The 41,615-nt window shown below is 43.8% G+C and carries 40 protein-coding genes and 3 pseudogenes (1 of these 43 only partly in view); 15 read left to right on the forward strand and 28 right to left on the reverse strand.

Features of this window, described 5'->3' with window-relative positions:
• The 8 genes from fliP to ABR397_RS02285 form a co-directional block, all read left to right on the forward strand.
• Positions 1-414: the 3' portion of a flagellar type III secretion system pore protein FliP gene (gene fliP, locus ABR397_RS02250; RefSeq protein ID WP_350304322.1), read on the forward strand. The gene continues 303 nt to the left of window position 1, outside the view; 414 of the gene's 717 nt are visible here — the last part of the coding sequence; its start codon lies off the left edge, out of view; the stop codon is at positions 412-414.
• A gap of 20 nt (positions 415-434) precedes the next feature.
• A complete protein-coding gene (gene fliQ, locus ABR397_RS02255) occupies positions 435-704 on the forward strand; it encodes a flagellar biosynthesis protein FliQ (protein WP_021324077.1) in 270 nt (89 codons plus the stop codon).
• A gap of 2 nt (positions 705-706) precedes the next feature.
• Complete coding sequence (gene fliR / locus ABR397_RS02260) at positions 707-1,489, forward strand: flagellar biosynthetic protein FliR (protein ID WP_350304284.1); 783 nt, start codon at positions 707-709, stop codon at positions 1,487-1,489.
• Between the two features lie 212 nt (positions 1,490-1,701).
• Positions 1,702-2,109: a cytidine deaminase gene (locus ABR397_RS02265; protein ID WP_350304285.1), complete on the forward strand. Its 408-nt coding sequence runs from the start codon at positions 1,702-1,704 to the stop codon at positions 2,107-2,109.
• Positions 2,110-2,358: 249 nt separating this feature from the next.
• Positions 2,359-2,916: a LemA family protein gene (locus ABR397_RS02270; RefSeq protein WP_350304286.1), complete on the forward strand. Its 558-nt coding sequence runs from the start codon at positions 2,359-2,361 to the stop codon at positions 2,914-2,916.
• Positions 2,917-2,936: 20 nt separating this feature from the next.
• Positions 2,937-3,995: a hypothetical protein gene (locus tag ABR397_RS02275; RefSeq protein ID WP_350304287.1), complete on the forward strand. Its 1,059-nt coding sequence runs from the start codon at positions 2,937-2,939 to the stop codon at positions 3,993-3,995.
• 11 nt (positions 3,996-4,006) lie between these two features.
• Positions 4,007-4,543: a LemA family protein gene (locus ABR397_RS02280; protein ID WP_350304288.1), complete on the forward strand. Its 537-nt coding sequence runs from the start codon at positions 4,007-4,009 to the stop codon at positions 4,541-4,543.
• Between the two features lie 5 nt (positions 4,544-4,548).
• The gene (locus ABR397_RS02285; RefSeq protein WP_350304289.1) at positions 4,549-4,956 is read left to right on the forward strand and encodes a hypothetical protein; all 408 of its coding nucleotides are present in this window, start codon (positions 4,549-4,551) and stop codon (positions 4,954-4,956) included.
• A 240-nt stretch (positions 4,957-5,196) separates the two neighbouring features.
• Here ABR397_RS02285 and ABR397_RS02290 read toward each other — a convergent pair whose 3' ends face one another.
• The 7 genes from ABR397_RS02290 to ABR397_RS02320 all read right to left on the reverse strand — a co-directional run bounded on the left by ABR397_RS02290 (position 5,197) and on the right by ABR397_RS02320 (position 14,267).
• Positions 5,197-5,466, reverse strand: a complete 270-nt coding sequence (locus ABR397_RS02290) for a type VI secretion system PAAR protein (protein ID WP_350304290.1) — start codon at positions 5,464-5,466, stop codon at positions 5,197-5,199.
• A gap of 126 nt (positions 5,467-5,592) precedes the next feature.
• Positions 5,593-6,594, reverse strand: a complete 1,002-nt coding sequence (locus ABR397_RS02295; protein WP_350304291.1) for a hypothetical protein — start codon at positions 6,592-6,594, stop codon at positions 5,593-5,595.
• Between the two features lie 49 nt (positions 6,595-6,643).
• Positions 6,644-8,245: a hypothetical protein gene (locus ABR397_RS02300; RefSeq protein ID WP_350304292.1), complete on the reverse strand. Its 1,602-nt coding sequence runs from the start codon at positions 8,243-8,245 to the stop codon at positions 6,644-6,646.
• A 20-nt stretch (positions 8,246-8,265) separates the two neighbouring features.
• Positions 8,266-9,192, reverse strand: a complete 927-nt coding sequence (locus tag ABR397_RS02305) for a DUF4123 domain-containing protein (RefSeq protein WP_350304293.1) — start codon at positions 9,190-9,192, stop codon at positions 8,266-8,268.
• Positions 9,192-11,159: a type VI secretion system Vgr family protein gene (gene tssI, locus ABR397_RS02310; RefSeq protein WP_350304294.1), complete on the reverse strand. Its 1,968-nt coding sequence runs from the start codon at positions 11,157-11,159 to the stop codon at positions 9,192-9,194. Before tssI ends, ABR397_RS02305 begins: the two co-directional genes overlap by 1 nt.
• A 467-nt stretch (positions 11,160-11,626) precedes the next feature.
• Complete coding sequence (locus ABR397_RS02315; protein ID WP_350304295.1) at positions 11,627-12,622, reverse strand: hypothetical protein; 996 nt, start codon at positions 12,620-12,622, stop codon at positions 11,627-11,629.
• A 49-nt stretch (positions 12,623-12,671) separates the two neighbouring features.
• Positions 12,672-14,267 (reverse strand): hypothetical protein, encoded by a 1,596-nt coding sequence (locus tag ABR397_RS02320; protein ID WP_350304296.1) that lies wholly within the window; start codon positions 14,265-14,267, stop codon positions 12,672-12,674.
• A gap of 866 nt (positions 14,268-15,133) precedes the next feature.
• Between ABR397_RS02320 and ABR397_RS02325 the strand changes: the two genes are divergently transcribed.
• Positions 15,134-15,448, forward strand: a complete 315-nt coding sequence (locus ABR397_RS02325; protein ID WP_350304297.1) for a hypothetical protein — start codon at positions 15,134-15,136, stop codon at positions 15,446-15,448.
• Between the two features lie 78 nt (positions 15,449-15,526).
• Here ABR397_RS02325 and flgL read toward each other — a convergent pair whose 3' ends face one another.
• From flgL to flgB, 11 genes are all read right to left on the reverse strand, one after another.
• The gene (flgL, locus tag ABR397_RS02330) at positions 15,527-16,492 is read right to left on the reverse strand and encodes a flagellar hook-associated protein FlgL (RefSeq protein ID WP_350304298.1); all 966 of its coding nucleotides are present in this window, start codon (positions 16,490-16,492) and stop codon (positions 15,527-15,529) included.
• Between the two features lie 82 nt (positions 16,493-16,574).
• Positions 16,575-18,218 (reverse strand): flagellar hook-associated protein FlgK, encoded by a 1,644-nt coding sequence (gene flgK, locus ABR397_RS02335; protein WP_350304299.1) that lies wholly within the window; start codon positions 18,216-18,218, stop codon positions 16,575-16,577.
• A gap of 130 nt (positions 18,219-18,348) precedes the next feature.
• Positions 18,349-19,290 (reverse strand): flagellar assembly peptidoglycan hydrolase FlgJ, encoded by a 942-nt coding sequence (gene flgJ / locus ABR397_RS02340; protein WP_350304300.1) that lies wholly within the window; start codon positions 19,288-19,290, stop codon positions 18,349-18,351.
• Entirely contained in the window at positions 19,290-20,399 is a 1,110-nt protein-coding gene (locus ABR397_RS02345) for a flagellar basal body P-ring protein FlgI (protein WP_350304301.1), read from the reverse strand. Before ABR397_RS02345 ends, flgJ begins: the two co-directional genes overlap by 1 nt.
• A gap of 12 nt (positions 20,400-20,411) precedes the next feature.
• A complete protein-coding gene (locus ABR397_RS02350) occupies positions 20,412-21,164 on the reverse strand; it encodes a flagellar basal body L-ring protein FlgH (RefSeq protein ID WP_350304302.1) in 753 nt (250 codons plus the stop codon).
• 72 nt (positions 21,165-21,236) lie between these two features.
• The gene (flgG, locus tag ABR397_RS02355) at positions 21,237-22,019 is read right to left on the reverse strand and encodes a flagellar basal-body rod protein FlgG (RefSeq protein WP_350304303.1); all 783 of its coding nucleotides are present in this window, start codon (positions 22,017-22,019) and stop codon (positions 21,237-21,239) included.
• A gap of 23 nt (positions 22,020-22,042) precedes the next feature.
• On the reverse strand, positions 22,043-22,798 hold the full coding sequence (locus tag ABR397_RS02360) for a flagellar basal body rod protein FlgF (RefSeq protein ID WP_350304304.1): 756 nt from the start codon (positions 22,796-22,798) through the stop codon (positions 22,043-22,045).
• An 18-nt stretch (positions 22,799-22,816) separates the two neighbouring features.
• Positions 22,817-24,031 (reverse strand): flagellar hook protein FlgE, encoded by a 1,215-nt coding sequence (flgE, locus tag ABR397_RS02365; RefSeq protein ID WP_350304305.1) that lies wholly within the window; start codon positions 24,029-24,031, stop codon positions 22,817-22,819.
• A 27-nt stretch (positions 24,032-24,058) separates the two neighbouring features.
• Positions 24,059-24,754 carry a flagellar hook assembly protein FlgD gene (flgD, locus tag ABR397_RS02370; protein ID WP_350304306.1) on the reverse strand — a complete coding sequence of 232 codons (696 nt, stop codon included), beginning with the start codon at positions 24,752-24,754 and terminating at the stop codon, positions 24,059-24,061.
• A 12-nt stretch (positions 24,755-24,766) separates the two neighbouring features.
• Positions 24,767-25,171, reverse strand: coding sequence for a flagellar basal body rod protein FlgC (flgC, locus tag ABR397_RS02375; protein WP_023045735.1), 405 nt, complete (start codon positions 25,169-25,171; stop codon positions 24,767-24,769).
• Positions 25,172-25,176: 5 nt separating this feature from the next.
• Positions 25,177-25,590 carry a flagellar basal body rod protein FlgB gene (gene flgB / locus ABR397_RS02380; RefSeq protein WP_350304307.1) on the reverse strand — a complete coding sequence of 138 codons (414 nt, stop codon included), beginning with the start codon at positions 25,588-25,590 and terminating at the stop codon, positions 25,177-25,179.
• Between the two features lie 230 nt (positions 25,591-25,820).
• On the opposite strand from flgB, the gene flgA reads away from it, so the two are divergent.
• The 4 genes from flgA (at position 25,821) to ABR397_RS02400 (ending at position 28,828) form a co-directional block, all read left to right on the forward strand.
• Positions 25,821-26,480 (forward strand): flagellar basal body P-ring formation chaperone FlgA, encoded by a 660-nt coding sequence (gene flgA / locus ABR397_RS02385; RefSeq protein ID WP_350304308.1) that lies wholly within the window; start codon positions 25,821-25,823, stop codon positions 26,478-26,480.
• A gap of 125 nt (positions 26,481-26,605) precedes the next feature.
• Positions 26,606-26,908: a flagellar biosynthesis anti-sigma factor FlgM gene (gene flgM / locus ABR397_RS02390; protein ID WP_046976502.1), complete on the forward strand. Its 303-nt coding sequence runs from the start codon at positions 26,606-26,608 to the stop codon at positions 26,906-26,908.
• 11 nt (positions 26,909-26,919) lie between these two features.
• Complete coding sequence (locus ABR397_RS02395; protein ID WP_350304309.1) at positions 26,920-27,360, forward strand: flagella synthesis protein FlgN; 441 nt, start codon at positions 26,920-26,922, stop codon at positions 27,358-27,360.
• Between the two features lie 337 nt (positions 27,361-27,697).
• Positions 27,698-28,828: a hypothetical protein gene (locus ABR397_RS02400; RefSeq protein WP_350304310.1), complete on the forward strand. Its 1,131-nt coding sequence runs from the start codon at positions 27,698-27,700 to the stop codon at positions 28,826-28,828.
• Between the two features lie 126 nt (positions 28,829-28,954).
• On the opposite strand, the pseudogene ABR397_RS02405 reads toward ABR397_RS02400, so the two are convergent.
• The 6 genes and pseudogenes from ABR397_RS02405 to ABR397_RS02430 all read right to left on the reverse strand — a co-directional run.
• Positions 28,955-29,371 (reverse strand): annotated as a pseudogene (locus ABR397_RS02405) (hypothetical protein); the annotation flags it as partial.
• Between the two features lie 120 nt (positions 29,372-29,491).
• Complete coding sequence (locus tag ABR397_RS02410; RefSeq protein WP_350304323.1) at positions 29,492-31,024, reverse strand: hypothetical protein; 1,533 nt, start codon at positions 31,022-31,024, stop codon at positions 29,492-29,494.
• 50 nt (positions 31,025-31,074) lie between these two features.
• A complete protein-coding gene (locus ABR397_RS02415; RefSeq protein ID WP_407072850.1) occupies positions 31,075-32,571 on the reverse strand; it encodes a hypothetical protein in 1,497 nt (498 codons plus the stop codon).
• Between the two features lie 29 nt (positions 32,572-32,600).
• Positions 32,601-33,023 (reverse strand): hypothetical protein, encoded by a 423-nt coding sequence (locus tag ABR397_RS02420; protein ID WP_350304312.1) that lies wholly within the window; start codon positions 33,021-33,023, stop codon positions 32,601-32,603.
• A gap of 18 nt (positions 33,024-33,041) precedes the next feature.
• Positions 33,042-34,613: a hypothetical protein gene (locus ABR397_RS02425; RefSeq protein ID WP_350304313.1), complete on the reverse strand. Its 1,572-nt coding sequence runs from the start codon at positions 34,611-34,613 to the stop codon at positions 33,042-33,044.
• A gap of 180 nt (positions 34,614-34,793) precedes the next feature.
• The gene (locus ABR397_RS02430) at positions 34,794-35,237 is read right to left on the reverse strand and encodes a hypothetical protein (protein ID WP_350304314.1); all 444 of its coding nucleotides are present in this window, start codon (positions 35,235-35,237) and stop codon (positions 34,794-34,796) included.
• Positions 35,238-36,135: 898 nt separating this feature from the next.
• On the opposite strand from ABR397_RS02430, the pseudogene ABR397_RS02435 reads away from it, so the two are divergent.
• Positions 36,136-36,279, forward strand: a pseudogene (locus tag ABR397_RS02435) (DUF4172 domain-containing protein); the annotation flags it as partial.
• 67 nt (positions 36,280-36,346) lie between these two features.
• Here the strand turns inward: ABR397_RS02435 and ABR397_RS02440 are convergent.
• The 4 genes and pseudogenes from ABR397_RS02440 to flhB all read right to left on the reverse strand — a co-directional run.
• Positions 36,347-36,463 (reverse strand): annotated as a pseudogene (locus tag ABR397_RS02440) (IS481 family transposase); the annotation flags it as partial.
• Positions 36,464-36,585: 122 nt separating this feature from the next.
• Positions 36,586-37,005 (reverse strand): hypothetical protein, encoded by a 420-nt coding sequence (locus ABR397_RS02445; RefSeq protein WP_350304315.1) that lies wholly within the window; start codon positions 37,003-37,005, stop codon positions 36,586-36,588.
• 479 nt (positions 37,006-37,484) lie between these two features.
• Positions 37,485-39,566, reverse strand: a complete 2,082-nt coding sequence (gene flhA, locus ABR397_RS02450) for a flagellar biosynthesis protein FlhA (protein WP_350304316.1) — start codon at positions 39,564-39,566, stop codon at positions 37,485-37,487.
• A complete protein-coding gene (gene flhB, locus ABR397_RS02455) occupies positions 39,559-40,710 on the reverse strand; it encodes a flagellar biosynthesis protein FlhB (protein ID WP_350304317.1) in 1,152 nt (383 codons plus the stop codon). Before flhB ends, flhA begins: the two co-directional genes overlap by 8 nt.
• A gap of 649 nt (positions 40,711-41,359) precedes the next feature.
• Between flhB and ABR397_RS02460 the strand changes: the two genes are divergently transcribed.
• On the forward strand, positions 41,360-41,615 hold a 256-nt coding region (locus ABR397_RS02460; RefSeq protein ID WP_350304318.1), incomplete at its 3' end, for a type VI secretion system baseplate subunit TssF.

Genomic DNA, 41,615 nt, shown 5'->3' on the forward strand with positions numbered 1-41,615 from the left:
TATCAGGATGCTTATCTGCCTTTCAGTGAAGATAAAATCAGCCTGGAAACCGCTTTAGAAAATGGCGCCAAGCCATTACGGCAATTTATGTTACGTCAAACAAGGGAAAATGATTTAGCGTTGTTTGCCCGTCTTGCTGACCAGCCCCCTTTTGAAACCGCAGACTCAGTTCCTATGCGGGTACTGATGCCGGCATTTATTACCAGTGAGCTAAAAACCGCGTTCCAGATTGGTTTTACCCTATTCATCCCATTTCTGATTATTGACCTGGTTGTCGCCAGTGTTTTAATGGCGCTGGGGATGATGATGGTGCCACCCGCGACAATCTCGTTGCCCTTTAAACTTATGTTGTTTGTATTGGTTGATGGCTGGCAATTATTGCTGGGTTCTTTGGCGCAAAGTTTCTACGGTTGACCTGAAAAGAGACAAACATTATGACTCCTGAATCGGTAATGGCATTAGGCACAGAAGCAATGAAAGTCGCATTGGCGCTAGCTGCGCCGCTGCTATTGTCTGCTTTATTATGCGGTTTAATCGTCAGCTTATTACAAGCCGCGACACAGGTTAACGAAATGACGCTGTCATTTATCCCCAAAATTCTGGCGGTATTTGTCACTACCGTTATCGCCGGTCCTTGGATGCTGAATCTATTTCTGGACTACATGCGTGAACTCTACAGCAGCATACCCGTGATAATCGGCTGACTATGATCTCTTTTGACAGTGAAATGCTGATCCAATTTATCAGTGAATTTTTCTGGCCGTTGGTCCGGGTCCTTGCGCTGTTCAGTACCGCGCCATTATTCAGTGAAAAACAGGCCCCCAAAAAAGTTCGGATCGGGTTGGCAGTGATGGTAACGCTGCTCTTAATGCCAAACCTGCAACCCGCGCAAGTGCCTATTTTCTCTGTTGCCGGATTTTGGGTAATGGTCCAGCAAATCCTGATTGGCGCATCACTTGGCCTTACCATGCAAATTGCCTTTGCTGCTGTGCGCCATGCTGGTGAAATCATTGGCTTACAGATGGGGCTTTCATTCGCCACCTTTTTTGATCCCTCCGGCGGCCCCAATATGCCCATTCTAGCGCGTATCTTTAACCTACTAACTTTACTGCTATTTCTGGCTTTTGACGGTCATCTTTGGCTATTATCCGTTCTGGCGGATACATTCCAGGTTATACCGGTGCAACCATTGCAGCTTAGTGCGCAAGGGTTTTGGCTCTTGGCACAAAGCGCCAGCATGATATTTATCAACGGCATGATGCTGGCTTTGCCATTAATCACCCTGCTATTAACGCTGAATTTCTCATTGGGGATCTTAAACCGCATGACACCACAACTCTCCATTTTTGTGGTCGGTTTTCCATTAACGCTCACTACCGGTATCCTAGTGCTGACACTTTTAATCCCCATGCTGGCGCCATTTTCTGAGCGTATGTTCAGTGAATTGTTTAATCGGCTGGCGGTAATTATTAGTGGAATGGTTATTTAAAAATGATTTTCGAACCAAAATCAATCTAAAAAAACTATAAGTATTATATACTGTATAAACCGTGCTACTTAATACCATAAAATTTTACCGATAAATAAGAGAAAAGCGGACTTTAGCCATATAATATATTATTAACAGTTAAGGTTTTATTTTCAAAGATGCTATTAACACAGAGAAATAAAATAGGCTAATGATGCAGGAGCAGTAAATTAATGAATATAGAACAAGAATTATATAACGCCGCAGTTAACTTAATTGAAAAGCGATACCCCAAAGGATGGGGTGGTGCAGCCGCAGTACGAACAGAATCGGGTAACATTCTAACCAGCATTGCACCGGATACCAAAAATGACGCGTTATCCCTTTGTATGGAAGTCGGCGCCTATTTAGAAGCACATAAGCTTAATGAAGCGGTAACACACTCCTTATGTCTCTGCCGTGAAGATGCCGGTTGTAAATATATCATTTTGACACCCTGCGGAATATGCCAAGAACGTTTAGTTCACTGGGGTGGTGCAGTTAAAGCGGCCGTGACTAATGAAAAAAACGAACTGTTATTTAAAACAATACGTGAATTGCAACCTTATCATTGGTCAGCAGTTAATGGGGAAATCCTCTAAATTAGAGGATTTATTTTAATCTTATAATTTCTTGGATCCGCATAGTAAACGCAATTAACTCTCCTTTTAAAAAGTTGCATTTATTGAATTAAATCTGTCCTTGATATAGTATTCTTAATACTTCTGTATTCTCATTTTTAAATGATTATGACAGGTTAAACAAAGTGGGATCTTTCCTTGGTGCTATGCCAGTCAGTAGGAAGGGAATGATTTAATAATAAATATAACCGGATTTTCGTGGAGAAAAAGATGACAATAACCACTATTATTATCTCTCTCATCACTGTAGGACTTATCGGCTGGGGGATCACAATTTATAACCGCCTGGTTGCCCTGAAAGAGCAGACAAGCAATACATTTGCCAATATCGATGTTATCTTAAAGCAGCGTGCAGAACAGATCCCGCAGCTTGTGACCGTACTGGAAAAGTCTATGGAACATGAACGTGATATTTTTACTCGGTTAAGTGACGCAAGGCAGGTATATCTTAATGCCAATACCCTCACAGATAAAATCAAAGCCTCCAATGAAATGAACAATGCATTCCGATCTGTACTGGCCGTAGCTGAAAACTATCCGACACTGATTTCAGGTTCCCAATTTTCACAGTTGCAAACATCGGTGACGGATCTAGAAAATAAAATTGCTCATCGCCGCGAAATGTTTAATGATGCAGTAACCGAGTATAATACGGCGATTTATCTATTCCCTGATCTGATTTTTGCCCGCATGTTTCATTATCAGAGGCTACCTTTGTTAGAAATCTGTCAGGAAGAAAAAGCCTATGACGGTATCAAGTTTAAATAAATCAGATGGTAAACCTTATGATGACTATGATATTTTTTACTTTTATTTTTTCCTGTGTATTAATCTTTATCCTTGACCTCCTTTTAAAAGAAGTCGTGGGATTTAAACGCCTTCACTGGTTTTCCGTTCCTTTAATTGGATTGATCATAACCAGCACGGTTTTTTATTTCGATTATTCTTTCAAACATATTTTCTATATATTCTTTGGCGCCTCTCTTCTTATCTTTGCCATGCCGATTTTAATAAATGTCATTTCGTTTGGGAAAAACGCAGCAGGGTATTATAGACAAGCACGGCAGTCCGGTAAATCTGTCAGCAAGGCAACCTGGCAGGGGATTTTAGGTTCGGCGGCTATTGCCATTTTTCTGATTGCTTTTTTTGTTTCACCCAATGCCTTATTTGGCTTATTTTTCTTACTCTTTATCTATAACCATCTGAAAACAACACCGGAAAAAAAATTCCTTAAATTTCAGCAGATTTTGCCTACATCAAAAATCCGTTCAATCGCAATGGGCTTAGTAGAAGTAGAAGGAAAAATAACAGCGGGAACTCACTTTAAAAGCCCTCTGAGTGAAAAGCTATGCTATGGCTATCGTTATTATGAATATGATATCGACAAAGATTCAGAAGGCAATAAACGTTATTCTTTGCGTCATTCGGAAGAAAAAATCCGTCAGTTCACTTTAACCGATGATTCAGGATCAGTCCGTATTGATGCAACACCAGAAACGTTGACATTTGTGAAATTTTCTTCTTATCAGAACGATGAGACCGATTACGTTTCTTACCAAGAGTACTTGTTATTTCCAAATGAAGAGTATTTAATTATTGGTACAGCCATTGAAAAAGATGATCAAATTGTTATTACTCAGGCTGCTCCTCACCGATTACTGGGGATTACCTCTAAGGGATATTTGGGCGCCTGGAATGAAGTTGCACCAATGCGCCGTAATCTTGCAATTACTGTCATTAGTGCGGCAATCCTGATTGCCTTTATTCTGACCGTTCCTTATGAATATCAGTCTCATCATTTAACGGTTTTTTATCGTGAATCTCCATTACTGAAATGGTTATTTTAGAGATAACAGCAATGGGTGGATATCTTCTCGCTTTTCTTATTCTGGCCGTCATCCTGATTATTGCGGTTCGTTATCTCGTAGGCGTTTTTAATAAAATCGTTATGTTAAAAAGATACCGGGATAAAGCGTTTGCCAATATTGATATTTTACTGAAAAAACAGGTTGATTTAATTCCACAACTTATCACGATAACAGAACAAACAATGGCTCATGAAAAATCTCTCTTTCTGCAACTATCAGAAGTCAGGAAAAACTACCCCAGTGCAAAAATAACCGATGAAAAGGTGAAAATGGGTAATACATTAGCACATCAGTTGTTGTCATTTCTGATGCTTGCAAAAAACTATCCGGCCTTAATCAGTCAGCCATCTTTTCAACATTTGCAAGCGCAGATCACTCTGCTGGAAAATCAGATTGCAGACAGACGTGAATTCTTTAATGAAAGTGTTGCTCTTTACAATACCGGGATCCGGCAATTTCCCAATATCATTTTCGCCCGGATATTAAGATATAAACCCAGCCCAATGCTGAACCCCATGCAAGGATAAAACCCATGTTTACCATTCCATTTGATTTATTCGGATTTGTTGATGCCATCCGTAGTAATCCGGGTATTTTAATCGTCACTGCGATTTTCGGCCCTGTGGGTGCAATGTTATGCCTACTTCCCTTTGCTCGAATACCAGGAATTAGCCAGGTTATTCAGACACTGGTTATCAGTCTATTAACCTCTGCTTTTGTTAATTTACTCTGTGTCGTGGTCATTTATTTAATCTTTACAAACGATATTATCCGCCTGTTCTGGAGCTTGATTATTGTCCAAACGGCCTGTTTGTCTTTTTGGTTTATGAATAAAGAAGCCGTGTTTAAACTGGCTGAACAGGATGACTCCATGCGCCAGAGACATTCAAAAATAGGAGGAAAAAATAATACCAAGAAAAAGAAAAGAAAGAAGAAATAAATCTGCATGTAAAACAGTATTACCCTAATAGATGGAGACTAAGGTGCTTTCCCGCCAATGAAATAGCTACCGGTATACCACCCGCTTCATCAACCACTCAAATATCCCCTATCGGTTCAATCTGGTTATAATGAAAAACCCGTTTACTCACTTTTAACACTAACTTTTGTGAATACAAGGGTCCGGGGTTTTACAATCACAAACGGCGCTGCGCATATTAACTGAAAGCATGTTTTTTCCTTAACCAATATTAACACTACCGCCACCAATCACAATTCCACCACAACTCACCGCGTCACCGGTTCTCGCCGCAGGTTTACCATCAACAAAAACGGTACTGGAACCTCCGGCAATTATTCGTGAATGAGATGAATGTGACGCCAAACTATCGCCCTGACGAGCCAAAGGAATACCGTCAACTTTCACACTGGTCGATCCTGAAATAACCGGTGTAGCGCCACAATCATCATGAGCTGTGCCAATATCACCAATCTTTACCGCATTACCCATATTGCTTCCTCCATATCTGGCAGAATTAACATAATTAGTCTTTATCTTGCGTAACCGATAATAGCTTTCTTTTACTGTTCCCATCAAGAAAAAATATCGGGTCAAATAACCCGATATTTCTACCCATTAAATTACCTGGACAAAACGACCGTTAATTAATGAGAAAATCGGCGCAACAGTAGCCAAAATCGTATCTCCATCTTCCTCATCAACGTAATAGTAGGATATTGGGGAACTTTCTGGGTCTGATTTATTCACCAACCTGACCATTCTTCCCTGATTCATTATTTTCACTCTGTAGTCATCCCAATTAATTGGCTTCATTTTGAAACTTTTTATTTTGATATTATGGTAAACAGACTGATCAGCAAAAACACTCTCTTCACTTTCACCGGAAGCCCAAGCCCAAGCTTTGAGCGCAACTTTTTGTTGATCTCGGAGTGTATTCAAGTCCTTAGCGTTATAAGCCTGCCAGGCCGCTACATAAGCTTGTTGTAATTGCTGACGTTGCTCTGGAGTATCTGTATAAGGAGTTGCTTTCTCCCATTCCCAATCAGGTAAGCCACTGATTTTTACATTTCTGCTAAACCGATATAAAGTCATATCAAGTGGAAATTTTCGGATATCAAAATAGTCTTTATCTTTATGTCCAGCCTCTACGTTTTCTGCCTGAATCGTATGACGCACCACTGGTGTACTAATAGCAGCGTATTTCGCTTCATTTGCGGGTGTTATTGCCACAGGTTGACCGTTTTTATCTATCGCTACTTCAATTGCCGTCAGCACCTCGCTCTTTCTACCACGCATAGCCGTCAATTCCAGATTACATTTGGCTTCAGGATTAAAGTGGTTGCGGATTTCATCTGACAGCTTATCCGGGGAAAACCAACCCAATGCGCTAAATTCCAGACTAATTTCATTTTCACCGTTTGTCATAAATAACATGGAAGCCGTACTGGCAGTACCAAACCCCCGGCCACCCCGGGCTGAGTTTCGATTATCCATGCCCGTTACGCCATTGGTTTTAATGTCACAAAAGGCATATTGGATATCGAATAAACTACGAATATACAGCCGCGGTTCATTTGCATTAGCACCCTGCATTACCATCACACCTAAACCTGACATAATAATCACTCCTAATAATAGCAATAACAGTTTCAATCTCATTTTATCCTCACATTCCGGGCAATCCGGTGATAAACGGGATGTTATCCATCTTAGGCTTAAAGTTAGGATCATAACCCATTTCCCACGATGTTGTTTCAGCGCCCGGGACTATCTCCGGCCGAGTAATAGGCCGCTCTTTCCCTATCAGATTAATTCTCAACGGAGATTCACTGGCTTTTAACGGATCGGCAATAACCCATTTCCACTTCTCTGTAACTTTAATGATAGATCTTTCGCCATTTTCTTTCTTTGCATCCACTTCTACTTCAAATTCCGCAACAATCCCATTATGGTAGCCAGCCAGATCGATCCCTTTATCATGCTGATCAAGTTCAAAACCCGCCGCTGTTTTTACAGCCACACCCGCTCCTATTGCGACTTCCATTATCATAATATGAGTCTTAAAGGCGACATTCACTTTTCCTTCCAGACTCAATTTCAAATCATTCTTATTACCGGCGTCAAAAGTCCACTGCTTTTGTTTATAAGCGGCACCCAATTGAAAGGACAGGTTGCAGGTCAAAATAAGGCAACATTCCAGATCTAAATAGTTTTTATCATTTGAATTCCTGCGGGCCAGCGCCTCCCTGAATTTGGCTGCCACCTTCTCTATCTTGCAATACGCCGCCCCCATTTGGATGAGATCCAGTTTTGCCGTCATCCCCATAAAAGGCGCGGCACTGAAACCCAAAAAATGGGTACGGTCATCCATCGAAGTGGTTCGGTCATAAGCATAAGCCAGTCCAATATTGATGGGATCTACCTTGAGATCAAGCAGTTGGTAGCTGCGGGTGCCTTTTGAATCCGGATCGGGCGCCAGGTATTTTTTGGTATAACCCAGCAGCTTTTCCACCCGATTGATGGCTGCTAAATTGGGCAGGGTTTTCCTCACCTGATTAACTTCCGCAAACTTCGCCGAGTAATCGATATCCTGAACCGTTAAAGCGTATTCGACGTTAAGGGCCGTCTGTCGGGTCAGATAAAATGGGTCCGTATGGGTTGTCCAGCCACTGCGCAGTTTATTGCCATTTTTGGGCTTGACATTTTCCATCGCCTGACGCGCTTTTTTCTGTTCATCACGCCGCTCCTTTACAGAACGTTCTCCGTGGGAAAAATCAAAGCTCAATCCAACCGAAACCATAAAACTGACCGACGGGTAAACCGCTATCGTCGCGTACTGTTGACTATCCAGGCAACCCTGGGTTATTAACTTATAATAACGCGGCTCACTGTACATATCTGTCGGGTTGGCAAGATTAGATAAATAAAACCAGACACTTTCCAGGTCACTTTCAATCTCAGCGTCTTTCAGTTGATCTTTATAAAATAATGTCACCTCCTGTGGCGCATTAAATTCTAGCGTTTTCTCTTTCTGCCCCCCAGTTAGCACCGCATGATGTTTAGCCGTGTTATGACATTTACCTTCAATCTGTATCGTCCCTTTTTGACCTTTTCCATCATCAATCAGGCTCAGCTTAATTGCCGGTTTTTCAGGCCAGACCTGAGTATTCTGACCAAAAGTGACGCTGATTTTATAAATACAGGGGTCCGGGTTGTCGCATGTCATGCAAGCAACACCAGCGCGGGATGAAATAGTTTGCTCTACCATATCAATTACCTTTTAATTACCTAATCGGGGATAAAACCCAATTCGCTTTTTAATAATGTTTCCATCCGATAATAACCCGGCCACTGGGGGTCTCTGAGCGCGGTTAACCATGCCTGCGGGATTTGCTCAAACTGATTGATATGTCTCGCCATCAGTAAATAGAGAAACCCGCCAATGGCGCGTTCATCAGTGATTTCATTATCACGACAAAAATAAAAACAATCCTCCGCTAAGGTTTTATGTTGAATAAATGTGGCCTCATCCATATAGGCGGGAGAATAATGTGTATCAGGGAGCGGGTTTTTCAATACCCGGTCTGAATGTGCCGACAGGGAATCGTATGGCAGATCTATGGTACCGGCACCATTATGGTAATTGACTTCATTAATAAATCGCGTCAGTTTATTAATATATCTTTGCTCGAATAGCTCATTTAACTGAGCATATTGCTTTGTTGTGATCCGCAACATCTTTTGTCTGGAACAGGCCTCTGCGGGAAATTGTTTTCTGACCGCGTGAAAATTATCTTCATGCTTAACGCCCATTAGAGAAGTGCTAATTTTATTTATCGGCCCCAGAAAGCAATGAATTTCCCAGTCACTGAGTACGTTGAGAAAATCCCAGATATTACGCGGATCATAAAACCGAAAGAATACCGGTTTATCCTGATCGGATAATAATACTTGTAAATACTTACGCAAATGCCGACGTAATGTTCTCATGTCCGCCGGTGAATGAAGACAAATTCCCCAGGTGGTTTGCCATTCCGCCAAATAAAGTCCGACTTTTTCTGTTACTTCCACTAAATAAGGCGCGACTTTAAGCAGTTCAGGTTGCAAAGACTCATTATAAAGACAAGTCGCCGGGGGATTAAAATGTTCCAGAACAAAGAACAATCGGGGTTCGCTGGCGCCATCAATGACGGCATAGTGTTTTTCAGCGGCCATCAGTCGTTATCCTCCTTTGGACAGTGTGCAACAAACATCGAACCGGCACTGGCGGCCGCTTGCAGAATGGCGGGATTAGCCGGGCGCAATAAATCCCCTGGGCTGCCACCGGAGTTCAGGTTAATGGTTGGACCTTTGATATCGACACCACCGGCATGAATGACCACAAAATTATTCCCCACTTTCAGGCTGATTTTGCTGCCACTCTGCACCGTAATATCCCCCTCGGTATTAATACTGAACATACCCTGGATTTCCTGTGCCACATTACCATTGACCTGCAAGGATTTATCACCGTCAACCTGAGCAAGATAGTTCCCGGTGGTTTTATGATCCTGTTGTCCTTCAACGGTCACTTTACGGTTATTGGCAACCGCCAGTTCGTCATCATGTCCAATGTGGGTCGTGCGGTTGTAATTAATTTTCTCATCCCGGGAATTGCGCACCTGAATCGCCAGATTTTTCTGCGCATGAATAAACACCTCTTCCCGGTCTTTTTCATCCTCAAACCGCAGTTCATTAAACCCGTCCCCTTTATGGGTTTTTGAACGAATTGACATCTGGGTTTTTGCTATCGGCAACGGGTTCGGCACAATATTGCTGGCATGATAGGTGCGCCCAACAATAATCGGCTGGTCTGGATCGCCGTGCAGAAAATCCACCAGGACTTCCTGACCCACGCGCGGAATGGCAATCATGCCCCAGCGCTGGCCGGCCCAAGCCTGGCTGACTCTAATCCAGCAGGAGCTGTGATCATTAAATTTGCCATATTCGTCCCAGGCAAACTGCACCCGTACCCGCCCATATTCATCACAAAAGATTTCTTCCCCTTCCGGGCCAACAACGGTCGCAATTTGCAGGCCGTCAATGCGCGGTTTCGGGTAAGGTGAAGGACGCCATACCCGGTTACAGTCACCAAAGGTGAAGCTGTTGGTTAAAGTGGTCCCCCTCTCGCCAAAACGGGATTCATCCGCCTGCGGTTGTCTGCCGTGATGACTGATTTCAATCACTTGCCAGAGAGTATTAAATTTCTCTTTCGGATGATCGGTAAGCGTAAATCCCGAAGCCGCCGAAAGGACAAAACAGTCGCTTTGCCCGTGACCGAGCATCGCGTCACGGCGGAGGGCTTCCAGACGATATTGACTGATCCGCTGACCCGTCTCGTCTTTATAGCGCCCGGGAAAATCATAGTAATCGTAACTGTGCAGATCTGAGCGTTGATGGTTAAGCTGACGTTCATGATAGAAATACTCGGCGGCCCAAACGGGATTTTTAAAGGTACGATCGCGCAGAAAAACACGCGCAATGCCGACCTGTTCACGCCAGCGAAATTGATTGATACAGCATTGGCTTCCTGTCTCATCCCTTCCTGGATGGTAGGGCAGTGAATGGTTGCCATTGATTCGATAAGAATCAAAAAAAACCACTAATGGTTCACCCGGCTCCTGATTGAACATAAAGTAATAAAATATCCCTTCATCCGCCAATAAGCGCTGGAGAAACGTCAGGTCGCTCTCATCATACTGAACACAAAATTCCCGTTCAGGATGTTCATAGCGCAGGTTACAAACGAAGTTTATGACGCCATTTTCTTTCAGCAATTTTCCGACAATATCAGTCACGGATTGGCGCTGAAAAATGCGGGAATTCACCCGTAATCCCGCACGCCATAAACTTGGATGCAGTGTCAGGGAATAGTGACTGCGATGGCGACCTGTCGTGCTTTGTTCAAACAGTGTCACAATCCCGGTCACACTGCGCTCCGGTTGCCCGTCGCGATAAACCGTCAGTGTCGCAAATCTGTCCAGCACATCGGCAAAATCAATATCCGGGTCAGCGCTGGTTAACGCGACTTCCAGACAGAATAATGTTGACAACGCTTCATTCAAGGTAAATTCAACCACAGCAAAAGTTTGCTCCGGGAGGTGACCTACGGTGAGGGTAAAAACCAGTCCTGAATCCGCCATTATATTCCTCCTGACTGAGTGATATTGACGCTGAGGAAATGAAAGAAATCGTTTAATACAACCATAATTCAACTTTCACTAATTTAAATGACGACCGAATGTATTTTACCGGCAGAGCCACGGGCTAAATTTTTCTCCGCCCTTGTTGGGCCGGGTATTTACCTCATATTTCTGCCTGAAATTATCAGCACCCTGTCGGGTTGATTATTCAACATATGAACGGGAGCATAGAAAAGTGAAGAAATAATGCACTTATTTTCTTTTAAGAACGATATTTTATTCTGGTAAAAATGAGGTTTTTTGGCGGGATAAAACAGATAACGATAAGAAATTTAATGCGTTTTTTCACCCTTTCATTCTCTAATAAGTGTGATGCCACAATGATGATATTCTTTACCGGTATCACCGATTTTTATCGCATTACTCATCAAGAAAAAATATCGGGCTAAAGAACCCGATACTCTTAATTAAATCACCTGGACAAAACGACCATTAATTAATGAAAAGATTGGTGCGACGGTAGCCAAAACCGTATCGCCATCTTCATCAACGTAATAGTAAGATATTGGCGAACTTTCCGGATCCGATTTATTCACCAGTCTGACCATTCTTCCTTGGTTCATTATTTTAACAGTGTAGTCATTCCAGTTAATTGGTCTCATTTTGAAGTTTTTTGCATTGATATCACCAATAGACTGATCAGCGAAAATACTTTCTTCACTTTCATTAGTAGCCCAAGCCCAGGCTTTGAGCGCAATTTTTTGTTGATCACGGAGTGTATTCAAATCCTTAGCGTTATAGGCCCGCCAGGCCGCCATATAAGCCTGTTGCAATTGCTGACGTTGTTCCGCAGTATCAGTATAAGGGGTTGCTTTCACCCATTCCCAGTCAGGCAATCCACTGATTTTTACATTCCGACTAAACCGATATAAGGTCATATTGGGTGGAAATGTTCGAATAACAAAGTAGTTTTCGTCCTTATGTCCAGCTTCTATGTTATCTGCCTGTATCACATGACGCACCACAGGTGTACTAATAGCAGCATATTTCGCTTCATTCGCGGGTGTTGTTGCTACAGGCTGACCATTTTTATCAATTGCCACTTCAATTGCCGTCAATACTTCACTTTTTTTACCACGCATGGCTGTCAGTTCCAGCGTACATTTAGCCTCAGGGTTAAAGTGATTGCGGTTTTTATCTGATAACACATCTGAGGAAAACCAACCCAGCGCACCAAATTCCAGACTGACTTCATTTTCTCCATTTGCCATTAATAGCATAGCGGCCGTACTTGAAGTTCCAAACCCTCGCCCTTCAAAGGCTGAATCACGGTTACTGAACCCGGTTACATCATTAGTCTTAATATCACAAAAAGCATACTGAATATCGAATAAACTACGGATATACAGTCTTGGTTCGTGTGCATTAGCACCGAACATCACCATTACACCCAAACCGAACATAATAATCACTCCTGATAATAGCAATAACAGTTTCAATCTCATTTTATCCTCACATTCCTGGTAATCCGGTGATAAATGGGATGTTATCCATCTTGGGCTTAAAGTTAGGGTCATAACCCATTTCCCATGACGCTGTTTCAGCGCCTGGAACAATATCGGGACGAACCACAGGCCGTTCTTCCCCCATAAGGTTAATTCTTAATGGGGATTCACTGGCTTTCAATGGATCGGCAATAACCCATTTCCACTTCTTTTTCACTTGAATTAAAGATTTTTTACTTTTCCCCACATCCGCAGCTACCTCAATCTCAGCAACAATCCCATCATGGTAGCCAGCCAGATCGATCCCTTTATCATGCTGATCAAGTTCAAAACCCGCCGCTGTTTTTACAGCCACACCCGCTCCTATTGCGACTTCCATTATCATAATATGAGTCTTAAAGGCGACATTCACTTTTCCTTCCAGACTCAATTTCAAATCATTATTATTACCGGCGTCAAAAGTCCACTGCTTTTGTTTATAAGCGGCACCCAATTGAAAGGACAGGTTGCAGGTCAAAATAAGGCAACATTCCAGATCTAAATAGTTTTTATCATTTGAATTCCTGCGGGCCAGCGCCTTTCTGAATTTGGCTGCCACACGCTCTATCTTGCAATACGCCGCCCCCATTTGGATGAGATCCAGTTTTGCCGTCATCCCCATAAAAGGAGCAGCACTGAAACCCAAAAAATGGGTACGGTCATCCATCGAAGTGGTTCGGTCATAAGCATAAGCCAGTCCAATATTGATGGGATCTACCTTGAGATCAAGCAGTTGGTAGCTGCGGGTGCCTTTTGAATCCGGATCGGGCGCCAGGTATTTTTTGGTATAACCCAGCAGCTTTTCCACCCGATTGATGGCTGCTAAATTAGGCAGGGTTTTCCTCACCTGATTAACTTCCGCAAACTTCGCCGAGTAATCGATATCCTGAACCGTTAAAGCGTATTCGACGTTAAGGGCCGTCTGTCGGGTCAGATAAAATGGGTCCGTATGGGTTGTCCAGCCACTGCGCAGTTTATTGCCATTTTTGGGCTTGACATTTTCCATCGCCTGACGCGCTTTTTTCTGTTCATCACGCCGCTCTTTTACAGCGCGTTCTCCATGGGAAAAATCAAAGCTCAATCCAACCGAAACCATAAAACTGACCGACGGGTAAACCGCTATCGTCGCGTACTGTTGACTATCCAGACAACCCTGGGTTATTAACTTATAATAACGCGGCTCACTGTACATATCTGTCGGGTTGGCAAGATTAGATAAATAAAACCAGACACTTTCCAGACCACTTTCAATCTCAGCGTCTTCCAACTGATCTTTGTAAAATAATGTCACCTCCTGTGGCGCATTAAATTCTAGCGTTTTCTCTTTCTGCCCCCCCGTTAGCACCGCATGATGTTTAGCTGCGTTATGACATTTACCTTCAATCTGTATCGTCCCTTTTTGACCTTCTCCATGATCAATCAGGTTCAGCTTAATTGCCGGCTTTTCAGGCCAGACCTGAGTATTCTGACCAAAAGTGACGCTGATTTTATAAATACAGGGGTCCGGGTTGTCGCATGTCATGCAGGCAACGCCGGCACGGGATGAAATAGTTTGTGCCGTCATCTCAATTACCTTATTGACCGCTTAGTTGGGGATAAAACCTAAATTTGTTAGTTTGCCCCCGGAGATTACTTTTACTGTAAGAGTAAAAACCAGTCCTGAATCTGCCATTATATTCCTCCTAACAAAGCGAGGTTGACGCTCAGGAAATGAAAGAAATCGTTTAAAATAACCATAATCTCACCTTACATTGACTCAATGATTACCGAACGTGTTTTACCGGCAGGTTAATCAGCCCAACTTTTCTCTGCCCTATTTCGACCGGGCGTTTACTCATTCCTATCAGCCTAAAGTTATCAACCGACATCGATTTGATTAATTAACATACGAATGGGAGAATAGAAAAGGGAAGGAAAAATCGACTTATTTTTTCGAAAAAACAAGATTTTCTTCTGGTAAAAATAGGAATTCGTGCAGGATATTAATAAATAATTATAACATATTGAATGATTTACAATTAACGATACCGATTCAATTGAATTAATAAGAGTCACTGGCCTGAAACCCGCGATACAACGCAGTAGCAGACCTGTTTTCTCAGCCAATATTAACACTGCTCCCACAATTGTTTAGCTGGCTAACAATATTTTAAAAAATAAAATTCAAAAGCGATAATAAGTGCATTACGTACTATTTTTTAACGCTTCTACATGTATCGCCTTGTATTCCAGGCTTCCATGCTATTCCATTATTCCTTCTATCTACTGAATTAGAATTTAAACATGATGAATTCATTTATCTTATTTCTTTTAAATCACTGACAAATTTCAATATTTAACTATCCAGAGGAAGTGTTAAGTTAAATTTCTAAAATAAGATTACCTGTACCATATGCAGAAAAACAACCAAAACCATAAGGAAAAAATAATATGAAAACACAATTTATATATGTAAACCCTAATCAAACCTTTGAGATTTATATTAATGGAGATATATTAGTTCCTTCTGGGCAAGAGCCTAATTTCATTATAAAAAACAAAGGCCCAGCACCAATTAGAGCAGCAAATTATTGGGCGCCACCATTCGGAAGTTACAACCTGTATACTTTTATAGATATCCAGCCCGGTGAAATTAAAGAACTATTAAGACCACCTAATCCTATTTACTTCTATAAAGTTACAGCTCTCAATCTCAGTAATACCGAACACGCAGAAATTGAAGTTACTACAATTTTCACACTCTAAATATAAATCAATTTAATTGAAAATAATCGCTGGTCTAAGCCAGCGATTATTTGGCAAGAGATAAGTAAAAAAACAAAACTAACGATAAATCTCAAACAGCGACATGCCTTTCATATCGGTAAATGTTTTATATGATGCCTGAAGCGCAGCTTGTTGCTGATAATAATTAGAAATTGTCGAGTTCCATTCCACATCGACCAGCTCACTCAAACGGCTTTTATTTGCCAGGCTACGTTCTTCACCCAAACTATTTAATTCTTCAATTTCTCTCAGTTGTAAACCAAGGACTGATTCCACAGAAGAAATATTATTCAACGCATTACGGGCGCCACGGTTTGCTTTATTCAGCAACTCCATCGCATTATCACGGGTTTCTTGATCTGCCCCTTGAAGTGGCGTTTTCAATGACTGAATCGCCATGTCGATAGTTTTGAATATATCAGATTCACTGGGACTGCCATCCGGCTCTTTTACCGGGTTGCTGGTAGACGAGAGAAATACCTGCTTCCCAGTATGCCCGATAATCATAGAGCGGTTACTATCCACTTTCTGCGTCATTTCCTCATAGCCGCCGTTATAGCTGACTACACCGCTTTTACTCTCATCAAAAGGTTTTACATCCGTTTTATAGCCGGAAAAAATATAGCGGCCATTGCCATCGGTCGAATTACCCAGATTAACCAGTTGTTCTTTAAAACCTTGCAGTTGGATAGCCAGCGAGTTACGGTCTTCATCACTCAATATACCGTTTACTGTGGCGACAAGGCTTTCATGAACATTTTGTACGACACCAACGGATTTGGATACTACGCTTAATTGCATAGAAATCGCATTCTTGGCAAATGAACGGGCCGTCATATATTGCTGATTCTGAGATTCAGCCTGAGCAACCATCACGCCCTGAGACGCAGCCATAGGATCATCTGATGGGTTTATCACTCTCTGACCACTGGATAACTGCGCTCCCTGCTGCATCCATTTTGACTGAGCCAAAGTGATACCAATCATTTTCTGGTCGTACAATATATTGGTACTTACACGCACGATATCATTCCTTTTAAATATTTAGCTAAATACCCAGGATATCTGGCTATCCTCAGGCTATTTTAATAAGTGCCACGTTTTATCAGCGACGGATATCTAAAATGGCATTAAACAGTGTTGAGGCGGTCTGGATCACTTGCGCGTTCGCCAGATAATATTGCTGCAAACCCTGCAACGCACCGTACTCTTCATCCATATTGACACCAGAAACAGATTGCTGATCAGCATAAAGCTGCTTAGTAATATTGCTCTGAGTTTTTAAATCAACATTGGCGGTGTTGGTCTGGTTACCAATCGTACTAACCATCGAAGCATAAGCGCTGGAAAATGAAGCTTTACCATCGACCAGTTTTTTGCTCTGCAATTCAGCGAGTTTTTTTACATTGACGTTATCACTTGCCCCGGAGTCTTTAGTGCCGGCAGCAGCAAATTGTGACGCGTCTTTAACATTAACTTCCATGCCGCCAATAACACCGCTAACCGCTTTCAGTGTGTATTGGTCATTCATTTGTGCATTGGTTGAATTAATTTCAACTTTCAATCCATCAAATTCCAGTGTATTACCTGTCACTTTGGCAGAAATATCTGCTTTATCAGAGGTACGTTGTATTTTCCAATTAGCACCATCGTAGCTGATATGATAATCACTGGCTTTTACCGCCGAGGTATCTGTATATTCCACTTTAAAATCGGCAGAACCTTTATTTTTGCTATTGGAAATAACATCCGGATTATTAAATGTGAAGAAATCTTTACCCGGGTTACCTTTCAAATCAAAACCAGAACGGTGAACCTGATTAAATTGATCGCCCAATACTAAGGCTAATTGGTTTAACTGATTACGGGAATTATCCAGTACTTCGCTACGCGCCCGTAATGTGCCGCTTAATTCACCTTGATTAATGAATTTTTCATTAACCTCAACCACATCACCAAAACCACGATCATAACCTAGCGTGATGCGGCTACTATTCGCATTAGATGAGACAGCTTCTACTTTGTATGCGGTTGTCCCCTGAACCAGAGTCAATCCACCCGCAAAAGTCACATTATAAGAACCGCCATCCTGCTGAGTCACACTCACACCAACCAGCCTATTCAGCTGATTGACCAATTGATCCCGCTGATCAAGTAATGAGTTTGGTTCAGCACTGCCGCCGCCCTTCATTCGGGTAATTTCACCATTCAGTTTGGCTATTTGCTCAACATGATTATTAATGACATCAACGGTATCCGTTATGCCCTTATTAATGTTGTTTTCCATATTACGCAGGAAGGTATCCGCATTTCTCAACTGGTTTACCAGCCCCTTTGCGTTGCCGATAGTTGTCGTTCTGGCTGCATCATCTTCAGCATTACTGATGATATTTCCTAAACTGGTAAAGAAGCCATCAATGGTGTTTGAAAGACTATTCGCTTTATCTGCCAGCAAATTATCAATCTGGGAAATTTGTTGGGAATATGTGGTCAATGCACCTTGTTTCGCCTGTGAGGCAGAAAGCTGATTACTAATGAATTCATTATATTGACGGTTAATACTGGTGACAGTAACACCATTTCCCATAAAGCCAATGGATGTCATCGTACCACCATTTTGATTTATAACTGTTGATTGCCGATTATAACCAGGAACACGGGCATTTGTGACGTTATTACTCACTGTTCCCAGAGCAATCTGAGCAGCCTGAAGGCCACTCATCGCGGTATTAATAAGACTGTTGGACATCAGTAGATCCTTTTGCGTTTTAGTTACGTCTCCGCTGATGGCGGCAAACGATCCTTCAGATAGATAAAAACAGTGTCTGAGCTGTTATAATTTATCGGCTGAACTCAATAAAACTTGAGCAAAATGTGGCTCAGAATAGTTTACTCAAATCGTGGGTATACGCTTTCACTGCCTGCTCTCCAGCACCTTTTAGCTGTTGAATAACAGAGACCAGTTTTTTCGCATAGCCGGGATCGGTTGCATAACCCGCCTGTTGCAGAGAATAAGCCCCCTGCTCCGGCGTAACCGAGCTGGCAACGCGGGCATAACGGGGGCTTTCTGTCAGTAACTTGACGTAATCTGTAATCGCTTCCACGTAAGAACCATAAACACGGAAGTTATCCTTCATTTTCTGTGGTTCGCCGTTAATATATTCGGTGGTCAGGATATTGGTTACCGGCCCTTTCCAGCCTTTACCCGCTTTAATGCCAAATAGATTATGGCTTGGCTTACCATCGGCAGTCAGGATTTCTCTTTGTCCCCAACCAGACTCCAGCGCAGCCTGAGCGATAATCAGCAAATGAGGAATACCACTGCGCTGGCTGGCTATTTGAGCGGGAACAGAGAGCGTAGAAACAAAGTTGGTACTGCTCAGGGGGAGTGACTTAGGTGCGGTCGCAGGTTTCGGCACTGTTCGGCGGATAAATTGCTCAAGCGCCTGCCTCGGCAATGTTTGCAAAACCTCGTTATCCAGTGGCATGGGCATTTTCCCAGCCGTTTCACTGGGCGCGGTATTGGCGTTAGAAAGCTGTTTTAGCATCATATCGGCAAAACCCAGCCCCTTCTGAGAAATATTCTGGGCAATTTGTTGATCGTACATCGAAGTGTAAAGACGTGTCTGTTCACTACTCAACATGCCATCTTTAGGCAGAGCCGAACGCATACTTTTCAGCATCATTTCAACAAAGATGCCTTCCATTTGTTGGGCTACCTGCCGTAGCCCTTGCGGTGAATCCTTTGCCAGACTGGATTTCAACGCGTTAACCGACTGTACGTCATAAGCAGCACCGGACAGAATTGAAAAATCACTCATCAGATGATCTCCAGTTTCGCCCGCAGACAACCCGCACTTTCCATTGCCTGTAAGATTGACATTAAATCATTCGGTGTCGCACCCAATGCATTCAGTGCCTGAATAACACTATTCAAACTCGCACTGGCGTTAACCTTCTGCAACGAACCACCCTGTTCACGGATAGCTACACTGGGATTACGAGTGACAACCGTCGCGCCACCTGCGAATGGAGTATTTGGCTGATTAACCACAACCGGATTCTCAACAGTGACAGAAAGATTTCCCTGAGCAACGGCACAACTATCCAACATAACGTTGCGATTCATCACCACCGAGCCGGTGCGGGAGTTAATAATCACTTTGGCGTCACCCACATCAACACGGATAGTCAGGTTCTGCACATGAGAAAGGAATTTAACTTGCTCGCTCCTATCCTTCGGCATACGTAATTGCACCGTGCGGGCATCCAGCGGCGTTGCTGTCCCCGTTCCGCGCATACGATTGATCACGTCGCTGATTTGCTGCGCCAGGGAAAAATCTTCATTATTTAACTGAAGATTAAGTGTGCCATTCTCACCAAACTGTGTCGGCAATTCACGCTCAATAACTGCGCCGTTACTAATTCGTCCCCCCGCCAGCTGATTCACTTTCACACTGCTGCCACCAGAACTGGCGCCCGCACCGCCAACCAGAATATTGCCCTGAGCCAGAGCGTATATCTGATTATCAATACCTTTTAGTGGTGTCATCAGCAACGTACCGCCACGCAAGCTTTTGGCATTGCCCAGAGAAGAAACCACTACATCAATATTCTGTCCGGCACGGCCAAATGGCGGTAATTTTGCCGTCACCATCACAGCCGCCACGTTTTTCAACTGCATATTAGTTCCTGGCGGAACCGTGATCCCCAACTGGGATAACATATTGCTTAAGCTCTGGGTGGTAAATGGCGTTTGTGTGGTCTGGTCACCGGTTCCATCCAATCCAACAACTAATCCATAACCAATCAACGCATTTTCCCGCACCCCTTGAACCGTAGTCAGATCACGGATACGTTCCGCCGATGCAGGAGTTGTCATCAAAGTCAGCAATGCAAGAAGGAGGCTGACGGCAAATTGTTTTATCATAACCATCCCCTTTTAAAACGGTGAAATATTCAAGAAGAAACGCTGTAACCAGCCCATGTTCTGCGCTTCATTGATATACCCATTCCCCACATATTCGATGCGGGCATCAGCGACCTGATTAGAGCTAACGGTATTATTGGCGTTGATAGTCCGTGGGTTAACCACACCGGAGAAACGGATAAACTCTGTTCCCTGATTGATAGCAATCTGCTTTTCTCCGACAACATGTAAGTTGCCATTTGCCAGTAATTGATCAACCGTCACGGTAATCGTACCTCTGAACGTATTATTGGCATTAGCGCCCCCTTTTCCGCCGAAAGTATTCTCACCTTCCATATCCAGATCAGTTTTATCTCCACCTATTAACCCTTTCAGAAAGCGGGGAGTCAGTGCGGCGGAAAAAGTCGTTTTCCCGTTACGGCTAGCATTGGCGGAAGAACTTTTGCTGGCGCTGACATTTTCCTGCAAGGTAATCGTCAGGGTATCGCCAATATTTCGTGGGCGACGATCTTCAAATAACGGCTGATAACCATAATAAATAGGCTGCACTACCTGAAAAATTGCGCCATTCGGTACTGGCGCAGTTGCTGAGGAAGGTGCTGCGGTTGTGGCTCCCCCAACCAGAGGTTTTTGCGGGATATAGGCACAGCCCGTGAGTGACAATACCGCCAGCGCGATACTGCAACGCCATTTATTTGCCGCATTTTTCCGTAAATTGCGGGACTGACAAACAGTGCTGGTCTCGGCAACAGCCATTGTATCCATCTTCGATACTCTTAATTTATCTCTGAATAACGGGGAAACTATGTTCCCCCGTAGTTCTGATTGATGATTAGGTTATAACTGAGTCAGTTTTTGCAGCATCTGATCCGAAGTCGACACAGCTTTACTGTTTATTTCATAAGCCCGCTGCGTCTGAATCATGTTGACCAATTCTTCAGCCACATTGACGTTAGATGTTTCTACATATCCCTGATGGAGCAACCCGGCGCCATTAATTCCCGGCGTGTTTTCAGCCGGCGCCCCAGAGCTGCTTGTCTCCAGATAAAGGTTTTCACCCATACTTTCCAACCCGCTATTATTGATAAAGGTTGTCAGGGTTAGTTGCCCAATCTGCTGAAGGGCAGATTGACCCTGCACTTTCACACTGACCAAACCATCATGGCCAATGCTAAGTTCTGTGGCGTTATCAGGGATTATGATTGCCGGAGAAATCTGAAAACCATTGGCGGTTGTCAGTTGTCCATTCTGATCCATCTGAAATGAACCGTCGCGGGTGTAAGCCGTGGTGCCATCGGGTAACTGAACCTGAAAGAACCCCTGACCTCTAATCGCAACATGTCTGGTGTTATTGGTCTGGGATAAATTCCCCTGACTGTGCAGACGTTCTGTCGATACCGGACGAACCCCGGTACCTATCTGTAAACCAGAAGGTAAGCGGGTTTGTTCCGATGACATAGCGCCTGGCTGGCGAATGTTCTGATAAAGCAGATCTTCAAAAACAGCGCGCTGACGTTTAAAACCATTAGTGCTGACGTTCGCCAGGTTATTGGCAATCACATCCATATTAGTTTGCTGGGCATCCAACCCAGTTTTAGCAATCCATAATGATCGAATCATCGGTTTTATCCTCTGTGTCTAAATCAACTTATTGATAAGAGCTGATTGGCACGTTGTGCATTTTCATCTGAGCTATGGATAACTTTCATCTGCATTTCAAAGCGACGAGCGTTGGCAATCATACTTACCATGCTTTCCATCGGGTTGACGTTACTTCCTTCAAGCACACCAGGCATTAATTTCACCTCATCGCTAGCAGGTAAGACATCACCCTGTAGCTCTTGCGCCTGTTCCGTCATGTGGAAAAGTCCATCATCCCCACGGACAAGCTGACTATCTTCAGGTTTCACCATTTTTACTCTGCCAAGCTGCCCTAACTGAGTGGGAGGATTACCGGCAATCAAACCAGAGATAGAACCATCAGCAGCCAGTGTTAATTCAGTCTGTGGCGGAATCTCTATCGGGCCGTTATCACCCACCAGCAAGTTACCCTGGACGGTTAACTGACCTTCCGGTGAAATTTGAATGCTGCCGTTACGTGTATAAGCCTCAGAACCATCTTCAAGCTGAACAGCCAGATACCCGCCCTGCCCAACAGCCACATCAAGCGGACGGGCAGTATAGTTCATCGGCCCCTGACGATGGTCAGTGCCCGGTGTTGACGCCACAACCAAAGTACGGGTGTTATAGGCGGCCCCTTCAACAGGAACCGCCCGCAATGCAGCCAGTTGCGCCTTAAAACCCGGCGTTGATGCATTTGCCAGATTATTTGCCGTCACCGCCTGATGTTCCAGTGTCTGACGAGCACCGCCCATTGCGGTATAGATGACATGATCCATAATGCTATCCTGAAACTATCAGCGCAAGCTGACCAGCGTTTGCAGGATCTGATCCTGAGTTTTAATGGTCTGAGCATTGGATTGATAGTTGCGCTGAGTCACGATCATATTGACCAGCTCCTGACTCATATCAACGTTGGATGATTCCAATGTACCACTGAGCAATTTACCAAAATTGCCTGAGTCCGCCGTCCCCACCACCGGGCTGCCTGAAGCACCGGTTTCTGTCCACACGTTGTCACCCTGCGCTGCTAGCCCTTCCGGGTTGGCAAAGTTAGTCAGCACAATCTGACCAAGCAACTGGGATTGCTGATTAGAATAGGTACCGATAATACGACCATCGTTCTCAATACGGTAGCCACTAAACTGACCAGCAGCATAACCGTTTTGGGTTGGTTTGGTTACGCTGTCAGCATCAATTTTTTGTTGCCGGCTGTTATTAAAATTAATAGTAATATCCGAAGCCAAAGAACCATTCAATGAAGGAACGTTAAACGTGAACTGGTTCTCATTACCAATGATTTTACCGTTACCATCAAATTTCAGAGTGCCGAGTGAAGCGTCTTTAGCACCAGCAACATCCCCATCCCGCGCATGAACTTGCCATTCGTTATCATTTGTTTTTACAAAGAAAACGCTAATACCATGCGGGTTGCCCAAACTGTCGAAAACGGTGATCGTATTTGGGTAGTTATAAGAATCAGGCTTATCTGGCGAGAAAGCTTCTGTTGGTACTTTATGCATCGAATTAAGGTTCGTTTGCATCGTCACCTCAGTTGTCGCTTTCGCCGACAACATATCCTGAGATACCGTAATTGCTACCGGGTTAGCACCCTTCTGAACCTGTGGCGCCCCCCCATTGATACTCACTGCCGGATAGCCAGTCAGTTTCAAACCTTGCATATTAATAATGTTACGGTTCTCGTCCATTTTGAACTGGCCGTTACGAGAGTAGTAGATCCCGCCATTATTGTCTTGCAGACGGAAAAAACCATTTTCCGTGATCGCCAAGTCGAGGGGGCGATTGGTGGTAGTCGTCGTACCATCTTTAAAGTTCTGATTAATACCCGACAGTTTTACCCCCAGCCCCACCTGAGAGCCGGCAAAGATGTCAGCAAAAGCCGCAGTGCTGGATTTAAAGCCATATGTCGCTGCATTAGCGATATTGTTACCTATAACATCCAGATTAGCTGACGCGGCATTCAAACCACTCACTGCTTGTGAAAAAGACATATTACTCTCCGTTAAAATTCTCGTTTGTTAAAGAATCTGACGCACCTTATCCATCGTGACGGTACCAGCCAGTCCTAAATCTAATTTAGTGCCTTCCCCTCCACGGGTAATGCCCTTCACAACAGCGAACGTCAGTGGTAGAGACACTCTCTGCTCGCCTTTATAGCTAGCTGCAATGGTGATTTTATAAGCGCCATCCGCAACCGTCGTACCATCTTCTTTTGTGCCATTCCAGGTGAAGTTATGAACCCCTGCTTCCAGCGCACCGATATCAATTTGGCGTACAACAGCCCCTTGTTTATCCGTAATGGTCACGTTCACACTATCCACCGGCCTTTCCAGCTCAATACCAAATGGTGTAATACTGAGCCCCCCTTCCTCGCTAGAACCAACCAGAACCGTATCGCCAGGAATCATAACGCCCCGCCTAATCAAAGCTGATGCTTGTAAAGACTGGCTATTATTAATCTGACCAACAATAGAGCCTAGTGTGGTATTCAGCTTTTCAATCCCCTGTACCGTGTTTATCTGAGCCAAATGGGCGGTCAGCTCATTGTTTTTCATCGGGTTGGTTGGGTCCTGATTTTTCATTTGCGTGATCAGCAAGTTCATGAAGTTGTCATTCAGCTCTTCGCTGTTCTTCTTTTTTGTCTTGCTGGATGACGCCAACTCCCCAACAGAGGCGTTATCCATTGGTTCGTTCATTGCACTGGCAATTCCCATGAGTCGCCCCTGTTACTGACCTAAAGTTAATGTTTTCAACATTATCGACTTGGTTGTATTCAGTACCTCAACGTTGGCCTGATAGCTGCGGGAAGCCGAAATGGTGTTGATCATTTCCCCAACCACATCAACGTTTGGCATACGTACATAGCCCTTTTCATCGGCCAGCGGGTGCCCTGGCTGATACTCAAGGCGGAAAGGCGTTGGATCATCAACAACTTCACTGACCCGGACACCGCCTGTTTCCTGTCCTGCCGGGGCGGCGACACGGAAAACCACCTGTTTCGCCCGGTATGGCTGACCATCAGGCCCTGAAACGCTATCAGCATTCGCCATATTGCTGGCACTGACATTCAATCGCTGGGATTGAGCTGATAATGCCGAACCGGCAATATCAAAAACACTGAGTAAAGACATGGCCTTTATCCTTGCTGTAAGACTGACATCATGCTTTTAACTTGGGAGCTGGTCGCCGTCAGTTCAGCCTGATATTTCAGACTGTTATCCATAAAATTGCCGCGTTCCATATCCATATCCACCGTGTTGCCATCCATCGCCGCCTGATAAGGCGCCCGATACAGCAAGTCCATCTCCATTCTCTTCTGAGGCTGAATGGGAATATGCCGATCCGATGTCAGCGTCAGCCCAATCCCGTTTCCGGTGACCCGACCGTGCGCAATGGTTTTTTTCAGTTGTGCGGCGAAATCAATATCCCGCGCCTGATATCCTGGAGTATCCGCATTGGCGATATTCGCGGACAATATTTCCTGTCGCCGTGATCGCAATGACAAAGCCTCCTGCTGAAAATGAAAGGCTGCATCTAATTTATCGAGCATATTCCTCCCTCTGATGTGACTTACTTGTGTTATGAACCTTAATAGCGCAGTTCGCGATCGCGAAATTTGCAGTAAACAGAATAAACGCAGAAAGAAAAGCCTATCGGATGAATAAACGCTAATTGAATTGCTATTTATCCCATTAACCGACATTCAATGCGGGTACACTGTGCGCCACCCAACAGCTGCGGATTTATCTACTTTATTGACAGAATAATGAGAGCGAGAAAATGCAAGCTATAAAGGTTATCGGGCTATTCGCGTTTTTCTTTATGAATTCGATGGCATGGGGAAATAATCTGCCTCAGGCCATAACGCATTATTTCCAGCAGATACACAGGGATAATCATCAAAAAGTTTCTGTTGAAATCAGAACGCCGGAACGGCAATGGCCTCAGTGTGAATCACCAGAAATTCACCCCTCTGTTGGTGGTCAAAACTGGGGAAATATCTCTTTACCTATTGTTTGTCATCAAAAACGTAAATTTATTCAAGTCGCTGTCAGCGTTACAGGACATTATTGGGTTACCCGCCGCGCCCTCTCCCGTAATGATGTTTTATCAGAGAAAGATCTTCAGATCAGAAGCGGATTGCTGGAAAAACTACCGAACGATCTGATTGTTAACAAAAATGAAATAAAAAACAGTGTTGCTGTACGCAACATTCCAGCAGGGCAGGTAATTACCCGCAATATGTTACGCCGCCCGTGGGCGGTGCGGGCAGGTCAGAATGTGGGGGTAATTGTACAGGGAAAGGGTTTTCAGATACGCAATGAAGGGAAAGCTATTAATAACGCGGCAACTTCTGATAAAGTCAGGGTTCGAATGAATTCAGGGCACGTTATAACCGGCCAGGCATTAGAAAACGGCAGTGTAAAAATCATGTTATAAGTTACTAAAGTTTTCTTTTACTGTGCCGATATAACCAGCAGAGCATGATTTGCAGGTATGCAAATGGCATGTAACCTGCTCCGATCCATAGGTGAACCTATGCCTGGCCATAAAGGATAATAATTATGAGTATCGAACGCACTCAACCCTTATTAGCTATCGCTGCTGTTCAACAGCGACCTACTAATGAAAGCGCCCAGGGCACCCGAAAAACCTCCGGCGTTACGTTAAAAAGCAGTGATGCACAAGTAAAACTGAGCGAAGCACAAACAAAACTGGTTCAGCCGAGCAGCCAGGATATCAACATCCAAAAGGTGCAAAAGCTGAAAGAAGCTGTCGCTCAGGGAACCTTAAAAATGAACAGCGGTAAAATCGCAGACGCTCTACTCAGAGAAGCCGCCGAAAACTTTCCGTATTATAAAAAGTAATTAAACCCATTATGGAAGAACTTCAGCAATTACTCAAACAGCAAGTTACCTATTTAACCTCGCTGACCCAAACAATGACGGAAGAACAGCGTATTCTGTGCGAGGGTTTTATTGAAGCACGAGATTTACACCGGATAACAGAACGAAAAAACTTTCTGTTATCCGCCCTTGGTCATTCAGAGCAGCAGCGTCTTAATTTAAGCAAAGAATTAAAGACTATCGCGCCTTACGATAAGCAGCCTATGCTCGCCACATTGTGGCAACAGATCGGCAAAGCAACTATCCAGATTCGTGATTTAAACGCCCATAATGGTCTGTTGTTAGCCCAGCATCTTGAATTAAATAGTAAAGCTATCGCTTTTCTAAAAAGCCACCACAGCCCCTCTCTTTATGGTTCAGACGGCCAGGCTACCCGCCACTCCATATTTTCCGGCCATAAAGTCCAGGTTTGATTCAGCGCATTACCGCCCATCGCGGTAGTGCCGTTTTTTTATTGTTTTGATAGTAATTTGTCAGCGCCGCCTTCCTGTTCAACCCGAGCTTCGTAGCTTCTCTCGAAGTCCTCAAGCATGAATAATTCAGACGAAAAGTATTGTGAAACGGTTATTGAAACTTGGGAAGAAAAGATTAGCAAAAATCACCATTTATAAGTCAATGTAACAATTGCACAACTATAATGTTTTGCGTGTTACGAAAATATATTGCAGAATAAGAATAAACGACAACGGGTATTGATAATATAATTTTTAATTACTCAACGTACGGGTTTCAACTTCAGGAACAATATTGATGCACAAGCAACTTAAAAAAAGAAAATCGAGCGGACAGAAGGTACCAAAAACGCCTCAGCAACAATTCAAAGCTTACTGGAAGTCCATCGAAAAATACCAATTGAAGATCGCCAAGCTACAACAGCAACAAGACGACTTGTTCATGCGCTTTCAACAAGAGGTTTTACCGGTAGAGCATCAATATATACAATCCAGATATGATAAAGCGGCACGGTTGCTTTCATTTGCCGAAAAGAAATCATTGGGGAAAAACCAACGGAGAGAATTATTTTTCTGGATAGAAGAAGAGCTTGCTGAGTTATGTACATACCCCTTTAACGAAAACCTTGACCTCAATAAGTTGACCGATCACTTTTCCAATCTTCATGCGTTGAAAGAAGAGGAAACGCCGACACCAGAACAGATGGCTGATATCCGGCAGACCCTGGATGAATATTTTGATTTTAATGAAGAAATATCTGATGAAGAATTACTTGATATGATGAAAAGCCCTGAAAAAATGCGTGCCACCATAGAACAGCATTTTCAACGGGAATCAGAACATTTCTACGACGAATATGATGCAGAAGAGACCACTGACTTCGACCCTGCGGAAGAAGACCAGAAAAAACTGGATGATTTATTTAAATCGCAGGAAGTGAGCCAAATGTATAGAAAAATAGCCAAGGTATTACATCCGGATCGTGAACAGGATTTAGATGAAAAAAAGAAAAAAAACCAGTTGATGGTGCAGTTATCAAAAGCCAAGAAAGATAATGATGTCTGGACGATAATAAACATGTACCACCAGTACATTGATCCAACTTTCAGTTTTAACAATCGGGATATATCCGATATCAATAAGTTGCTAAAAGCACGTATAGATATACTAGCCAGTGAACTCAATCAGCTAAAAAAATCTGATTCGTTACCGGGCATGATTTGGAGCACACTGGGAGGTGAAACATCGAAGATAATAGAGGATAACCTCCGCGAGCACTGCAAAAAATTGCGGCAAAATATAGAAAACGAAATCCAACTACGCGCAAGCCTGCGTTCACTCACCGTACTAAAAAGCTATCTTGCGGAACGACGTGACGCCTTCGAACTTGAACAGGATATTCTCGACTATCTTTTCAAACAATATTGAATCCACTGAGTCTGACGGAAATTTCAGCGGCTTACGCATCAGGCTAAAGGTATACCCTATGGATTTCAAGGTAGGCCCATTTTCTTGTAATATACACAAAAAATGGGGCTGTCCTAGATTAGACCATCAATTGACATTCTCAAAAATATAAACCGCACCGGCTTTGAATTTAGAATCAACACTCTCTGAATCTGCACCAACAGCCAAACTCGTCCCCGTCTTATTCAGGCCGACAACCTTACCAAAATCATTTAAATTGTCTGAATTGCCTGAAGGGTTCAAAATCTCCATAGGTGTTTCCATATTCCACTTATCATTCAGACAGGTATACACATATACCCTGGAAGACGCCCCTACTACCAGACGATCTCCCGCATCATTCAGTTCGAAAGAGCGGCCAAAATCTGTTACGTCACTTGCAGGAGCTAAAAACTTAATAGGATTTTCGCTACCCCAGATCCCATTTGTGCGTGTAAATATATGGAACGTAGAATGTAACGCAGGTTTATATTCGCATCCAGCCACCAGACCGTCTCCATATGCCTCATCAATCACATGAGAAAAGGCTTCCGGCATGAGCCGAACACCAGACTCAAAGCTCGCTTTCAATGAGTCAACAGTACTCATTTCTTTATCAGTCATAATATGTCCTCAAAAGCTGTATTAGACAGTCACCGTCATCTGTTTTTTGTCCTCTGTCTTCCATTTGACATCCTCAAAAACATAAACTGCACCAGCTTCGGATTTAGAATCGACATTCTCTGACGCTGCACCAACTGCCAAAATCGTTCCCGCCTTATTCAGGCTGACAGATACACCAAAAGTCTCTGAATTGCCTGAAGGGTCCAAAATCTCCATAGGTGTGTCCATATTCCACTTATCATTCAGACAGGTATACAGATACACCCTGGAAGCCGCACCCACTACCAGGCGATCTCCCGCATCATTCAGTTCAAGAGAACGGCCAAAATACGGTACGTCACTTGCAGGGGCCTGAAACTTAATAGGATTTTCTGTATCCCAGATCCCATTCGTGCGCGTATACAAATAAACCTTCCCATTAGTAATGGGTAAATCATCACCCGCCCCCATCACCAGACGATCTCCCTCTGCATTCAGGCTAAAAACCTTACCAAAATCGTATGAGTTACCTTCAGGGGCCTTGAGCTCAATGGGGTTTTCTCTATCCCAGACCCCATTCGTGCGTGTATACACATAAATCGTGCTTCTTAAAGAAAAAATTTCTTCTCCAAACACCGCTAGACAGTTTCCCGCAGCACTCAGGCGGGCAGCATCGCCAAACCGAATAGCATTCGAAGGACTCGGAAACTTAATAGGATTTTCTCTATCCCAGATCCCGTTCGTGCGTGTAAACATATGAAGCGTAGAGGATGAGCCCCCAGCTACCAGACAGTCTCCTGCTGCACTCACGCTAATATTCAAGCCAAAGATTTGATTGCTGCCCGGAGCCGGAAACCAAACGGCCTTTCTCGCATCCCAGACGCCATTTGTGCGCATATGTACACCAACCCGCTTTTTGAAATCATGAGGCTTACTATTTGCCAACGCCAGGCAATCTCCCGCCGCATTCAGACTGACATTCCATGAAGATCTAATATAATCACTTTCAAAAGACTCAAGCACAATAGGCGTGCTTGTATTCCACTCACCACGATTCCGGCGCATATATACATAGACTTTATTAATCATCCCAACCGCTAAGCAGTCTCCCGCCGCATTCAGGCTAACAGAATAGCCCAAGGACTCATACTTTTCGGGAGAGGGAGAAACAATACGCGTCACTATGGTGCGTTTTAAACCCAATAACTGTGCGATCTCCATCCGCTCCCGCCGCGATAAACTGAAAAAATCCGTGAACTGAACCTGCCGATCGGCATCCAATTTCAGATACCCTCCCCCAGCAAAAGAGAGTCCCCCTTCTGGCTTCAATGATAGCGCCAAAGCCCCTTGTTCAGGGTTTAATCCGCCAGAATGGTGAGTGTTGAGGGCCAGTTTTCCTTTACCATCCCGTTTCAGCCCTGCGGTCGGGCTATCCCGCTTATCACCATCAATGATTTCATATACCTTATATGCCTCATCAATCAAATAGGAAAAGGCTTCAGGCATGAGCCGAACACCAGACTTAAAACTCGCTTTCAAAGAGTCAACAGTACTCATTTCTTTATCAACCATAATATGTCCTCAAAAGCCGTATTAGACAGTCACCGTCATATGTTCTCTGTCTTCTATTTGACATTATCAAAGATATAGACTGCACCGGCTTCAGGCGCAGAATCAACCTTGGTTAAAACTGCACCAACCGCCAAGCTCGTTCCTAACTTATTCAAACTCACAGCCTTACCAAAACCATTTACATTGTCTAAATTGCCTGAAGGGTCCAAAATCTCGATAGGTGTTTCCATATTCCACTTACCATTCAGATAGGTATACACATACACCCGGGAAGCCGCCCCCACTGCCAGACGGTCTCCCACATCATTCAGTTTGATAGCGCAGCCAAAATACGTTACGCCACTTGCAGGAGCCGAAAACTTAATGGGATTTTTTGTATCCCAGATCCCATTCGTACGCGTATACAGATAAACCTTCCCATCAATAATGGGTGAATCATCATCCGCCCCCACCGCCAGACGATCTCCCTCTGCATTCAGGCTAAAAACCTTGCCAAAACCGGGTGAACTATCTTTAGGGGGATTGAACCCAATGTAGCTTTCATCCCAGGTTCCATTCGTGCGTGTATACACATAAACCATGTTTATAGAATAATCGGTACCATGCACCGCCAAGCAGTTTCCCAAGGCACTCAGACAAATCATGGCAATTCCGTGACCATAATTCGAAAAACGAAGCTTAATGGGGTTTTCTCTGCCCCAGATCCCATTCGTGCGTGTATACACATAGAATGTATAGATGCCCCCCCACACCACCAGACAGTCTCCTGCGGCGCTCAAACTGGCATACACACCACCAGCGTGTCTATATTCATCTTCCAACGGAAACACAATAGGACTTTTTGTATCCCAGACACCATTTGTGCGCGTATACACACAAACCTCCATTTTTCGAACATCAGTTAAGTACCCCACTGCCAAGTTATCTCCCTCCGCATCCAGACTGACATTCCATGAAGCACTACGATATTTATCTCCATAAGCCTCAAACACAATGGGCGTGCTTGTATTCCACTCATCCCTCCGGCTCATATACAAATAGACCACTTTCCCCATCCCAACCACTAAGCAATCTCCCGCCGCGTTCAGGCTAACAGAAGTGCCAAAGCGTTCATTCTCTTTAGGGGAAGGAGAAACAATACGCGTCATCGTAGTACTGGTGATGCGTTTCAAACCCAACAACTGTGCTATCTCTATCCGCTCCCACCGCGATAAACTGAAAAAATCGGCAAACTGAACCTGCCGATCGGCATCCAATTTCAGACGCCTTCCCCCATCAAAAGAGAGTCCCCCTTCTGGCTTCAGTGACAATGCCAAAGCTCTCTGATCAAGGTTTAACCCGCCAGAATGGTGAGTGTTAAGGGCCAGTTTTCCTTTGTCATCCCGTTCCAGCCCTGCGGTCGGGCTATCCCACTTATCACCATCAATGATTTCATATACCTGATATGCCTCATCAATCAAATGGGAAAATGCTTCAGGCATGGGCGGAACACCAGACTTAAAATTCGCTTTCAATGAATCAACAGAACTCATTTCTTTATCAGTCATAATATGTCCTCAAAAGCCGCATTAGGCGGTCGTCATCTGTTTTCTGTTCCCTGTTTTCTGCCTTCTGCCTCAGCATTCAATAACAACTTGGCAATTTGTTCCCGCGTCTCCTCAGAAAGCAATTTAAAGGCTTGTGCCGAAACCGCTACAGTACCATCCACCGATAGCGCCCCAGATTTATCCAACATCAATCCCCCATTGGGCTGTAGCCTTAACGCAAGTCCCTTCAGTTCCACCGCGATGCCATCACCAGTCTTAACCGCCAAACGGTTGTCGATAACCTGCAACCCGCCCCCTGGATGATAAGCTTGATCGCCATCCTGCCAACCAAAAAGCTGCCGCCACAACGTGGCCCAATCAATCAGTGAATAAAATGCCGCCTCAGTCGGGATCTTGCCAGGGGCGAAGTGGGTACTAAGCTGGCTGACCGTTTCATCTGTTATCTCTTTCGCCATCGTCTTTTCCTCATTTAGCTAGTCGTAAAGGTAAACTTTCCCTTCGCCACTTTTCCAGCCACTGGCGCCAATCGCCAACGTATTGGCGTCACCACTAAGACAAACACCGGCGCCAAATTTATGGTTTGATTCCCCATCCAGCTCCAGTAATTTGCCCTGCATAATCCATTGTTCATCCTGATATATAAACCACCATACCGTACCGGTTTGCACACCTGTGTCATTTTTACCAACAGGTGTTGACACCACCAGTACCTGACCATCACCACTCAAAGACAACTCGCTGCCAAACCTTTCCCCGGCAGTCACCGCTTCTCTCAGTATCCCCATAACTTGCCATACATGACGGTGACGCTGGTACAAATAGACCGCACCAACATTGTCCTTCTCTCCCGGGCACCCCACCGCCAGAATATTGCCGCTATCGTTCAGGCTGAGACTGGCGCCAAAGCTGTCACTGCTGTTGAGTGAAGGAGAAGTCAGCGAATTGAGTGGCGGTTGCGGCTGCCAGTATGTCCCGTGACGATGAAATATCGTCACTTCACCGTTATTACCGTTACGCCCTGTTGCCGCTACGACCAAAGTTGAACCATTAGCACTCAAGCTCAGTTTGCCGCCAAACATATCGCCCTGTGCCGGAGAAGATAAGGTCAGACGCTCACCAAGCTGTGACCATTTCTTTCCGTCATACTGATAAAGATACACTGCGCCGCAGTTAGTCAATAAACCCGATCTCCAGCCATAAGAACCTACCGCTAATAGTGTGCCATCAGCGCTCAGGCCCACAGCGCAACCGAAATGCTGCTGAACATTCGCCTCACTAAGCCAAAGTTTGGCAGATTTCTCCCACGCGCCATTTTCCAATCTGCGATAAACGAACACCGAACCATGCCCACCATCACTGTTTCGGTTTTCAATACCCACCGCGAGAACATTACCATTTCGATTCAGACTGAGCGCTCTGCCGCTATAACCACTGACGTAATCAGCGAATTGCTGCCGCCAACCGCTATCGGTATAAGAAAATAGATATACAGGTTCCTTTCCTTCTGCCCCACTAAGCGCGACAGTTTTCCCATCACCGTTAACACTGACAACAGCACCAAGGTTTTTATTGTTACCATTGGCCGGCAAGTCAAACGCGGGCAATTGCACCTTACTGGTCGCCATCTCACCAGCATGAATCAGCCAACGGTAAAGTTCTTTTTGTTGTTCCTGCGTAAAACTCTCAAACAGTGCCAGCGACAATTTAAACTCGGGGCGTAATCCCAATTCTCCATTAATGAACTGTAAGCCGCTGCTCTTATCAATATTGACAGCAATTTCACGGTTTTCTCCAATATGCACCCCATCACCGGGATTCACTAAGAGTAAATTCACTTCATCCAGATCCCGGTTCAATCCTGCCCCTGGATTATTATCGGTCTGACCAAGGTCCAGACCGGCTAAACGCCGACCTTCCGCCGCTATTTGCACCAATTGAGTATAATTTTCACTTTTCGGCATGGAATATAATTTAAACCAGGATTTAACTTCCTCTTTATCCAACAAATTATTCTCGCTGGATGTAGATGTCTTGTTGTGAGCCATTAATACCTCCAATGCAGAATGACAAATAAATTAACGTTGTTACACGCCGTTCTATTCTTTTATTTTCGGGATAAACAATATTCTGGCTTTATCCCTCTCTTAATGCTTCTCTCCATTCTAATTGGCCGCTTTATCGGTAAACTTTGCCGAATCGTCGGGTGTAGCGATATGTTTACCCCCCTAACCGGGCATTCCTTCTCTGGGTACAAACAGCACCTCTACGGCTTTTAGCTGTTCGTAGTCTTTCTTACTCCAGAAAAGTTCCTTATCGGCAAACTTCGCCAAATCGTCAGGCGTGGCAACATGTTTAATCCCTACACCACGTATTTTTTCTGCTGGTATAAACAACACCCTTACAACTTCTATCTGTTCGTAGGTTTCCTCACTCCAGTAGCCTTCTTCATCGACAAACCTCACCAAATCACCGGGAGTGGCGACATATTTAATTCCCAAGCCAGGTGGAGCCTCTCCTGCTGGCGTAAACAACACTTCAGCAATTTTCATCTGTTCACAGGTTTCTTCATTCCAGAAGAGTGATTGATCGGCAAACTTCGCCAAATCTTCGGGTGTGGCAACATGTATCACGACAATATCTTCTTGATATAGCGGCGGTTCAGTGGACATTATTTTCCCCCATTAATAAAGTCAGACCTTGGTTATGTGTTATAGCTGATACTGCACTCGGAAGATTCGCTGCCGATAACACTTATTTAATATTTAACTTGACTACGCTATTCGTTTTTCGCATGACACAATCAGTTATATTTAAGCATTATAGAAAAGTGAATTTTTGCCAGCTATTTAATAAAATTTTAATTACTTTTTTTTAAAAAACCTCATCTAAAAACATATCGTTTAAATAATACTCCACCAGTATCACAATAACCATTAATTTAATTAGATTTAAATCAATCAACCAAGCATTTTATTAGAATAAACATAATTATCAATGACACCTATAAATGTCACATATTTATACCAAGCTATTTCATTTATGCATAATGAAAACATTTTACTTTAATAATTAAGAAAATAGCGCGTACATTTAAATAAGACCGGAATCATAATTATTCACCTTAAATAATTCAGAATCTGAAAGTGGTAAAACAGCTGTTAAGAAAAGTCGTTTTTTTGTTTGTCAGCGTGGTTTTAAAACCTGGGAAAAAAGACAGGATCACACCCAAGTGCTTTCTCGTGGTTATTTTACACAGAAAACGATAAAAATAATGCAATAAAAAACAGGTATGATTAACGTTGGTTAAACGTGAAACACGATATCCCATGATGATTAAATCTAGAAGTCAGGGCTGGTCTAAAAAGGTGAGATCTCGCCCAGCCCTCCATCAAGGTCAATAAGACCTTAATTACCTTAAAAAAACCGTAAATGAGTCAAATAAAATTAACATTCGACTCATTTAGTGAGTAGAATAGAAGCCTTATTTGACTCACAGGTGAAATCAATGTGGATATGGGAACAACATAATTGGCCTGAATTCCATTGGAATGCCGACGTTATTGCGCCATTAACAACAACCAATATCAAAAAGTGGCGAAGGTAAGTCGCCCCACGGCAACAAGGCATTTAGCACATTTAGTTGAGCTAGGCTGTTTAGAAAGCACCGGCGCGGGCGGTCGTAGCACCCGTTACATTCTCCATTACATTTGAATTTATTCAGGATGATTTAATTGCAACCAAACGTAAGGAATATTAATAAAATTCCGCTCGTCACAATGAATATGTCATGCGAAATGCTCATGATTTTACAAGCGTTGGATATATTGTTAAGTTCTTCCACCAGATTCAGCAAGCCAGCTTTATATTTGATGATGAAATGAATAATGTGGAGCATGAGAGTTACCTCACGTTTTGTTTAAGATTTCGACGTCTATATCAAAACCGGTAACTCTCAATCTTTCAAATTCCTGTATCAGATCAAGTCTCACCTAATACACATTAAACTAACTTAATCGATTATTTTCCAAATATCTTGGTCTTAGCCGGTATTCCGTTAGAGAATTTTGTACTACTCCAGTCTATCTGATTAGGTGGTATACCGAACTTTTTCCATGTCAAATTAACGGGTACTCCAAGTATGCATGCAGCAATAAATCGATGCTGACCATCCAATATGTGGGTAAGCCCTGTCTGGTTATTACGCCAGACAATAATTGATATTGTATTTCCCTTTGTTTTGAAGTTTTCTATTTTTTCATCGACAACTTTTTGAAAAACTTCTGCTTGAGCAGGCAATGGTGCTGAATTTCCAATATCATTTCGTCCTACAGGGCTCCCTTTTAATATTGATGTGTCATATGTGCCCTCATTTCCTTTTAGTTGAGATCCGTTTTCTGTTTTTCCTGATGTTACGGGTTTTAACATATTTTCATACATATTTAACTCTCATCCTTTTGAATTGTTTAGAGCGGCAAATATTACCGAATTTTATTTTTTCGTCACTAAATTCGGTGTGTTATTTTTTATCTTTCCTTTATCATTATTATTCTTTAATTCAACATTCGACTCTTTAGTTTGTTATTTATTATTCCTGCCAAATATGATTTGCTCTATTTTTGATCTAATCCGAAAGTTTTTTTATATTTAGATAATATTAAAATCAAAACCAACAACATTAAATTATTAACTGTCATGACAGAGAAAACAATTAAATCCAACCTATTCACAAACTCACTACTGATTATTATTTAATAATGAAAAAACCGAAGCGAATAAAAATCACTTCGGCGGCACTGGTAAAAGGAAATATGATAAAAGAAAAATCTCACTTTTATCCAAAACGGGCATTAAAAAAAAGAAAAAAAAGAACATTAAAGGCCATTTACGAATAAATGGCCCATGTTTTATTAATATGACTACCCGTTACCACCAATAGTTGCTGTCATACGGATTTGACGGTTATCACTGATTTCAAGGTTAGATAAAACAACCAATTGAGGTAAAGTCCTTCGCAAGAAACGCGATAATAACGGGCGTAACGCATGGTTAACCAGCAGTACCGGAGGAGCCCCCAACATTTCCTGACGTTGCAGTGCTTCCGTTGCCTGCTGTTGCAAATTATCCGCCAATCCTGGCTCCAGACCGCCACCATTTTGCAACGCCTGAATTAACAAACGCTCAAGACCGGCATCCAGTCCAATGACCTGGATTTCCTGCGCTCCAGGGAACCACTGTTGAGCAATCGCCCGGCCAAGCGCGATTCTGACCACAGATGTCAGCTCATAGGGATCAGTTTGCCCCGGGGCATGTTCAGCCAGTGTCTCAATAATTGTCCGCATATCCCGGATCGGCACTTGTTCGGATAACAGGTTTTGCAGAACCTTATGCAAAGTTGTCAGACTGACAATATCGGGAATAAAGTCTTCTGTCAGTTTAGGCATCTCCTGACTAACACGTTCAAACAGTTGTTGGGCTTCCTGACGGCCAAACAATTCATTAGCATATTGCGTCAACAGATGATTCATATGGGTAGCCACAACCGTACTGGCGGCAACCACTGTATAACCCTGAACCTGCGCCTGTTCTCTGAGGCTGTCATCAATCCAAACCGCAGAGAGCCCAAAAGCCGGATCTTTGGTGATATCACCTTGTAATTCTCCTACTGCACCGCCAGGGTTTATTGCCAGCCAGCGCCCCGGATGGGCTTCACCACGACCAATTTCTACCCCTTTCATGAGAATACGGTAGCCAGACGGAGCCAGTTCAAGGTTGTCACGAATATGAACCACCGGTGGTAAATATCCCATCTCCTGAGCAAATTTCTTCCGAATGCCGCTGATTCGCCCCAGTAATTCACCATTTTGACGAAAATCAACCATCGGGATCAGGCGATATCCCACTTCCATCCCCAGTGGATCTTCAAGCTGAACATCAGACCATGAAGCTTCTGATGCCTGCTGTTGCTCCTCTATTTTGGGTTTTTCCGCATTCATCACCGGACCATCAGCACGGCGATAGAGATACCAACCAAGACCTGCTAACGCCGCAGTGAACAACAGAAAAACAAAATTGGGCATTCCTGGAACCATGCCCAATAATCCGAGAACCCCCGCACTCAACATCAACACACGGGGATTATTGAACAGTTGAGTCACCATCTGCTGACCAACATCCTGATCCGTCGCCACGCGGGTAACAATCACACCGGCCGCGGTCGAAATAATCAGGGCAGGTAACTGCGCCACCAGGCCATCACCAATGGTTAACAGAGTATAAGCTTCCCCTGCATCCCCCAGGCTCATGCCATGCTGGGCCACACCAACAATCAAGCCGCCGACGACGTTGATAACCAGTATCATTAATCCGGCAATCGCATCGCCGCGCACAAACTTACTAGCGCCATCCATCGAACCATAGAAATCCGATTCCTGCGTCACTTCCGCACGGCGTTTCTTCGCTTCCTCCTCACCGATCAATCCGGCATTCAGGTCAGCGTCAATCGCCATCTGTTTACCTGGCATACCATCCAACACAAAACGGGCGCCAACTTCAGCAATACGCCCTGCGCCTTTGGTAATCACCATAAAGTTAATCAATACCAGGATAATAAAAACCACGATACCAATGGCGAAATTACCGCCAACCAGAAAGTGACCAAATGCTTCCACAACGTGACCCGCCGCCGCAGAGCCAGTATGCCCTTCCAATAAAATGATACGGGTTGAAGCCACGTTAAGAGACAAACGCAACAAAGTGGAAAACAGCAATATTGTCGGAAATGCGGCAAAATCCAGAGTACGCCGGGTAAACATCGCCACCAGTAACACCATAATTGATAGCGCAATGTTAAACGTAAACAGCAAATCCAACAGGAATGGCGGCAACGGCAATACCATCATCGACAAAATCAAGAGGATCAATACCGGCCCGGCAAGCATTTGCCATTGCGATCCTTTCATATTGCCCGGTAAACGAAATATAGAGGCCAGATTAGCCATGACGATTATTTTCTCCAGCAAAATCCAGTGCTGGCGGCACTGGCAGATTTTCAGGTTTCTTCGGCTTCAAGCCGCCTTCCCGTTTCCAACGTTTCAATTGGTAGACCCAAGCAAGCACTTCCGCTACCGCCGCGTAAAGTGTCGCGGGGATATGTCCGCCAACTTCACTATGACGATAAAGCGCCCTGGCAAGTGGCGGCGCCTCAAGTAATGGAATGCGGTTTTCTGTACCTATTTCTTTAATCCGCAATGCAATGATTCCCGCCCCTTTCGCCAATACCCTTGGCGCACTCATCGCTTTTTCGTCATATTTCAGGGCGACAGCATAGTGAGTTGGGTTGGTGACAATCACATCCGCTTTCGGTACATCCGCCATCATACGCTGACGGGCAGCCGCCCGTTGTTGTTGACGGATACGCGCTTTAACATGTGGATCCCCCTCTTGTTCTTTAAATTCATCCTTTATTTCCTGTCTGGTCATTCTCAGTTTTTTCAGATGGCTGTATATCTGGTAAACGACATCGAAAGCCACCATCGGTATCAACATGAAAACCACAACATAACCGGCGAATACCAACATTTGCATTGCATCATCCAGCGCCAGCAGAGGTGGTTGCGCGATCAGCCGTAACATGGCAGGCCAGTTCATCCAAAGAAATAAAGCAGCACCAATTCCGACAAATCCTGCTTTAAGCAACGCTTTGAACAATTCAGCTAACGCATTCATTGAAAAAATACGTTTCAGACCAGAAATAGGATTCAATTTTTTCGCATCAAATTTGATGGATTTTGTACTGAATACTAATCCACCCAATAGCGCCGGAGCACTTAACGCAACGAACACTAATCCGGCAAAAACCGGCAACAAAGCCCAAACAGCTTGCCGGAGCAACCTGCCAATCTGCTGAACCATCTGTTTATCATTGCTAACCATGCTGTGATCGAAGTTAAAACCTTCAAACACCATCAGCGACAATTCATGAGTAATTGATTGACCGCTCATCCAGAGCAAACTCAGGCCACTGGTCAGCATCAATATGGAACTCAGCTCTCTGGAGCGGGCTACCTGCCCCTCTTTCCGGGCTTTTTCCCGTTTATGGGGCGTGGGTTCCTCTGTTTTTTCAAGATCGCTATCTTCGGCCACGGCTTTCCTTGTCAGCGTCTAAAACGTTGTCGGTCATAAAATATGGAATTAAATAGCTGCTAGCATGACAAAAGAGAAAAAATTCGATGGCTGGAACAATGAGAAATTTGGCAGGGTGTTTGTGGGATCAAGGCGAATGCAAGGTTGGTTCAAAGCAATGATGACCTAGTTTGGATCAAACATTTCGTACACTTGCTCCGTTATAATGATATAACGCCTGCTGTAGCAACTCCCTGGATTCAATATCCAAATGGTTATCAGGTTCATCCAACAATAAAAGGGCAGGTGTTACGAACTGATAAGGTTAGGTGCCATCACTCCCGCCAGCACCTTGCCGCCATGCGAAGTCGAATCTCCAGTTAAAATAATGGAACGTAACATTTATTCCCCTCTTAACTATGAGCCAAATATTCATTTCAGCTTATGACATCCCGCTATCATGGCGCCACAACTTAATTAAGAAAAACTGCCCTAAATCAAACTATTTGGAATAAATTAAATAATCATGTTACTTAAACACCTATAAAATTTACATTATTGACTGTTTTAAAGCGGAATTTACACATCTTTAAAATATCAACCTTGATATTTATCAGATCGAAATATAAGTTAACATTAATAGTTGATCATAAAAGAGACAGGCGTAAATATGAAGAATTTTGAAGACTTCTACCGAGAAGCACTCTCTCAGATAAAACATGATATGCGTCACGCGGCGCAAGAACATCCACACCTTGCCCCCTTTACCGCCGAATCTGGTGACCCGGATATTCTCCGGGTACTGGAAGGTTTTGCGCTTCTGGCTGCCGGTCTTCAGCAAAAAATTAATGATGCTTTCCCTGAAGTGGTTAACCCTATTTTACGCAATGTCTGGCCGATACCGTTACATCCTATTCCTTCAACCA

Source organism: Photorhabdus viridis, from assembly GCF_040256935.1.
GTDB lineage: Bacteria > Pseudomonadota > Gammaproteobacteria > Enterobacterales > Enterobacteriaceae > Photorhabdus > Photorhabdus viridis.

Bases quoted from the DNA above. Each gene is read 5' to 3' on its own strand.
- fliQ (WP_021324077.1), top strand. From the start codon at position 435: ATGACTCCTGAATCGGTAATGGCATTAGGCACAGAAGCAATGAAAGTC.
- fliR (WP_350304284.1), top strand. From the start codon at position 707: ATGATCTCTTTTGACAGTGAAATGCTGATCCAATTTATCAGTGAATTT.
- ABR397_RS02265 (WP_350304285.1), top strand. From the start codon at position 1,702: ATGAATATAGAACAAGAATTATATAACGCCGCAGTTAACTTAATTGAA.
- ABR397_RS02270 (WP_350304286.1), top strand. From the start codon at position 2,359: ATGACAATAACCACTATTATTATCTCTCTCATCACTGTAGGACTTATC.
- ABR397_RS02275 (WP_350304287.1), top strand. From the start codon at position 2,937: ATGACTATGATATTTTTTACTTTTATTTTTTCCTGTGTATTAATCTTT.
- ABR397_RS02280 (WP_350304288.1), top strand. From the start codon at position 4,007: ATGGGTGGATATCTTCTCGCTTTTCTTATTCTGGCCGTCATCCTGATT.
- ABR397_RS02285 (WP_350304289.1), top strand. From the start codon at position 4,549: ATGTTTACCATTCCATTTGATTTATTCGGATTTGTTGATGCCATCCGT.
- ABR397_RS02290 (WP_350304290.1), bottom strand. From the start codon at position 5,466: ATGGGTAATGCGGTAAAGATTGGTGATATTGGCACAGCTCATGATGAT.
- ABR397_RS02295 (WP_350304291.1), bottom strand. From the start codon at position 6,594: ATGTCAGGTTTAGGTGTGATGGTAATGCAGGGTGCTAATGCAAATGAA.
- ABR397_RS02300 (WP_350304292.1), bottom strand. From the start codon at position 8,245: ATGGTAGAGCAAACTATTTCATCCCGCGCTGGTGTTGCTTGCATGACA.
- ABR397_RS02305 (WP_350304293.1), bottom strand. From the start codon at position 9,192: ATGGCCGCTGAAAAACACTATGCCGTCATTGATGGCGCCAGCGAACCC.
- tssI (WP_350304294.1), bottom strand. From the start codon at position 11,159: ATGGCGGATTCAGGACTGGTTTTTACCCTCACCGTAGGTCACCTCCCG.
- ABR397_RS02315 (WP_350304295.1), bottom strand. From the start codon at position 12,622: ATGTTCGGTTTGGGTGTAATGGTGATGTTCGGTGCTAATGCACACGAA.
- ABR397_RS02320 (WP_350304296.1), bottom strand. From the start codon at position 14,267: ATGACGGCACAAACTATTTCATCCCGTGCCGGCGTTGCCTGCATGACA.
- ABR397_RS02325 (WP_350304297.1), top strand. From the start codon at position 15,134: ATGAAAACACAATTTATATATGTAAACCCTAATCAAACCTTTGAGATT.
- flgK (WP_350304299.1), bottom strand. From the start codon at position 18,218: ATGTCCAACAGTCTTATTAATACCGCGATGAGTGGCCTTCAGGCTGCT.
- flgJ (WP_350304300.1), bottom strand. From the start codon at position 19,290: ATGAGTGATTTTTCAATTCTGTCCGGTGCTGCTTATGACGTACAGTCG.
- ABR397_RS02345 (WP_350304301.1), bottom strand. From the start codon at position 20,399: ATGATAAAACAATTTGCCGTCAGCCTCCTTCTTGCATTGCTGACTTTG.
- ABR397_RS02350 (WP_350304302.1), bottom strand. From the start codon at position 21,164: ATGGATACAATGGCTGTTGCCGAGACCAGCACTGTTTGTCAGTCCCGC.
- flgG (WP_350304303.1), bottom strand. From the start codon at position 22,019: ATGATTCGATCATTATGGATTGCTAAAACTGGGTTGGATGCCCAGCAA.
- ABR397_RS02360 (WP_350304304.1), bottom strand. From the start codon at position 22,798: ATGGATCATGTCATCTATACCGCAATGGGCGGTGCTCGTCAGACACTG.
- flgE (WP_350304305.1), bottom strand. From the start codon at position 24,031: ATGTCTTTTTCACAAGCAGTGAGTGGTTTGAATGCCGCGTCAGCTAAT.
- flgD (WP_350304306.1), bottom strand. From the start codon at position 24,754: ATGGGAATTGCCAGTGCAATGAACGAACCAATGGATAACGCCTCTGTT.
- flgC (WP_023045735.1), bottom strand. From the start codon at position 25,171: ATGTCTTTACTCAGTGTTTTTGATATTGCCGGTTCGGCATTATCAGCT.
- flgB (WP_350304307.1), bottom strand. From the start codon at position 25,590: ATGCTCGATAAATTAGATGCAGCCTTTCATTTTCAGCAGGAGGCTTTG.
- flgA (WP_350304308.1), top strand. From the start codon at position 25,821: ATGCAAGCTATAAAGGTTATCGGGCTATTCGCGTTTTTCTTTATGAAT.
- flgM (WP_046976502.1), top strand. From the start codon at position 26,606: ATGAGTATCGAACGCACTCAACCCTTATTAGCTATCGCTGCTGTTCAA.
- ABR397_RS02395 (WP_350304309.1), top strand. From the start codon at position 26,920: ATGGAAGAACTTCAGCAATTACTCAAACAGCAAGTTACCTATTTAACC.
- ABR397_RS02400 (WP_350304310.1), top strand. From the start codon at position 27,698: ATGCACAAGCAACTTAAAAAAAGAAAATCGAGCGGACAGAAGGTACCA.
- ABR397_RS02420 (WP_350304312.1), bottom strand. From the start codon at position 33,023: ATGGCGAAAGAGATAACAGATGAAACGGTCAGCCAGCTTAGTACCCAC.
- ABR397_RS02425 (WP_350304313.1), bottom strand. From the start codon at position 34,613: ATGGCTCACAACAAGACATCTACATCCAGCGAGAATAATTTGTTGGAT.
- ABR397_RS02430 (WP_350304314.1), bottom strand. From the start codon at position 35,237: ATGTCCACTGAACCGCCGCTATATCAAGAAGATATTGTCGTGATACAT.
- ABR397_RS02445 (WP_350304315.1), bottom strand. From the start codon at position 37,005: ATGTATGAAAATATGTTAAAACCCGTAACATCAGGAAAAACAGAAAAC.
- flhA (WP_350304316.1), bottom strand. From the start codon at position 39,566: ATGGCTAATCTGGCCTCTATATTTCGTTTACCGGGCAATATGAAAGGA.